Here is a 42,898-nt window from a genome sequence, read left to right on the forward strand (position 1 = left end):
CGCGAACGCCGACGCGCGCGCCGCCGACCGCGCCCATGTCTTCCACTCCTGGTCCGCGCAGGCGCAGACCGAGCCGATGCCGGTGGCCGGAGCCTCCGGCGCGTACTTCTGGGACCACGAGGGCAACCGCTACCTCGACTTCTCCTCCCAACTCGTCTACACCAACATCGGCCACCAGCACCCCCGGGTCGTCGCCGCGATCCAGGAGCAGGCGGGCCGGCTGTGCACCGTCGCCCCGAGCTTCGCCGTCGACATCCGCTCCGAGGCGGCCCGGCTGATCGCCGAGCACACCCCCGGCGACCTGGACAGGATCTTCTTCACCACGGGAGGCGCGGAGGCGGTCGAGCACGCGGTACGGATGGCCCGGTTGCACACCGGCCGGCACAAGGTCCTGTCCGCGTACCGCTCGTACCACGGCGCCACCTCCACCGCGATCCATCTGACCGGTGACCCACGCCGCTGGCCCTCGGACACCGGCGCCGCCGGGGTCGTCCACTTCTGGGGTCCGTACGCCTACCGGTCGTCCTTCCACGCCACGGACGAGCGGCAGGAGTGCGAGCGGGCCCTGCGCCACCTGGAGGAGACGATCGTCGGCGAGGGGCCCGGCACGATCGCGGCGGTCCTTCTCGAATCGGTGGTCGGTACGGCCGGGGTGCTCGTTCCGCCGGACGGCTACCTCGCCGGAGTGCGCGCGCTGTGCGACCGGTACGGCATCGTGTTCGTCCTGGACGAGGTGATGGCCGGCTTCGGGCGCACGGGTCGCTGGTTCGCGGCCGACCACTGGGGCGTGGTCCCGGATCTGCTCACCTTCGCCAAGGGCGTCAACTCCGGTTACGTACCGCTGGGCGGGGTCGCCGTCGGTGAGAAGATCGCCGCGACCTTCGCCGACCGGCCGTACCCCGGCGGTCTGACCTACTCCGGGCATCCGCTGGCCTGTGCGGCGGCGGTGGCGACCATCGAGACCATGCGCGCCGAGCGCGTCGTCGAGCACGCGGCCGATCTCGGCGCGCGGATCCTCGGCCCGGGATTGCGTGAACTCGCCGATCGGCACCCCAGTATCGGTGAAGTTCGCGGCCTCGGTGCCTTCTGGGCGCTGGAGTTGGTCGCCGACCGTGCCACGCGCGAACCGCTCGTCCCCTACGCGGCCACCGGCGAGGCGGCCGCGCCGATGGGCCGGGTCGCCGCGGCCTGCAAGGCGCGCGGGCTCTGGCCCTTCATCCACATGAACCGCATCCATGTCGCCCCGCCCTGCAACTTGACGGACTCCGAGGCGAAGGAGGGACTCGCGATTCTCGACGAGGCGCTGGACGTCGCCGATGCGGAGGTGCGGTGATCAGGGCGGGGGCTGGTCAGATTTGTTCGGCCTTCATCTTTTGCCCGTGTTTCCCAGAAGTCGGCGTCTGAAACCCCCAATTGATCCGGTGCCCATTCCCGCTGCCGTCCTGTACCGTCACAGACTCATAAGGGTGCCCTGATCTCCGTACCGGAATCGACCGTCCGGCGCCGAATGATTCGGGGCGATTAAAGGATTCGATCGTGAATCGACCCGTTGAGTGAGGAGGAGGACAGTGGGGGGCTTCGCCGACCCGTGCCGTGGGACTCGAACGGGCACGGACTTCTCGTCGTTGGCAGCGCTGATAGGGCAGGACGAGACCTGCGTCGACGTCTACCGCCTGGTGATCAGCGAGCCGCGCTGGGGGCTCACGGAGATCGCCGGGGAGCTGCATGTCGAAGAAGCCGCGGTCCGGGGGTGTCTGGACAAGCTCGCGGAGCTCTCGATGCTCTATCCCACCAAGGACGCCACGGATGTCGCCCCCATAAGCCCCGAAGTCGGTCTCGCCGCCCACATTCACCGCCGGGAGACCGAAATCCGCTCCCAGCAGCTGGAATTGGCGGCTATGCGGGCGGCTACCGCCGAACTGACCGCGATCTACGCCTCGCAGCGGGGCCGGCACAACAACGTCGGTCTGGAACAGCTCGAAGGCGTCAACGAGGTACGGGCCCGGCTTTCGGAACTGGCCCGGCACGCGACCACCGAGATCCTCGCCTTCATGCCGGGCGGCGCGCAGAGCCCCGAGGCGCTGGAGGCCAGCCGGCCGCTCGACGAGCAGACGCTGGCCGCCGGGGTGAGGCTGCGGACGATCTACCTGGACAGCGTGCGCAACGACCGGGCGACCACCGAGTACGCCCGGTGGCTCGCCGAACTCGGCGGCGAGATCCGGACGATGCCGTCGCTGCCGCTGCGGATGTTGATCGCCGACCGGTCGGTGGCGCTGCTGCCGGTGAGCCCCGAGGACACCCGGGCGGGCGCGGTGATCCTGCGCGCGCCGGGGGTGGTCACCGCGCTGCTCGCCCTCTTCGAGATGGTCTGGGAGCGGGCCACACCGCTGCACGGCCGCTCGCGGCCGTCCGCCGATGCGCCCTCGGAGCAGGAGATCGAGCTGCTCAGGCTGTTGCAGAGGGGGCATACGGACGAGGTGGCGGCCCGCAAGCTCGGCCTCTCCCTGCGGACGACCCGCCGGATGATGTCCGGCATCTCGCACCGTCTCGGCGCCCGCAGCCGCTTCGAAACAGGGGTCCTCGCGGAACGCGCCGGCTGGCTCTGAGCGCGCGGCCCGGTCGGCCAGGGGCGCGGTGGGCCCTTTGGTGCCATGGCAGGAAGATGCCCGGATCTTATCGACGTGCGGTGCGGAGCGGCTGGGATTCTCTCTGCCATGTACGCCATCCATCTCGAGGTCCCGCGGCTAGATCCCGGTGAGCTGGCCAGAGCGGTGTCCCGGTTCTCCAGCTGTCAGGTGGAGCACGTCTATCTGCCCAGACTGCCGGAGCCGGAGCACCGCTCCGTCGTGTTCGTCTCCGCCGACTCCGCGCCCGAGGCCGGCACGGGCGTCCTCGCCGCCGTGCGGTTTCTGCTGCGGACCCCGGTCGGCCGGGTGCGGGTCGAGCTGAGAGTGCCCCGCGCGGGCCGGGACCTCGGGCTCTGCCACGGCGTCGTCTCCGTCGTCCCCGCCCTCGACGACCACCACCGCCGCTGACGCTGGCCACTTGCAGCCACTGCACCTTGGTGCCACGGGATTCCCTTGAAGGGCCCGGCCGTCGGCTGACACATTCATCTGGGCGAGGGCGGCCGGAAATAGCCGCCGAAAAGCCGGGCGCGCCGAAACGTCGAGAATTCCGAAATCTCCGCTCCATGACTGGGAAAGGCTCCACGTCTATGAATCCTGGTGCGATGTCCAGCGAATCGCTCGACGATTCGCTCACCCTGCACGAGAACTTCGAGCGGGTCGCCGCGCGCTTCCCGGAGTCGGTGGCGGTCACCGACGTCAGCTCGCGGCTGACGTACCGCGAACTCGACGCGCGTGCCGGGCGGTTGGCCCAGCTCCTGCGCGCGGCCGGCGTCGGGCGGGACCAGCGTGTCGGACTCTGCCTGGAGCGCGGTACGGATCTCGTCGTCGGCCTCCTCGGCATCCTCAAGGCGGGCGCGGGCTACGTCCCGATCGACCCGGCCTACCCCGGCGAGCGCCGCGACTTCGTCCTCGACAGCTGCGACGCGCCTGTCGTCGTGGCGAGCACGGCCACCGCCCCGCTGGTCGGCGGCCGTAAGGCCGTCCTCGTGGACGCGCTGCCCGAGAGCGCCGGCGAGACCCCCGCCGGGCACGAGGACGCGGACGCGTCGAGCCTGGCGTACACGATCTTCACCTCCGGATCCTCGGGCGAGCCCAAGGGCGTCCTGGTCGAACACCGCAACGCGGTCCGGCTCTTCACCTCCACCGCGCCGGTCTTCGGCTTCGACGAGACCGACGTCTGGTCGAACTTCCACTCCGCGGCCTTCGACTTCTCCGTCTGGGAGATCTGGGGCGCCCTGCTCCACGGCGGCCGCCTGGTCGTCGTCGACAACGACACGGCCCGCGACCCGCAGGCCCTCCACGCCCTGCTGCGCCGCGAGCGCGTGACGGTCCTCAACCAGACGCCGTCCGCCTTCCGCAACCTCATGAACGTCATGGCCGCCGACACCGAGCCCGGCTCGCTCAGCCTGCGGTACGTCGTCTTCGGCGGCGAGAAGCTGGACTACCGTGCCCTCACGCCGTGGACCGACCGGCACGGTCTGGACGCGCCGGTGCTCGTCAACATGTACGGCATCACCGAGACCACCGTGCACGTCACCTGGAAGCGGATCTCGGCCGCCGACCTCACCGCAGACCCGGCCGCCGAGGGCCTCAGCCCGATCGGCGAGGCCATCCCCGACCTGCGGATCGACATCCGTGACGAGGACGGCACCTCCCTCCCGGTCGGCACGGAGGGCGTCATCCACGTCTCCGGCGCCGGTGTCGCCCGCGGCTATCTGAACCACCCCGAGCTGACCGCGGAGCGCTTCTCCGAGCGCACCGAGGCCGACGGCACGACCGTGCGCTGGTACGACTCCGGCGACCGCGGTGTGCAGACCGCCCCCGGGGAGTTCGCCTACGCCGGCCGTGTCGACCGTCAGCTGAAGATCCGCGGCTACCGGATCGAGCCCGGCGAGATCGAGACCGTGGTGAAGAAGCACCCGGCCGTCCGGGACGCCGTGGTGCTCGCCGCCGACTTCGGCTCCGGAGAGCCGCGGCTGGTCGCCTTCCCGGTGACGGCCGCCGCACCGGAGCAGCTGATCGCGGAGCTCAAGGAGGCCGTCGCGACCGCGCTGCCCTCCTACATGGCCCCCTCGGCCTATCTGCCCCTCGACGAGCTCCCGGTCACCGTGAACGGCAAGCTCGACGAGAGCGTGCTGCGCAAGCGCCTGGAGCTGAAGCTCGCCGAGGCCGCCAAGGGCTCCGTCGGCGACGACCCCTCCGCGGAGGGCGCCTCCGTCGAGGAGATCCTGCGCGGGATCTGGGCCGAGGTCCTCGGCACCGACGAGATCGGCGACACCGACGAATTCTTCGACCTCGGCGGAACGTCCTTCTCGCTGATTCACATGCTGAGCGTCGTCAACGACCGCTTCTCGCTCTCCCTGAACGTCGGCACGCTCGCCGAAGGCGCGAACATCGGCGCACTCGCTGCGGCCGTCAAGAACCAGCTCGCCCTCATCTCCCAGTAGGAGCGCCGGACATGACCACGGACACCCCGAAGGCACAGCAGTCGTTCGCTCTTTCCGACGAAGAGATAAAGCAGTTCCACCAGCAGGGATTCATCGGTCCCTTCACGGCCTACCAGCCCGACGAGATGCGCGACATCTGGCGCAGGACCCGGCTGCAGATGCTGGACCGCAGCCACGCCGTCTACCCGGACGACGAGCTCTCCGGCGCCACCAACATCTCCAACTACGACCGCCACCTCGACAACGACTTCCTCGCCGCCCACGTCGGAAAGCGCGAGATCGTCGACCGGGTCGCCTCCATCCTCGGCCCGGACGTCATCTGCTGGCGTACGGAGTTCTTCCCCAAGCACCCCGGCGACGAGGGGACCGACTGGCACCAGGCCGACACCTTCGCCAACGCCTCCGGCACCCCGCAGATCCTGTGGCCGGACAACGCCGAGTTCGGCGGCACCATCACCGTCTGGTCCGCCTTCACCGAGGCGACGGTGGAGAACGGCTGCCTGCAGTTCATCCCCGGCACGCACCAGCAGATGAACTACGACGAGACCAAGAGGATGCACTACGACCCGAACTCGATCAACGGGGTCGACAAGGACGGCGTGCGCCGCGGTTTCTTCGGCTACGACTACCGCGAGCTGCAGGTCGACCCCGACTGGAAGCCGGACGAGGACGCGGCCGTCTCGCAGATCATGGAGCCGGGCCAGTTCATCATCTTCTGGTCGACGCTGATGCACGCCTCGCACCCGCACGAGGGCCTGACCAACGACATGCGGATGGGCTTCGCCACCCGTTACGTCCCCTCCTCGGTCTCCGTCTACCCGGGCAGCGACCACATCGAGGAGTACGGCGGCCGCATCAGCCTGGAGCGCTACGGCTCCGTCCTGGTCAGCGGCGAGAACAGGAACCCCGGCAACCGCATGGTCACGGAGACCACCCGGGGGAAGAAGTTCTGAGATGACCACGAAAACCCTGAGCGTGGTCGAGGTGCTGGAACTCTGCCAGCCACTGCTCGGCGCGGCCGCGGAGACCCTGCGGGTCTTCCCGGCCGGCGAGCGGGCCGCCGAGACGTACGGGCCGAAGGCCGTCGCACGGTGCAACGAGGTCCTCACCGCCCTCGGCTCCGCGTACGGCCTGACGGTCCCCCGGTTCGTGTCGCCGGCCCCGGAGCAGCCGTCCAGCCTGGAGGCCGCACTCAGCACCTACTGCGACCTGGAGCTGGGCAGTTGGCGGCCGGTGGCCGAGAGCTCGGGGGAGTGGGACATCCCGGCGGACGGCCTGGCGGGGCTCGCGGCCCTGCCCGGCCACCGCCGGATCGAGGCCGAGGGCGTGCCCGCCTTCGACTCCTTCGCGGCGGGGCCGGCCGGGGACGAGGCGATCGTCCTCGTCCTGCCCTCCGGGGTGCCGGCCACGCTGTTCCGGCCCTGGCTGGAGGAGCTGTCCACGGACCGGCTCGTCGTCACCTACGAGAACCCGTACCTCTTCGGGCAGTGGCGGACCCTGGACACCCCGGAAGCGGACTTCGCCGAGGAGACCGTGCTCGTCGGCGCCCTGCTCACGGCGTACGGGGTGCGGCGGGCGCACCTCGTCGGGATCTGCGGAGGAGCGCCGGTCGCCCTCGACGCGGCCGCCGCGTTCGGCGACCGGGTGGAGACGCTGACGGTGCTCCACCCCGATCTGAACTTCGGGACGGGGGTCATGCGCACCCCGTTCCAGAAGCAGTTCCAGAGCGTGCTCGCCGGGGCGGCCTCCGGCCCGCGCCGGGCCCGCGAGACGCTGAACCTGTTCCTCGACCCGAACATGCTCTTCGGGGTGCCGCCGCGTCTGGCCCCGTACGTCCTCTACCCGTACGGCGATGTGGAGCTGTTCCACCGGTACGCCAAGCAGAACCACGCGCTCATGGCGTACGACGCGAACGACGCCGCCCGCCGGGTCGGACAGCGGGTGCTGATCGCCACCAGCCGCACGGACCGGATGACCCACCCCGAGACGGCGCACCACTTCGGTGAGCTCGTGGCGGGCGAGGCCACGGTCGTGGAGCGCGATTCCGGGAACCACCACGACATCCTGATCCCGGACGCGGAGGTCTACACGATGCTCCGGGAGTTCATCGGCGGTGGGGCGTGAGCACGCCCACGCCGTCGGCGGAGCGCGTCGCGGTGGTCACCCACGCGACGCGCTACGCGGGCCCCGGCTCCGTGGACGGCCTGCGCAAGGCCGGATACACCGTCCTCTGCCACGACGAGGACTTCCTCGACGAGGCCGCGCGGACCGCCTTCGAGGAGGGGCGCGACGGGGCGGTGGCCTGCGACGCGAAGACCCCGACCGGGGCGGTCGGGCAGGCCGTCAAGCGATACGGCCGGGTCGACCTCGTCGTCAGCAACGACGTCTACCCGGCCCGCTATCTGCCGGTGGACCAGGCCGACCCGGCGGAGCTGCGGCGGGCCGCCGAGGCACTGCTCGTCACCCCTGCGGCAGTGATCGCGAAGGCCGCCGCCCCGATGAAGCGCCGGGGGAGCGGGCACATCGTGCTGATGACCTCCGCCGCGCCGCTGCGGCCGGAGACCGGCTTCTCCGTGTACAGCTCGCTGCGCGCCGGAGCCTCCGCCTATGCCCGGGCGGCGGCACGTGAACTCGCCCCGCACGGCGTCACCGTGCACGCGATCGCCCCCAACTTCCTGGAGAGCGAGACCTATTACCCCGAGGAGCTGTGGGGGACGGACGAGGGCAGGGAGAAGCTCCGCGGTCTGCTGCCGGCCGGGCGGCTCGGCACGGCGCAGGAGATCGGCGACCTGGTGGTCTTCCTCGGCAGCGGCTCGGCCGACTTCCTCACCGGCGACGTCATCCACTTCACGGGCGGCTGGGCGTGAACGCCCGTCGGGGCATGCGGAGTCACGGCTGCGGACCGTCCGTGGCTGATCGCGCGGTTCCCCGCGCCCCTGGGGGGCGCTGGTGTCCTCCAGAGCCTCACCGATTCTGCCCGGCCCCCGGTCCCCGACGATTCCGAAAGAGAGTTCCGCTGTGAGTACTCGGCCGACAGCGCCCGAGGAGTGCGAGGTCACACCCGGGCACAGCCTGGTGGAACAGACCCTCGTCGAGATCTGGAAGACGACGCTCGACCGGCCGTCCGTCGGCCTCGACGACGACTTCTTCGCCACCGGGGGCGACTCCCTCCTGGCCCTGGTGACCATCGAGCAGATCAACCAGCGGCTGGGCTGGGCGCTCAACATGGGCGACCTGCTGCGCCACCGTACGATCGGCGCGCTGAGCGCGCACAAGGCGCCGGCGAGGGCCGCGAACACCGAGCGGGCCATCATCAGGATGAGCAACCAGGGCTCACGGACCCCACTGCTCTTCATCCACCCCGGCCTCGGTCTCGTCGACGGTTACGCCCGTCTCGTACGGCTCCTCGGCACCGACCGGGGCTGCTACGGACTCCAGTCCCCGCACATCAGCGCGATGGACGTGCCGGACGACATGCGGGAGCTCGCCGCGCTCTACGCGGACCTGATCGAGGACGAGTTCGGCGAGGACGAGTTCCATCTCGTCGGAGCCTGCGCGGGCGGGGTGATCGGCTACGAGATCGCCCGCATCGCCGAGGAGCGCGGGCTCGGGCTGCGGAAGCTGGTGATCGTCGACGGCTATCTCGACGGCTCGGCGCCCGAGGTGGACGAGGCGACTCGGCTGGTCGACTACCGCGACGACGTGCTGCGGATCGTCGCCCCGCACACCGCGTACCCGCCGCTCGCCCCGGCCGACGCCACCCCCGAGGGCGTCTACCGCGAGATCGCCGCCGCGCTGTTCGGTGCCGGCTGGGAGGCCCACGGAGACGGCGGGACCCAGTTCGCCGAGCGGCTGCACAAGGCGTTCCGCACCACGGCGCGGGCCCTGGAGACCTACCGGCCCGAGCCCTTCGACATCGACGCGCTCATGCTCCTCGCGAAGGACAACGAGACCTTCCCGGACTGGCGCGAGGCGATCACGGGGGAGCTGACGGCCGAGGTCATGGACTCCGAGGAACACGGCCTGAGGCTCTGTGTGACCGACGCGGCGCACATCGCCGCGCGCATCGACGACTTCGTGGGCGAGGGACAGTGACGATGGACCAGTCAGGCACCAACCCCTTCGAGAACGAGGCGGGCGTGTACCGCGTCCTGACCAACGCGGCGGGCGAGCACTCGCTCTGGCCGGACTTCGTCGCCGTCCCCGATGGCTGGGACACCGCCTTCGGCCCGGACGTCCGCGCCGCCTGCCTCGGCTACGTCGAGGAGCGCTGGACCGCCCTCGCCCCGGCCGGATCCCAGGAACGGAACCCGCGCTCATGACCGCACAGGTGGAGAAGGCGGCGGACACCGGTGGCTGGACCGCGGGGCTCGTCGCGCGGTTCGAGGAGCAGGCCGGCCGGGCACCCGGAGCCGTCGCCGTGCGATGGGGTGCCACCTCGCTCTCGTACGCGGAGCTGAACGCACGGGCCAACCGGATCGCTCACCGGCTGATCGCCCGCGGGATCGGCCCCGAGGACACCGTGGCCGTCGCCCTGCCGTCCTCGCCCGAGCTGGTGGCGGCCCTGCTCGGCACGCTCAAGGCCGGAGCGATGTACCTGCCGCTCGACCCGGGCTATCCGGCCGAGCGCCTCGCCTACATGACGGCGGACGCCCGCCCGCGCGCGCTGATCACCAGCCCCGAGGCCGCGGCCGGGCTCGGACCGCTGGAGGCGGCGGCCACCCTGTACGCGGGCGAGGAGGGCACCGAGCCCGCCACGAACCCGGTCGGCCGCTCCGCCGGGCCGGGCACGGCCGCGTACACCATCTACACCTCCGGCTCGACGGGCCGCCCCAAGGGCGTGGTCGTCACCCACGGCTCCCTGGCGAACTTCCTGGACTTCATGTCCGCGCACCACCGGGTGCACGCGGACGACGTCGTGCTGTCCACCACCCCGATCTCCTTCGACATCGCGGGCCTGGAGCTCTACCTCCCGCTGGTCGGCGGGGCCACGCTCCACCTCGTCCCGCGCGCCACCACCGTCGACGGCGCCGCGCTGCGCCGGCATCTCGCCGAGGCCCGGCCCACCCTGATCCAGGGCACGCCCGCCCTCTGGCAGCTGCTGCGCGAGGCCGGCTGGACGCCCGCCGAACTCGCCGCCGGCACACGTGTGTTGTGCGGCGGCGAGGCGCTGCCCCAGGACCTGGCCGACTTCCTCGCCGCCGGCGGCCACGCCCAGGTGTGGAACCTGTACGGACCCACCGAGACGACCATCTGGTCCCTGGTCGCCCCCGTGCGCGCGGGCGAGCCGGTCACCATCGGCACCCCGCTGTGGAACACCGGCGCCCACGTCCTCGACGAGCGCCTCGCGCCCGTCGCCGACGGCGAGCCCGGAGAGCTGTACCTCTCCGGCGACGGCCTGGCCCGCGGCTACCACGGGCGGGCCGCGCTGACCGCCGAGCGGTTCGTCGCCTGCCCTTTCGGCACGCCCGGTGCCCGGATGTACCGCACCGGCGACGTCGTACGCCGACGCGCCGACGGCGCCCTCGACTTCCTCGGCCGCGTCGACGAACAGGTCAAGATCCGCGGCTACCGCATCGAACTCGGCGAGATCGAGGAGGCGTTGCGCCGGCTGCCCGAGGTCGCGCAGGCCCGTGTCGTCGTCCGCGCGGACGCCGTCGACCACCGGCAGCTCGCCGGCTATGTCGTCCCCACGCCCGGCCACGCCCCCGCCCCCGTCGCGCTGCGCGCCGCGCTCACCGCCTGGCTCCCCGACCACATGATCCCGGCGGGCATCGCCGTCCTCGACCGCTTCCCGCTGACCCCGGCCGGCAAGGTCGACCGCAACGCCCTGCCACCACTGGAGTTCGCGCACTCCACCCCGTACCGCGCACCCGCCGACGAGCGAGAGCGGGCCCTGGTGGAGCTCTTCCGCGAGGTGCTGCGCGTCGAGCGGGTCGGCGCCGACGACAGCTTCTTCGACCTCGGCGGCAACTCCCTGCTCGCCACCCGGCTCCTGGCCCGCGTCCGCGCCACGCTCGCCGTCGAACTCCCCATCCGTACGGTCTTCGAGGACCGCACGCCGGCCGCACTCGCCCTCCGCCTCGCCGAGGGCGCCCCCGCCCGGCCCGCACCCCGGGTCATGGAACGCGGGGAGCGCATCCCGGTCTCGTATGCCCAGCAGCGTCTGTGGTTCCTGCACCGGCTCGAAGGGCCGAGCACCACCTACAACCTGCCCATCGCCGTCCGGCTCACCGGCGACCTCGACCTCGACGCGCTACGCGCCGCCGTGGACCGTCTGCTCGCGCGCCACGAGAGCCTGCGGACGTACTTCGCCGAGGGCCCGGGAGGCGCGGAGCAACGCGTGGTGCCCGCCGCCGAGGCCCGCGTCGACGTCACCGTCCACGACGTGCCGGAGCAGGACCTCCAGGCCGCCATCGACACCGCCGCCGGGTACCTCTTCGACCTGGCCGCCGAGATCCCGACCCGCGTCGACCTCTTCCGCACCGGCCCCCGGGACCATGTCCTGCTGCTCTGCATCCATCACATCGCCAGCGACGGCTGGTCCCTCGCCCCGCTGGTGAAGGACCTCTGCGAGGCGTACGGCGCCCGGCGCAGCGGTCAGGACCCCGAGGCGCCGGAACTCGGTGTGCAGTACGTCGACTACACGTTGTGGCAGCGCGAGCTCCTCGGCTCCACGGACGACCCGGACTCCCCGATGTCCCGGCAGCTCGGCTACTGGCGCGAACGGCTCGCGGGCGCCCCCGAACTGCTCGACCTGCCCACCGACCGGCCGCGGCCGGCGCTCGCCACCTTCCGCGGCGACCTCGTCCGCTTCGAGGTGCCCGCCGCACTGACCGAGAGTCTCCAGGACCTGGCGCAGCGGGAGCGGGCCAGTCTCTTCATGGTGCTCCAGGCCGCCGCCGCGACCCTGTTGACCAAGCTCGGCGCGGGCACCGACATCCCGCTCGGCTCCCCTCTCGCCGGCCGCGCGGACAGCGCGCTCGACGAGCTCGTCGGCTTCTTCGTCAACACGCTCGTGCTGCGCACCGATACCTCGGGCAACCCGGCCTTCACCGAACTCCTCGCGCGCGTGGGCGAGTCGAACCTCGCCGCGTACGAGCACCAGGACCTGCCCTTCGAGTATCTGGTCGAGGTGCTCAACCCGGCCCGTACCACCAGCCATCACCCGCTGTTCCAGGTGATGCTGGTGCTGCAGAACAACATCGAGCCCGAGTGGCGGCTCGACGGCCTCACGGCCGCGCACGAGACCGTGCCCACCCACACCGCCAAGTTCGACCTGACGATCGAGCTCACCGAACGCTTCGACGCGCGGGGCGGGCCCGACGGACTGCGCGGCGAGATCGAGTACGCCACCGACCTGTTCGACCGGGAGACCGTCGAACGGTTCGCCCGCTATCTGTTGCGGATCCTCGACGCCGTCGTCGCCGACCCCGCCCGGCCACTGGACTCCATCGACCTCCTCGACGAGGCCGAGCGCACCGCGCTCCTCGACACCTGGAACGCGACCGCGCGCGAGCTCCCCGGCGACTCCTTCCCCGCCCTCTTCGAAGCGCAGGTCGCCCGTACGCCCGACGCGCTCGCCCTCGTCCACGAGGACACCGAGCTGAGCTACGCCGAGCTCGACCGGCGCGCCAACCGGATCGCCCACTGGCTCATCGAGCGGGGTGTCGGCCGGGACGACGTCGTCGGCCTGTCGCTGCGCCGCTCGCCCGAGCTGCTCTGCTGCCTCCTCGGCATCCTCAAGGCCGGCGGCGTCTATCTGCCGCTCGACCCCGACTACCCGGCCGAGCGGCTCGCGTTCATGGTCGAGGACACCCGCCCCAAGGTGCTGATCACGTCAGGCGACGTCCTCGCGAAGCTGCCCGCCGAGGCGCAGGAGGTGCTCCGGCTCGCCGTCGACGACCCGCGCACCCGGGACGAGCTGGCGGCCCTGCCCGACCGGGCCCCCGACGACGCCGAGCGGCGCGCCCCACTGCGGCCCGAGGACCTCGCGTACGTCATCTACACCTCGGGCTCGACCGGCCGGCCCAAGGGCGTCGCCGTCACCCACCGCGGCATCCCGAACCTGGCCCGCAGCTACATCGAGCGGTTCGCCCTCGACGAGAACTCCCGCTTCCTGCAGTTCTCCTCGATCAACTTCGACCCTACGTTCTGCGAGATGTGCTGCACCCTGCTCTCGGGCGCGGCCGTGATCCTCACCTCGCCCGAGGAGCTGCTCTCCCCGGACCGCCAGCGCGCCCTCACCGCCCGCTTCCGGCCCACCCACATCACCTTCTCGCCGACCATCCTCGGCTCCATGGCCGAGGACGCGCTCACGGACGTCCCGTACGTGATGGTGGCCGGCGAGGCCTGCCCGCCGGGACTGGCGGCGACCTGGTCGCGCGGTCGCACGATGATCAACGCGTACGGGCCGACCGAGGCGACCGTCGACACCCTCTACTGGGAGTGCGGCAGCGCCGGACCCGCCTTCGAGGCCGACTCGGTGCCGGTGGGCCGCCCGGTGCACAACACCCGGGTCTACGTCCTCGACGCCGCCCTGCGGCCCGTCGCCCCGGGCGTCACCGGCGAGCTGTACATCGCCGGACACGGCCTCGCCCGCGGCTATCTCAACCGGCCCGGCCTGACCGCCGAGCGCTTCGTCGCCTGCCCTTACGGCCCGCCGGGCTCCCGGATGTACCGGACCGGCGACCTCGCCACCTGGCGCACCCTGCCGTCCGGCGAGGGCGTCGTCGACTTCGTCGGACGCGCCGACGACCAGGTCAAGATCCGCGGGATGCGGATCGAACTCGGCGAGATCGAGGCCGTGCTCGACACCCACGAGGGCGTCGCCCAGGCGGTCGTCGTCGTCCGCGAGGACTCCGCGCGGCACAAGCAGCTCGTCGGCTATGTCGTGGCGAAGGCCACCGACGCCGCCGGTCGAGCCCGTGACCTCGCCGACGACATCGAACATGTCGACCGATGGCAGGAGATCCACGAGCAGGGGTACAGCGAGCAGCAGGACCTGGGTGTCGAGCAGGACTTCACCGGCTGGAACAGCAGCTACGACAACCGGCCCATCCCGCTGGAGGAGATGCGCGAGTGGCAGGCCGCCACCGTCTCCCGCATCCTCGACCTGAAGCCCCGCCACGTCCTGGAGGTCGGTGTCGGCTCCGGCCTGATCCTCTGGCAGGTCGCCCCGCACGTCGAGACGTACGCGGGCGTGGACTTCTCGCCCTCGTTGATCCAGACGCTCGGCGCCCGCGTCGAGGAGTCGGAGCTGGGCGACCGGGTGCTGCTGCGCAGCCTCGCCGCCCACGAGATCGGCGACCTGGCCGGCCGCCGCTTCGACACCGTCGTGATCAACTCGGTCGCCCAGTACTTCCCGAGCGTCCCGTACCTGATCGACGTGCTGAAGCAGGCCATGGACCTCCTGGAGCCGGGCGGCCGGATCTTCCTCGGCGACATCCGCCATCTGCGGCTCCTGCACCCGTTCCTCACCGCGACCGCCCTGCACGACGGGGCACACGCCGACGAACCGGTCGCGGTCGTGCGTGACCTCGTCGCGCACACGGTGGAGCTGGAGAGCGAACTCCTCCTCGACCCCGCGTTCTTCAGCCGCGTCGGCGAGGAGATCGCCGACGTCGCGGGCGTCGACATCCAGCTCAAGCGCGGCCGGCACTCCAACGAGCTGACGGACTTCCGCTACGAGGTCGTCCTCCACAAGCGGGGCACGGAGCTGCGTTCCGTACGGGACGCGGCCGAGCTGCTCTGGCAGGAGACGGGCGGCCTGGAGTCCGTACGCGAGCTCCTCGAGTCCACCCGTCCGGCGACGCTCCGCGTGACCGGCATCCCGAACCGGCGGGTCGCCGCCGAGGTCGCGGCCGCCCACCGGATCCGCACCGGGTCGGCGGGCCGGGTGGCCGACCTCGGACTCGACGGACAGGAGCGCCCCGGCATCGACCCGGAGGCCGTCCACGCCCTGGCCGAACAGCTCGGCTACCGCGCGAAGGCCACCTGGACCGACGCCTCCGAGGGCGACCTCTTCGACGTCGTCCTGATCGAGGCGGGCACCGAACAGTCCTTCCTGACCGACCTGTTCCTGCACAAGGCGACCGGCGGGCAGTCCCTCCACGAGCAGGGCAACGACCCGCGCGCCGAGGACCACGGCCGCAAGCTCGCGCTCGAGGTGCGCCGGCACGCGGCCCGGAAGCTTCCCGAGCACATGGTGCCCGTGGCCGTCGTCCTCCTCGACAAGCTGCCGCTCACCCCGAACGGCAAGCTCGACAGCCGCAGGCTGCCCGCCCCGGACTTCACCTCCCGTGCCGTCCGCCCGCCGCGCACCGAGCGGGAGATCACCCTCGCCCGGCTCTTCGCCGAGGTCCTCGGCCTGGAGAGCGTCGGGGTGGACGACCAGTTCTTCGACCTCGGCGGCGACTCCATCCGCTCGATCCAGCTGGTCAGCCGGGCCCGCGCCGAGGGCTTCGTGATCACCCCGCGGGACGTCTTCCAGTACCAGACCGTCGAGGCGCTGATCGTCCGTGCCGCCCAGGCGGCCGAGACGCTCGACCCGGCGGCCGTGGCCGCGGGCGAGCTGCCGCACTGGCTGAAGACCCTCGAAACGCCCGACCCCTCGTACGGCGAACCCGGCGGCACGTACGCCTGGTCGACCCGCACGCTCCCCGCCGAGCTCGCGGACGCGCTGCTCACCGCGCTGCCCCGGATGTTCCACGCCGGGCCCGAGCACATCGCGCTCGCCGCGCTCGCCCCGGTGCTCATCGAATGGCGCGGGCGGCGCATCCCGGAGGCCCGGTCCGCGCTCCGGGTGGATCTCGCGACCGCGGCCGTCCCGGAGGCGGTACCGGTCCGGCTCACGCCGGGACTCGCCAACCTCGAGAAGAGCCTCTCGGACCCGCGCGGTCTGGCCCGCGCGCTGAAGCGGGTGAAGGAGCAGATCCGCGCCCTGCCGGCCGAGGGCCGCAACTACGCGGAGCTGCGGCAGGGCGGCGAGGACGTACGGCGGCAGCTGGCGGCCTTCGCGCCGTCACAGATCTGCTTCCGGTACGACGGCTCCGGCGACACCCCGCCCTATCCGCTTCTCATCGACGTGCGGCAGGGGGAGGACGGCTCGGTCGACACCCGCTGGCAGTGGGACACCGCGCTCTTCACCGAGGCGGACGTCGCCGCGCTCGCCGACCGGTGGGCCCGGACCCTGACCGCCCTCGCCGGCCTGACCGCCCACCCGGAACTGGGCGGACTCACCCCCTCCGACGTACGGCTGCTCAACCTCAAGCAGTCCACGCTCACCGACCTGGAGCAGACCTACCCGGGGCTGCGGGACGTCCTCCCGCTCGCACCGCTCCAGCAGGGCCTGCTGCTGCACGCCGGCGCCGCCGACCCGGAGACCGACGACGACCCGTACCAGGGGCAGACCGTCTTCGACCTGGACGGACCGCTGGACGCCGAGCGGCTCCGGAGGGCCGCGCACGACCTCCTGATGCGCCACGACAACCTGCGGGCGAGCTTCGCGGTCCGCGGCCTGGAGACACCCGTCCAGGTCGTGCGGGACACGGTCGTCGTGCCCTGGGCGAGCCACGACCTGTCCGGGCTCGCCCCCGCCGAACAGGCCGCGGAGCGGGAGCGGATCGTCGCCGAGGACGCGGCGCTCCGCTTCGACCTGGCGACCGGTCCGATGCTCCGCTTCTCGCTGCTGCGGTTCTCCGACACACGGCACGAGCTGCTCGTCGCGGACCACCACATCCTCCTCGACGGCTGGTCCATGCCGGTCGTGTGGGGCGACCTGTTCGCGCTGTACGAGGGCAGGGAGCCGGCACCCGTCACGCCGTTCCGGGACTATCTGGCCTGGCTGGCGGAGCAGGACCGGGACGCGGCGGCCGAGGCCTGGCGGGCGTACCTGACGGGTGTCGGCGCGCCGAGCAGGATCGGGCACGAGGGCCTCTCCCCGCACGTCCTGCCGAACACCACCTCCGCCGTCCTCCCCACCGGTCTCACCCGCGATCTGACGCGGGCCGCGGCCCGGCTCGGCGTCACCCTGAACACGGCGCTGCAGACCGCCTGGGGCCTCCAGCTGGGGCGCCTGACGGGCAGCGGGGACGTCGTCTTCGGCACCACCGTCTCGGAGCGGCCGGCCGAGATCGACGGCATCGAGTCCGTCGTCGGCCTGCTCATCAACACCGTGCCGCTGAGGGTCCGTGCGGAGCCCGGCGAGCCGCTCGCCGCGACCCTCCGCCGGGTGCACTCCGCCCAACTGGAGGTCTTCCCGCACCGCCACCTGTCGCTGACCGAGATCCAGCGTCTGGTGGGTGCGGGCGACCTGTTCGACGCGTACTACGTCTTCCAGAACTACCCTGACCAGGAGGATCCGTTCGGCGGGACCGACGGACTGGGGGTGAGCGAGCGGACCGACGGCGCCAAGGGCGTCTCGCACTATCCGCTCGGCATCACGGTCCTCCCCGGGGACCGTCTGGAGATCCTCTTCGGCTACCACCCCGATCTGTTCGACCAGCGGCGGATCGACACCATCAAGGAATCCCTCATCGAGATCATCGAGGCCATCGCGGCGGAGGGCTCGGCATGAAGAGCTTCTTCCGGCTGATCCGCGAACTGCCTATCCCTGTACGGATCCTGCTGCTGTGCGCGATGGCGCGCGCGGTCAGCTTCTTCGCGATCCTCGCCTACCTCCCGATCTATCTGCACGACGCGCTCGACATGAACGGCGCCACCATCGGCTATGTGCTCGGGGTGTGCCTGATCGTCGGCACGGTGGTCAGCGTCTACGGCGGCTATCTCGCCGACCGGTTCGTGAAGGTCCACTTCATGATCGCCCTCGACGTGGTGCTCACCGTGCTGTACGGCGGGCTGCCGCTGATCGGCTCGCCGCTGCTGGTGATCGGCATCCTGCTCGCCGCCAACATCGCCTCGTCGTCGATGAGCGTCACCGCCAACGCGCTCCTCGCCGATCTGCTGCCCTCGGAGAACCGGGCGAAGGTGTTCTCGCTGCGGTACTCGCTGCAGAACATCGGCGCCGCCGTCGGCCCCTTCCTGGGCGTCTGGACGGTGCAGGCCGGCCAGGGCGGTCCGTTCCTGCTCTCCGCGGGCGTCATCTTCGCCGCCCTGCTGCCGCTGCTCGTCTTCCGCAAGCTCTTCACCGGCGCGGCGGCCCAGGACGCCGCCGCCCGGCAGGAGAAGACCGAAGAGGCGGCGGACGGCGCCGAGTCGATGAACTTCCGCGAGGTGCTGCGGGTGATGCGGGCCGACCGGCGGCTCGGGCTCTTCACCCTCGGCGGCATCCTCAGCATCGTCGTCTACGGCCCGCTGCTGACGTACATGTCGCAGTACCTGGTCACCGTCGAGTCCCGCGACACCGCCTACCAGCTGGTCGCCTACATCTCGGCCGCCAACGCGATCGTCGTGATCTCCACCCAGTACGTCATCGGCAGCAGGCTCAAGGAGAAGACACTGCTGCGCTGGCTCACCTGGGGCACCGGGGCGTTCGTCCTCGGACTCGTCGGCATGGCCCTGTCCACCGAGGCGTGGATCATCGTCGCCGCGATCGTCGTCTTCACGATCGGCGAGGTGATCGTCGTCCCGGCCGAGTACATGTTCATCGACGCCATCGCGCCCGACAACCTGCGCGGCAGCTACTTCGGGGCCCAGAACCTCGTCCACATCGGTGTGGCCATCGGCCCGATCATCTGCGGCTTCCTGCTCGTGCACGCCTCGCCCGCGGCGATGTTCGCCGCGCTCGTCGCGCTCGTGATCGCCGGCTGGTGGTTCTACGTCCTCGGCTGCCGCGCCACCGCACCCAGCACCGCCACCGCCGTCGGTGCCGACGCACAGAAAGTGAATCCGTGAGGTAGATCATGAGCTTCGACGAGATCGTCCAGAAGACCCTCTGTCCTTTCGCCAAGCCCTCGAAGATGGGGCCGGCCCTCACCGTTACCACGGCCGACGTCGAGCGGGAGCTGAGAGAACACCGTGCCGCCATCGCCGAGTTCTTCCGTACGGCGCGAGACGCGGAGCTCGACGGCATGGTGATCACCTTCGACGACGAGACCCTCGGGGCGACCCTGGACTCCCTGACCCGGCTGACGAAGCGGTTCTTCGAGACGCTCTGCGCTCTCTGGCCGAGCGTCTACATCCAGGACACACCGGAGCCGGACGAGACCTGGTACGCCATGATCGAGGGCGAGCGGTTCTTCGTCGTCTCGTTCGCCCCCTGCTATCCGGAGCACTCGCCGCGCTACAACCACGGCAGCCGGCACACGTACTTCCTGCTCCAGCCTGCCTCCACCTTCGAACGGAACGCGGAGGCGATCGACAAGCGCAGGCAGCGCATCCACCGGGCGTTCACGGCCGTGGGCAAGCCGTACGACGCCCGGCTCGCCAATGTCGAGAACGACATGTTCAAGTCCGTCATGCCGATCTCGCCGATCGACCGGCACATCCCGTGGTGGGAGGCCGGGGTCCCGGCGGAGGCCGGGGCCGGGCTCGGCGCCGGGCCCGGAGAGACGAAGCGGGCGGGGTAGATGATCGAGGGACTCCTGCCCCGGCCGGTCGCGACCGCGGAGGCGTTCGGCGACCCGGCCGGGGAACCCGTCCCCTTCCCCGGGGAGGGGCATCTCCTCCCCGGCGCCGTGCCCGCGCGGCGCCGGGAGTTCACCACCGCGCGGGCCTGCGCGCGTCGGGCGCTCGGGCGGCTCGGCGTCCCGCCGGCGCCCCTCCCGTACGACTCCTCCCGCGCTCCCGTCTGGCCGGACGGGTTCGTCGGCAGCATCACGCACTGCACCGGCTACCGGGCCGCCGCCGTCGCGCGGGCGACGGACCTGGCGGCCCTCGGCATCGACGCCGAACCGCACGGTCCGCTCGACGGCACCGGCGTGCTGTCCATGGTGAGCAGTGCGGAGGAGCGGGCGCATCTGGCCGATCTGGCGGCGGTGCGACCGGACGTCCACTGGGACCGGGCTCTGTTCAGCGCCAAGGAGAGTGTCTTCAAGGCGTGGTTCCCGTTGACCGGGCGGTGGCTGGACTTCAAGGAGGCCACCGTCGCCTTCCGGCCGCGCACCGAAAGCTTCACCGCTCGCCTGCATGCCGAAGGACCGCTGGTCGACGGCGTACGGACGACCGCATTCGAAGGGAGATTTCTGGTCAGCGGCGGGCTGATGCTCACCGCGACGACGGTGCGCCGGGCGACCCTCGCGGGGCGGGATGCCGAGAATGACCCCGATCCGTCACGACCGAGAGGGCCCCGATGACGCGTGTGACGCTCCCGGCCTATGGATGGGACGCCGACTGGGCGGACGCGTTCGCGCCGTACGAGGGGACGGGTCTCCTGCCCGGCCGGGTCGTACGCGTGGACCGCGGACGCTGCGAACTCGTCGTCGCGGAGGGCGAGGTGGGGCAGGAGACGGGCGGCCAGGTGGCCGTCCGTACGGTACGGGCCGACACCGAGCCGGTCCTCGGCTCCGACCCGCGCGACACCCCCTGTACCGGCGACTGGGCCGCGGTCGACACCGCTCCCGCGAGCGGCCCCGTCGTCCGGGCGCTGCTGCCCCGCCGTACCCGCTTCACCCGTTCGACCTCCTCCGCCCGCTCCGAGGGCCAGGTCCTGGCGGCCAACATCGACCTGGCCGTGATCGCGGTCTCGCTGGCCGTCGAGCTGGACCTGGGCCGACTGGAGCGCTTCCTCTCGCTGGCCTGGTCCAGCGGCGCCCAGCCCGTCGTCGCCCTCACCAAGACGGACCTGGTCCCCGACATCACCCATCTCGTGAGCGACGTGGAGCAGGCGGGCCCGGGGGCCGCGGTGTTCCCCGTCAGCGCGGTCAGCGGCGCCGGCCTCGACGCCCTCGCCGCCGAACTCGCGGACCGTACCTCGGCGTTGCTCGGCCAATCGGGCGTGGGCAAGTCCACGCTCGTCAACGCCCTGCTCGGCGAGGAGGAGCAGGAGTCGGGTCCGGTCCGGGGCAGCGACGGCAAGGGACGGCACACCACCACGACCCGAGATCTGCTGCTCCTACCGCGCGGCGGACTGCTGATCGACACCCCCGGGCTGCGCGGGGTGGGCCTGTGGGAAGCAAACGAGGGGCTCTCCCAGGTGTTCGCCGAGATCGAGGAGCTGGCCGCGCACTGCCGCTTCCACGACTGCGAGCACCATGCCGAGCCGGACTGCGCGGTGCTCGCGGCGGTCGAGGACGGCACGCTCTCGCACCGCCGATTCGAGAGCTATCGCAAACTCCTGCGCGAGAGCGCCTGGATCGCCTCACGCACCGACGCACGGCTGCGCGCGGAACTGAGCCGGGAGTGGAAACGCCGGGAGGCGGCCGGTCGGGAGATGTACGAACGCAAGCGTGGCGGGAAACACCGCAAGGCGTTCTGACGGTGGTCCGAGCACCATCCCCGAGGCGGATCTGGCCACTTGCAGCCACTGCACCATGGTGCCATCCGAACTTCTTGTAGCGCCCGTTCGGCCCCTGGCAGATTACTCAACGGCGGCCGCCGACCGACAGCCACACAATGGCCGGCTCACCGGCTCGCCTGCGGAATTGAGCAATTCACTCAGGTCACTTCGATGGAATCGGACGGGAAAATGCGAAGCAAGGCATTCGTCTACCTGATCTCGTGCGCCGCGGCCGTGACGACGACGGTCCTGGGGGCCACCACCGCGCAGGCGGCGCAGACCCACGAGGTCGCGTCCGCCCCGGCGGCCGGCACGACCGCCGCCACCCCCGGCCCGAACGGCGACGGCGGCGACAGCTGGGGCTGGGACTGAAGGCCGGATCCCCGGCCCCGACACCCACACGCCAGAGAGGGCGAATTCCGTGACCACTGACCAGGGTGTACTCCACTACGACCTGTCCGCCGGCGAAGTCGCCCAGCTGGACGCGTTGATCGCCGAACTTGGCGGGGCGGGCTGCGACCCGGGCGACCCGCACTTCCACGACGAGGCCTGGGCGCTCGCCGCGCGACTCCCCGTGGGCGTGCGGAAGTTCCTCGCGGAGTTCCGGCGCGACGACCCGGCCGCGGCGTTCAAGATCAGGGGATTCGCGGTCGACGACAGCGCCGTGGGGCCCACTCCGCGGAACTGGGCGGAAGCCGCCGCGTCGCTGCGCACCCGGCGTGAAGAACTCTTCCTTTCCTTGATCGGCAAGTGTCTCGGGGAAGTCTTCAGCTGGCCGACTCTGCAGTCCGGAAGAATGATCCAGAATGTGCTGCCGATCGCCGGCGAGGAGAACGAGCAGAGCGGTCACGGCAGCGACGTGCTGCTCGAATGGCACACCGAGGACGGGTTCCACCCCTATCGCTGCGACTATCTGGCCCTGTTCGGAATCCGAAACCATGACCGAGTTCCGACGACCGTCGCCTCCATACGGGATGTGACGCTGAGCGCGGAAACGCGCAGGGTCCTCGGGGAACCGCGGTTCTACATTCTTCCCGACGACGAGCACCTGCGGCAGCTCGCCGCCCAGCAGCCGAACCACCCGGGTCTGTTGCGGATGCGGGCGATGCGCGAGACCCCGGAGCCGGTGGCGGTCCTGTTCGGCGCTCCCGACTCGCCGTACCTGAGGATCGACCCCTTCTTCATGCGCTGCCCGGAGGGCGACGCGGCGGCCGAGCAGGCGCTCAAGGAGCTCGTACGGGAGCTGGAGGCGGCGACCCGCGACGTGGTCGTCGAGGCGGGCACGCTGCTCGTCGTCGACAACTACCTGGCCGTGCACGGCCGCAAGGCGTTCACCGCCCGCTACGACGGCACCGACCGGTGGCTGCAGAAGGCGATCATCACCCGCGACCTGCGCAAGTCCCGCGACACCCGGGAGACGGCCGCCGGCCGGGTCCTGATCTAGTACCCGTCGAGTCGAGAGGAAGAGAGGTGTGATGGCAGCGTCCGGAGGACTGCCGGTGGACGCGATCGTCCTGGCCGACGTCGCGATCGTGCTGGTCGTGGGCGCCGTGATGGTCCGGCTGGGCCGGCGGCTGCACCAGCCGCCGGTGGTCGCGGAGATCGCGGCCGGACTGATGCTCGGCCCCAGCCTGCTGGGGCTGCTGCCCGGCGATCTGCCCGCCCTGCTGTTTCCGCCCGAGGCCCGGCCGGGCCTCTCGGCCCTCGCGCAGCTGGGCCTCGCGCTCTTCATGTTCCTGGCCGGCTGGGAGCTGGACCTGGGCGTGCTGCGCGGCCGGATCAGGTCGGTGGGCTCGACGGCCGTCCTCGCCATGGCCGTTCCGTTCGTGGTGGGTGCCGGGGCGGCGGCGCTGCTGTACCGCTCGACGGCGCCCGACGGGGTCGGCTCGGACATGTTCGTGCTCTACATGGCGACCGCGTTCTCCATCACCGCGTTCCCGGTCCTGGCCCGCATCATCCGGGACCGGCGGCTCGGCCACACCCGTGTCGGTACGACGGCGATGGCCTGTGCGGCGGCGGGCGACGTGGTCGCCTGGTGCGTCCTGGTCCTGGTGGTGGCGCTCGCCGGGGCCAGTGGCACGGCTGGTGCGAGTGGCACGGCCGACGGCATGGGCGGCCTGCTCACCGTCATCGCCCTGACCATCGCCTACGCGGCGGCCATGGCCCTCGTCGTACGGCCCCTGCTGCACCGGGCGCTGCGCCGCGCGGCCGGAGGCCGGCAGGAGACCGGCGTACGGCTCGTCCTGATCGTGGCCGGTGTGCTGCTCTCCTCGTACGCCACCACCTGGATCGGCATCCACGCCATCTTCGGCGCCTTCGCCTTCGGCCTTGTCATGCCTCGCGAGGACGCCCCGCGGCTGCACCAGCAGATCGGTGCGCCGCTGGAGAAGGCGGCCGGTCTGCTGCTCCCGGTCTTCTTCGTCATCACCGGTCTCTCCGTCGACATCGGCGGACTCGGCTGGTCCGGACTGCTCGCCCTGCTGCTGATCCTGGTGACCGCGGTGGTCGGGAAGTTCGCCGGCGCCGCGATCCCGGCGCGGCTCTCCGGGATGAGCTGGCGTGACGCGGGCGCGTTCGGGACGCTGATGAACACCCGGGGCCTCACGGAGATCGTGATCCTCGGGATCGGCCGGGACCTGGGCCTGATCGGGCCGGAGTTGTTCACCAGCATGGTGCTCATGGCCTTGGTGACCACGGCGATGGCGGGTCCGCTGCTGCGCCTCCTGGGAGTCGGGGACGCCTCGCCCCTGTCGATGCCGGAGCAGCAGGTGGGGGATCGCAAGCAGCCGATCGGGGCCAAGAGGTGAGCGCCGTACGGCACTTCGGGTACGAGCTCCGCACCGACGGCACGGTCGTCCTCACACGCGGGTGCCGGACCGTCGGGGTCGTGTGCGGCGACGCGGAGGTCGCGCGGGTCCTCGACGACGTGGCGGCGGCGGGTGGCGGTCGGCAGGAGGCGCCGGCCCGTTGGGCGGCCGGAGCGGGCGATCGAACGTCGGTGTAGCCCCGCTAAAGCATCGCTGAAGAACTACTCGCTTGTGCCGACGCGTCGGGGTGGGGGAGGTTCGCTGACATGCGATCCGACTCACCCTGGCGCGTGCCCGACTTCCGTACGTTGTTCTCGGCGGCCGTCCTCAGCCACCTCGGCACGAACGTCGGTTACGTCGCCGTCCCGCTGATTGCCGTCGAGGCCCTGGACGCGAGCCCCGGCGAGGTCGGGGCCCTCGCCACGCTCGCCACCCTGGCCTTTCTGCTCATCGGCCTCCCCGCCGGAGCCTGGGTGGACCGGCTGCCCCAGCGACGCGTCCTCATCGCGGCGGACACGGCCCGGGGACTGCTCTTCGCCTCGGTGCCCCTCGCCTGGTGGTACGACGCCCTGACCCTCGCCCAGCTCTACGCCGTCGTCCTGCTCAGCGGCTGCGCGATGGTCTTCTACGACATCGCGGGGCAGAGCATCCTGCCCCGCTTCGTCGGCCGGGACGGTCTCGTCCAGGCCAACGCGGCCATGGTCAGCCTGATGGCCGTCACCAACGTCACCGGGCGCGGTGCGGGCGGCGGCCTCGTCCAACTGCTCACGGCGCCGGTGGCGGTGGCGGGGGCGGCGGTGAGCCATCTGGGCTCGGCGGTACGGCTGCTGTGGCTGAAGGAGGCAGCGGGGGACCGGCTGAGCGTGCCGCCGAAGGAGGGGCCGGCGGTCCCCGCCGCGGCGGCGGCCGCCCGGGCGCGGGAGCCGCTGCGCGCCCAGATCGCGGCGGGTGTACGGCACGTCCTCGGGAACAGGGAGCTACGGGCACTCGCCCTGAGCGCGGCGCTCACCAACCTCGGCTCGCAGATCCTCAACACGATGATGCCGGTGCTCTTCGTCCGCGAACTCGGGCTCTCCGCCGGTGTCCTCGGCGTCTACTGGGCGGCCGGTGGCCTCGGCCTCCTGCTCGGCTCCCGCTGCGCGCGGGCGGTGGCGGCCCGCCTCGGCTTCGGCCGCACCCTGGGGCTCGCGGGTCTCGTTCTGGCCCCGGCCGGACTCCTGGTCCCGCTCATCGGCCACGGCCCCTGGCTGTGGCTCGCGGGCGCGGGGTGGCTGCTGGCGATGTTCAAGACGGGCATCGACAACGTCCTGGGCGTGAGCCTGCGCCAGCGGATGACCCCGGACGCGATGCTCGGCCGCATGAACGCGACCTTCCGTTTCCTGCTCACGGGAGCGCTCGCGATCGGCGCCGCAACGGCGGGCCTCCTCGGCGAACTGGTGGGCATCCACCCCACGATGTGGGTGGGCGGCGCACTGCTGGCGACCGCCTTCCTGCCGGTGTTCCTGTCCCCGGTGAGAACCCGACGCGACCTTCCCGGGCAGGTGGGGTACGTGACCGGGCCGCAGCGGCCGACGGGGGTGAAGGGCGCCGGGTCCACGTCGTCGTAAGGCGGCACCCCGGGGGGCTCACTCGGGCAGGAACTCCACGTTCAGCCGGTCGAGGTGGCGCGAGTCCATCAGGATGTCGACGGCCGTGACATGGGCGTCGAGGACCGTGAAGGTGAGCACCGACCTCGGGGTGCCGGCCGGGGCCCACACCAGGCCCGCCGCGCCGTCCACCAGCGCGACCCTCGCCGACCGGGCCCGGTCGGCGAGGCCCTCCGCCACCGCCTGGGCCCCGTGCGCGGTGGCCGCCCCGTTCCGTATCGCCTCCGCGTCCGCCCGCAGCACCGCATTGGGGTCGAGGAGCGCGAGCAGCGCGTCGATCCTGCCGCCGCGTGACGCGGCGAGGACGGAGGAGACGACCTCGCGCTGGTGTGCCAGGTCCGGTTCCGGCATCTCCTCCGTGCCCTGCACCCGCCGCCTCGCCCGGGCGGCCAGCTGCCGGGCGGCGGCCGGGGTGCGCTCCACGATCGGCGCGATCTCCTCGAAGGACACCTCGAACATGTCGTGGAGCACGAACGCCACCCGCTCGGCGGGTGTGAGCGCGTTCAGGACCCCGAGCAGCGCCCGCTCCTCGGGGTCGGTGCCCTGCCCGGGCCCGCTCGCGCCCCACGGGTCCCAGGGGTCCTCGCGCCGCGATTCGCGGGAGCGCAGCATGCGCAGACAGACCCGGGCGACCGCTGCGGTCAGCCGGGCGCCCGGATCGGCGATGTCCTCGTCGCTGTGCTCGGGGCCGGTGCGGCTCAGCCGCAGCTCAGCCTCCCTCACGGCGTCGTCCGCCTTGCCGTGCGAGCCGAGGAGCCGGTGTGCGACCGCCCGCAGCCGGGGCCTGTGCTCCTCGAAGCGGTCCGCCAGGGACGCGTGACCTTCATGATTCAGCGTGTGATCGACCACCTGTCGCAACCTCCGTGAGGCATGGCGTCACTGTTCCGGCCCCGAACGACCGGGGCTCAGTCGCCGTGCCCCGGTCCGCCGCTGCCGAAGCCGCCGCTGGAGATCCCGCCCCACTTCCGCTTCTCCTCACTGGGCGGGTCGGGCGAGGTCTCGCCGCCGTCCTTGAGCTCGTACGGCATGAGCCGGTGCTCGCCGTCGGTCTGGGGCATCTCGTGGGGCCTGCGGTACTCGGACGTCTCGCCGGGAAGGCCGCCTTCCGGCCGGTGCGGATGCTCCTCGGGCTTGGGCGTCGGGGACTCCTTGTCCCTGACCCTCATTCCCAGCCAGAACGCACCCATCAGTACGGCGACCAGGATCAGGCCACCGAGAACCTGGGCCATCCCCGACTGCCAGACTCCGGCTGCCGTGGTGACTTCCGCGGAATCCAAGAGAAAAGCGTTCATGCTTCAGGGATACCCCCTTTCAGCCGGGATGGGACATTTCGGGCGGCCCGAACTCGTGTGAAACATTTCCGCGCGCCCACCGCGTCAATGAGGTGAAGGACGACGGCAACGGGGGAGGGGCATGAGACAGGCCCGCGCGGACGAGTTCCTGGAGTTCGCCTCCGCACGGACGGGGCACCTGTTCCGGTCGGCATGCCTGCTGACCAGCGGCGACACCCATCTCGCCGAGGACCTGGTGCAGGAGACGCTGGGCCGGATGTACGCGGTGTGGGGCCGCGTCCAGCGGATCGGCAACCCCGCCGCGTACGCGCACACCGTCCTCGTCCGCACCTTTCTCAGTCACCAGAGGCGACGCTCCGCGACCGAACGCCCTCTTGGTGAGCTGCCCGACCGGGCCCCGGAGACCGGGGACGACCCGGCGCTGCGGATCGCCCTGCTCGACGCGCTGGCCGCGCTGGCGCCCAAGGACCGGGCGGTGGTGGTGCTGCGGTACTGGGAGGACCGCAGTGTCGAGGAGACCGCCGACGCACTGCAGGTGAGCTCCGCCGCGGTACGCACGCGCTCGGTGCGGGCACTCGGCCGGCTCAGGGAACGGCTCGGCGGCAGCATCACCGAGTTCGCACACCGCTGACCAGGCACTTCAGAACTTCTGGACCTTCTTTCACCCATGGATCGGAGACGGTGATTCGGCATGCCCCTGAACGAGGGACACGAACGCTTCGAGGAGGAACTCGGCGCGGCCCTGCGTCGCACCGGTGACGGCTTCGCCACGGACGACGGTCGCGAGCTGGTGGCCGGCGGGCTGGCCCGCGGTCGGAGCCGCGTGGTGCGCCGCCGCCTGGGCGCGGTCACCGGCAGCGTGCTGGCGCTCGCGGTGGTGGCCGTCGGCGGCGCGTACGGCGGTGACCTGCTGGGCTTGGGCGGCGGGGGAGCCGAGGGCTCCTCCTCCGCCGCGCCGAATCCGCAGCAGGGTGGGGGCGGCCCGGACAAGAGCGCCCGGGACAAGGCCGCACCGGCCGACAGACGCGGAGCGACGGCGCCGATCGTGGCCAAGGACCTGGTCGCCGCGCTCAAGGCGAACACCCCGGCCGGTGACTGGACCATCACCCACCACGACACGGGACGGAGCGTCACGGGCGTCTACGACGACGGCAAGGGCAAGGCGGAGGTCTCCGTCGCCCTCGACCGGGCGCCGGCCGACGAGAACACCGCCGCGGAGCAGGTGACGTGCCCGCCCAAGACCTACGTCCGGTACGACACCTGCACCACCGAGAGGCTGTCGAACGGCGACCGGCTGATGGTCTTCCAGGGCTACGAGTACGCGGACAAGACCGTCGAGACCAAGAACTGGCGGGCGGTCCTGCTGACCGAGGACGGATTCCTGGTCGACGCGAGCGAGTACAACGCGCCCGCCGCGCAGGGCCGGGCGACCAGCCGTACGAATCCGCCCTTCGCACCCTCCGTGTTGAAGACACTGGTCACGGCCGACGACTGGCGGCCACTGCTCACGAAGCTGCCGGCGCGGAAGGACGACAAGCCCGGGCCGGGCACCGACACCGCACCGCCGGAGCCGAACGGCGCAGAAGTGTCGGCCACGCTGCGCGCGCTGCTGCCCAAGGGCCTGATGGTGACCTCCAAGGGCGGTGACGGCCAGTACGCCTACGTGGTCGTCGACGACGGCAAGGGCAAGAGCCTCATCGAGGTCAACGTCCAGTACGACATGGGCGACCAGTCCTGCACGCTGTACTGCAGCGGCTCCACCACGCTGCCCGACGGGGGATTCCTGAAGCTGACCCAGCAGCAGGGTGAGAAGGGCGGCGCGGGCGTGGTCTGGTGGAAGGCCGACACCATGGACAGGGACGGCTTCCGGGTCGTGGTCTCCGCGTTCAACGCGGGCGCGCAGGACGCCAAGGCGACACGCGCCGAGCCCGCACTGACGATGGCCCAGCTCAAGGCGATCGTCCTCGACGCCAGGTGGGCGAAGATCCAAGCGAAGTAGGGGCGCCGATTCCGGCGGCGGCGGCCGGACCCCGGCGGGGGCCCGGCCGACGCCGCCTTCGCGCGCGGCCCGCCCGGCCGCTGCTTCGCGTCCCTGGCGGGCCCGGCCGCCGCATCGCGTCCCTGGCCCGTCGGGTCGGCCGCTACTTCGCGTCCGCGTACCGCTCCACCGTCGCCGTCGTGAACGGAAAGCGCACCGGGGTCCGGCCGAACGCGATCCGGCCCGCCTCGTCCCCCGCCGCGCGGATCGCCTCCGTGACCGCCTCCGCCTCCTCCGCCGGACAGTGCACGATCACCTCGTCGTGCTGGAAGAAGACCAGCTCGGCCCGCATCCCCGCGGTGGCGCGCCGCAGCGCGGCCAGCATCAGCAGCGCCCAGTCCGCGGCGCTCCCCTGCACCACGAAGTTACGGGTGAACCGCCCGCGGGCCCGCGCGTTGCTGGAGGCGTACCCGGGCGTGAACCCGTCCTCCGCCACGACAGCCTCGCCGCCCTCCTGCGGGATCCCCGCCTCCTCGTCCTCTCCCGCGCCGACCGCGCGCGGACTGGTCCGGCCGAGCCAGGTCCGTACGAGCCGGCCCTCCTCGCCGGCCTTTGCCGCGTCGTCCACATAGGCCACCGCCCGGGGGAAGCGACGGCGCAACGCAGCCAGGTTCTTCAGCCCGTCACCGCTGGTCTGGCCGTAGATCGCGCCGAGCAGCGCCAGCTTGGCGTGGTCGCGGTCACCGGAGAACGCGCGGTCCGACAGCCGGGTGTACAGGTCGTCCGGGTGCCCGGCGACCTCCATCAGGCCCGGGTCGCGGGAGATCGCGGCCAGCACCCGGGGCTCCATCTGGTCGGCGTCGGCGACCACCAGCCGCCAGCCCTCGTCGGCGACGACGGCCCGCCGGATGACCTTGGGGATCTGCAGCGCGCCTCCGCCGTTGGTGGTCCAGCGGCCGCTGACCGTGCCCCCGGGCAGGTACTCGGGGCGGAAGCGGCCGTCGCGCACCCAGTCCTGGAGCCAGGACCAGCCGTGGGCCGTCCAGATCCGGTACAGCTTCTTGTAGGCGACGAGCGGCGCCACCGCCGGATGGTCGAGCTCTTCCAGCTCCCAACGGCGGGTGGACCGCACCCGGATGCCGGCCTGGGCGAAGGCCTTGACGACGTCGGCGGGCAGGTCGGGGCGGACGCGTCGGCCGAAGGCGGCCGAGACCTCGTCGGCGAGCTCGGCGAGCCGGCGCGGCTCGCCTCCTCCGGCGTACCGCTCGCCCAGCAGCTCGTGCAGCACCTCCCGGTGGACATCCGCCCGCCACGGGAGCCCGGACCTGTGCATCTCCGCTGCGACGAGCATCCCCGCCGACTCGGCGGCCGTGAGCAGCCGCATCCGCCCCGGGTGCTCGGCCAGGTCGTGGCGGCGGTGCTGCTCCGCGTAGACGGTGAGGAGGTCCTCGAAACGGACGGCCGTGGCGCTGGGTCTGGCCTCGAAGAGGGAGTCCTGAGAGCCGGGCTCGGCGGCCCGCTGCGGCGGATCGGGCGGCACGGGCGCGTTCCGCAGCCGAGCGAGGGCGGCCGCCGCGGACCGGGGCTCCCCGAGGCGCCCCTCGTGGCCGAGGAGGAGCTGCTCGGCGACCTCGATGTCGTAGCACCGCTCGACGCGGACGCCGGCGGCGAGGAGCCGTGGATACACCGCGGTCGTCGACCGCCACACCCAGCGCGCGACGCCGGGCCGGGAGCGGACGGCCTCGACGAGGTCCGGCTCGCGGACGACCGGCCCGGCGGGCAGCCCGTCGGGACCGAGCGGGACGAGCAGCGCTCCGTCCCCCTCCGCCTCACCCGCCAGCGCCCACCTCTCGCTCATGGGTGCGAGTCTGGCACCCACCACTGACAGGGCCCCGCTACGCCGCGTCCCGTCGCGCCGCGTCCCGTCACGCCGCCCTGTGGAACAGCGCCGCCGCCTCCCCGCGCGACCCCACCCCCAGCTTCGTCAGGATCTTGGCGACGTGGAACTTCACCGTCGACTCGCTGATGTGGAGCTCCTGGGCGATCTGCCGGTTGCGGTGACCGAGAGCGAGGTGGGTGAGAACCTCCAGTTCGCGTTCGCCGAGGTCGGTGAGCGGGTTCGCGGCACCGTGCGGAGCGTCCGAGGTGGCGAGCGGGATCACGGCCGTCATGGTCGTGCCCCAGCCCTGGACCGCTTCCATGTCCAGATGTCCGCCCAGCACCTCCAGCCGGTCGGTGACGCTTCCTGCCCCCACCTCGCAGCGTTCGAGCGCGCCCGACCCGTCGTCCCGCACGGTCGCCCGCAGCTCGTGCTCGGTGAGCTGCCAGCCGACGTGGACCCGGCGCACGGAGTCCTGCTCCAGAACCACCAGGAGCAGCGCCCGCACGATGGCCCGCGCGCTGTGCGCCACGTCCGCCGCGAGGGAGCGGCCGGAGTCCGGCGGGCCGAGTTCGAGCCGCACCGGGGTGTGCCGGAGCATCGGCCGCAGTTCGTCGGCGAGCCGGGCGAAGGCATCCGAGGCAGGTTCCTCGGCGATCGCCCGGTCGCGTTTGGTCGCGGCACGCATCTCGATCAGCGCGGAGGCCGCGAGGTCGGTGGCGGTCGCCCGGGCCGTCGAGTCGTCCAGCGCCCGGCTGCGCAGCACCCCGAGCACCCCGGAGACGGCGGCCGCGTGGGCCGTCGACAGCTCCGCGACGACCCGTGCCCGGGTGTCGGCCGCCGCGCGCGAACGCGCCAGCGCCCCCGGCATCGCCTCCACCGCGAACCGGTCGAAGTGGCTGGTCACCAGGTCCCAGAGCGCTTGCGCCACGGCGAGCCCGTCCTCGTCGACGCGCGCGGAGCCGTCCTCCCGGACGAGGACGAGGACGGAACGGCGTGCTGTCGCGTCGCTGGTGACGGCGACGACCTCGCGCTCCCTGCCGCCGATCGTGGCCCGTCCCTGCCACGGGCTTCCGGGAGTGCCGGAAGTCAGCATCGTGGTGAGTTCGGCCGCGACGAGCAGTTCGGTCTCGCCGACGGTCTTGAACGGCGAGTGGGCGCAGTGGGTGGAGAGTTCGGCGGCTCCCCGGTGCGGGATCAGGGGCGCGAGGGCGGCCGAGAGGCGGGGCAGGATCTCCCCGAGCGGCTGCCGGATGATCTCGTACGCGGTGGTCAGCGTCGTCGCGTCCATGAGCCTCAGCGTAGTCAGGGGGTCGGGCGCGGTGGCTGTCCTTTCGGCCAGGTGGGACTGGCCGTTGGGAGGGCGGAGCGGAGGAGGTGGTGATCGCAGGCTTGTCCCATCGAAGCAGCGAGCGTTCAACGAGGGTCCACGGAGGCCGAGATGGAAGCGATCACGTACGAGGAGTTCGGCGGCCCTGAGGTTCTGCGTCAGGAGGCAGGGGTGACCGTGCCCGAGCCCGGCGCCGGCGCGGTGCGGGTGAAGGTGGCGGCGGTCGGCGTCAACCCGGTGGACCACAAGCGCCGTTACGGCTGGGTCGAGGCGTTCTACCCGACCACCTTCCCGGCCGTGCCCGGCCTGGAGTTCGCCGGGACGGTGGACGCGCTGGGCCCTGACGTCACGGGTGTCGCGGTCGGCGACGAGGTGTTCGGCTGGACGACGACCGGCGCCTACGCCGAGTACGCCCTGGCCGAGGTCTTCGCCCCCAAGCCGACCGGACTGGCCTGGGAGCAGGCCGCGAGCATCCCGGTGGCCGGCGAGACCGCGCAGCGGGTCCTGGAGCTGCTCGGGGTGAAGGAGGGCGAGACGCTCCTGCTGCACGGCGCGGCGGGTGCGGTCGGCGCGCTGGCCGTCCAGCTGGCGGTGGCGGCCGGTGTGACGGTGGTCGGTACCGCCTCGGCACGTAACCACGACTTCCTGCGCGGCCTCGGCGCGATCCCGGTGACGTACGGGGAGGGTCTGGCGGATCGCGTACGGGCTGCCGCGCCCCAGGGCGTCGACGCGGTCTTCGACGCGGCGGGTCACGACACGCTGCCGGTCTCGATCGAGCTGACGGGCGGCGCCAAGGACCGCATCGTCACGATCGCGGCCGTGGACGCGGAGGAGCACGGCATCGTCTTCAGCGGTGTCACGGTCGATCCGCCCCTCGCCCGCACCTGGCTGACCACCCACGCCCGCCTGGCGGCGGAGGGCCGGCTGCGCCTCGACATCGCCGAGACCTTCCCCCTGAAGGAGGCGGCGAGGGCCCAGGAGCTGAGCGAGTCGGGTCACGTGCGGGGCAAGTTGGTGCTGCTGCCGTAGGGGTTCGCTAGGAGTATCGGGGTAGGTCCTCGGTCGAGATCGTCCAGTCGGCGATGGTGACGTCCTCGCCGTAGACGAAGTCCTTGCGGGTGGCGTAACGCGGCTCGCGGCGGGCCGTCGGGCGTGGCGTGGATGTCGGAGAACACGGCGCCCGTACCGGTACGGGGATCGAAGATCGCGTACACGGGGATGCCGATCAGCGGGTAGTCCCGCAGTTTGCCGATCCAGTCGTTGTCGGGGTTGGAACGGGAGACGACCTCGATGGCGGCGAGAAGGGTCCGGGGGTCGAACGAACCGTCGCCTTCCATGTCCACCATGGAGATCACCATGATGTCGGGATGGCGCATCACGCCTTGGGGCTCGTCCTCGACGTCGGGTTCTCCCGTATGGGCCACCAGTTCTTCCGGCATCCCCTTCTCAAGGCGCCGGCGCAGCTGGACCACGGTCAGCTCGTGAGGGCGGCTCGGAGCCGTCATGTCGTGAACGATTCCTTCTTTGGTGATCTCGAACTTGCCGGGGACGGTGTCGTCGAGGCGGTCCCTGGCGTTGCGCAAGGTCGCGTAGAGCGGGGAAGCGGTCGTCATGGCGCTGGCTCCTCGTCCGTGCCCTGGGGCCCGAGTCATCAGCTTCATGCTAAGCGGCCTCTCTTCGTTCGGGGCCGCAGTCGCGGCAGCGGCCGGGTTCGGGGGATCGGAAGGCCCGGTCGCAGTCCTCGCAGGTCTGGAGGGGGTCGGGGGCCGGTGGTCTGGCGGGCAGCGGCGGTGGCATCAGGGCCGTGAGCCGGTGGGCGAGGAGCCCGGCCGGATGTCTCAGCGCGTCGGGAAGGCACGCCGAGAGGGTGCGGCGGACGGCATCGGGGTGGGCGCCGCGCTCGAACCAGGCGGTCACGCCCGGGGCGAGGCGCTGGACGTCCCGCTCGGCGAGGAGGAGCCGTGGCTCGTGGAGGTGCAGCCCGGCGAGGAGCTCGGCGGCGGGCCGGTGCGCCTGGGGGAGCGGTGGCGGTGGGTGCGGCGAGGGATTCGGAGCCGCTGCCGGGGCCGGGGCCGCAGTCGGGGTGGGCGGCGGAGTCGGGGCCGGGGGCGGAGGCGACGGGGGTGTCTCCGGTCCGGGCTCTGCGGGCACTGGCGTCGTGGGAGGCATGGGCGGTGGCGTGGGTGGCGTGGGCGGCGTCGGCGGCGTCTCCGGCGGGGGCTCGGGTTCAGCCCCCGGTCGGTTGTACGAGACCGTGCGCGGAACCAGCCGCCCGTTGGGCAGGCGCTCGTTGTGGCGCTTCAGGTATCCGTGGGCCTCCAGCTCGCGCATCGCGGCGGCGACACGCAGCTCACCCTCCGGGAAACGGTCGGCGACGGCCTTGATACCGACGGACGCCCCGGCGGGAAGCGACTGGATGTGGACGGCGAGCCCGATCGCAAGCAGCGAGAGCTCGCGGTGCTGGGCGAGGTGGTTGCCGACGACCGTGTAGCCGGTCGTGTGGCGGACGTTGACGTGAATGAGTCCGGATGCGCGCGAGGGCGCGCTAGGCTGCTGATAAGCCATCGGGAAGCGTCTACTTCCTCGTTGGTCAGGCCCTCGATCGGGATCGCTAGTCCCGTCGAGGGCCGACGTCTGTCTGGGTCATGTGGCGTGAGCATATGCCAGGCAACCATCCCCAAATCCAGCCCAGTTGGTGCAGATCACCCGTGTGAGTGATCGGCGGTCAGCGGGGAGGCTGGAGGGGTGGGGAGGGTACTTTCCCTCCGGTTTCTTTAAAGCTTTTCCGTCGTGGCCCACCGCGTCGCGGAACCCCGCTGCGCGGCTCACGGGAGCCCGATCACCGCCCAGACCGTCTTGCGCGGCACGGGCCCCGACGACACCCCCCACTGGTCCGCGAACGCCTCGACGAGCAGCAGCCCCCGCCCCGACTCGGCCCCGCCCGAACGCCCCAGGACCGGGACGCGGTCGCCCCGGGTGTCGGTCACCTCGATACGGAGCGTGGTCACCGACGCCGAGAGCGCCAGGTGGAAGTCCCGCCCGGGGACGCGACCGTGGGTCACCGCGTTGGCGGCGAGTTCGGCGACGACGTGGGCGGCGGGATCAGAGACCGATTCCAGCTCCCAGGTGCGCAGTTGCTCCACCGTCAGCAGCCTGGCGAGGCGAGCGCCCCGGCGCGTGGCGGAGAGCTGGATTCCGAACTGGCGTACAGACGCCAACGCTTGCGCGGATTCGTGGTTCATGTCACCCAGCGTGGTGGGCCGTGCGTACGCTGCCCAGCGAAGGCACCCTTACGTACGGTGATTGTCCCGAGACTGTCCGGTGCTGTCCCGGCTGTCCCGCGCGCCCGTCGGGTAAGGCGGCGCTGAGCACAGGTACGGCATCACGGAGGTGGGCGGGCGTGAGCGTGGTCGAGACGGACGAGCCAGGCTGGGAAGTCGATCCCGACGACGAGTCGGGCGCGGCGGTGGTCGCGGCGGTGGGGCGGCAGATCAGGAAGTGGCGGGAGGCGAAGGGGCTGCGGGCCGCCGAACTCGGCGAACGGGTCGGCTACGGCGAGGACCTGATCCGGAAGGTGGAGCGCGGCACCCGCATTCCCCGGCCGGAGTTCCTGGACAAGGTGGACGAGGCGGTGGGGGCGGGCGGGCTTGTCTCGGCCATGAAGGCGGACGTGGTGGAGGTCCGGTACCCAAAGAAGGTGCGCGACCTGGCACGGATGGAGGCGCGGGCCGTCGAGATGGGGGTGTACGAGTGCAACAGCATCAATGGGCTGTTGCAGACGCCGGCCCACGCCCAGGTCGCATTCGAGTCGCGCCAACCTCCCTACTCGCAGGACGAGGTGGAGCGCATGGTCGCCGCCCGTGTGGCCCGCCAGTCGATCTTCGATCGGCTGCCCGCGCCAGCCTTGAGTTTCGTCTTGGAAGAGGGTCCGCTCCGGCGGCCCCTCGGAGGCACAATGGTGTGGCAACAGCAGCTCGAACGTCTGCTGGAGGTGGGTCGGTTGCGCAACGTCACGCTTCAGGTGATGCCTACGCGATGTGTCGTCCACCCTGGGCTGGACGGGAGGATCGAGGTGCTCAAGTTCGAGGACGGTACGGCGGTCGCGCGTTCCGACGGCGCCTTCAACGGTCGGCCGATCTCCGACCCCAAGCAGCTACGCATCCTTGAGCTGCGGTATGGCACCATCCGGGCTCAGGCGCTCCCTCCCGGGGAGTCGCTGGCCTTCATCGAGCAACTGCTGGGAGAAACATGATCCGCAAGCCTGAGCTGGAGTGGTTCAAAAGCAGCTACAGCAGTGGCAACGAAGGCGACTCCTGCGTAGAGGTCGCCACCACCCCCGGCGCCGTCCACGTCCGTGACTCCAAGGACATCGACATCCCCCACCTGGACCTCACGCCCTCCGCCTGGACCGCCTTCGTCTCGTACGCGGTCGTCGCCCAGGGCTGACAGGGCGGGGCGGTGGCCCGGCTCCGACCCCGGCCACCGCCCCGTCCACCCACCTTCGCCGGTCAGCGCGTGCCGCGCCACGCGGGGAGCGCCGAGGCGGTCACGGCGACCGCCGCGCACACCCCCGCCGCCGCGCCCACGGCGCCCCACGGCACCGACAGGGAGACCGGCGCCGACAGGGCCGCGAGGCCCGCGCCCAGGGCGCCCAGGTTGACCGCCGTCACCGCCAGTCCGAGGGCCGCCCCGATCGCCACCGCCAGGGCGGCCTCGCCCGTCACGACCCGGAGGATCTGCGCCCGTGTGGCGCCGGCCAGCCGGAGCGCGGCCAGCTCCGCGCCGCGTACCGACGTCGCCATCAGGAGGGTGTTGGCGAGGGCGATCACGGTGTAGACGAGCGCGATGCCGAGCACCAGGAGCAGCCCGAGCCGGGTCTGCGGGCTGGTCGCGGGGTGCGTGGCGGCGGCCCACTCATCGACCGTTCGCACCATCCCGCCCGCCGCCGCGAGCGCCTCGGGACCCACGCCGGACGCCTCGATCCGGTCCACGGCCGAGCCCGGTGCGTTCGCCCGTGTCACGTACGGGCCGTTGTCCCCCGTCCCGAGTGCCAGGACCGCCACGACCCGCAGCTTCACCGGGCCGCTGCCGTCCGCGAGCCACACGTCGACGACCTCGCCGACGGACCGCCGCTCCCACTCCTCGTTGACGACGATCGACCGGTCGTCGAGGTCCCGCACGTCCCCGGCTTTCACCGGCAGCCGCGCCAGATCCGCGAAGGCGGCCGGGTCGGAGACGGCCCGGGCCCCGTACTTCACGAGCGCCGCGTCCCCGTCCCGTACGAAGACGGATGTCGTCGCGGTCGCCGAGGCGCCGGGGACCGGCCGCAGGTCCTCGCCGGTGGCCACGTACCGAGCGGCCGTCTGCTCCCGCGCCTCCGCGGCCTTCGTGCTCGTCACCGTCGTCGCCGAGCCCAGGAGCGAGCCGGCCAGCGCCACCGTGACGAGGACCGGCGCGGCCACGGCGGCGGTACGCCGCACGGCCGCCGCGCTGTTCTCCCGTACGAGCATCCCCGTCGCCCCCGGCAGCCGCAGGGCGCGCGCCACCGGACGGACGAGCAGCGGGGCGAGCAGGGCGACGCCGGTGATCAGGAGCATCGGCAGGGTCGTGTACGTCTTGCGCTTGAGCAGCGACGACGGGTCGGTGAACCCGGTCCACACCAGCAGCCCGGCGCCCGTCAGGAGCAGCCCCGTGCCGAGCAGCGCCCGGCCGAGGGGCAGGACGTCGGTGTCGACGTCCGCCTCGCGCAGCGCGGCCGTCGGGCCGACCTTCCCAGCCCGGCGGGAGGCGGCGACCGCACCGGCGAGGGCGACGGTCACCCCCGTCCAGAAGGCGGCGTGCAGCGGCCAGGTGGCGCTGCCGATCGCGAACCAGTCGGGGGCGAGTGCGCCGTCGACGAGCACCCGCGCCAGCCAGGGCGCGCCCCACGCGCCGAGCGCGCAGCCGGCGGCCGAGGCGACGATGCCGACGCCGGCGGCCTCGGCGAGCAGCATCCGCCGGACCTGGCCGGGGGTGGCCCCGGCGGTGCGCAGAAGGCCGAACTCCCGCCGCCGCAGGGCGACCGCGAAGGCGAAGGTGGAGGCGACGACGAAGACCGAGACGAAGGTGGTGACGCCACCGGCCGTGCCGAGAAGGGAGTTGAGGGCGACGAGCGCCTCGGCGTCCCGCTCGGGCTCGGGGTCGGCGAGCCGCCGCTCGTTCCCGGTGAGGACCTGACCGCGGTCGCCGACGAGGGTACGGATCTCGGCGGCGGGGCCATGGACGCCGACGGCGTCGGGGCCGCCGGCGGTGGTGACGGTCCAGCGGGCCTTCAGCTCGGCAAGCAGTTCGATATCCACAGGCTGTGGACGGTCGAGCCTGCGCGATACGGAGACGGTGTCCGGCCCCCGCCGAACGTCGACGGTAACCGCGTCCTTCCCCTTCACCACCACGGGCGCGTCCGCGAACCGCCGCGGTTCCCGCTCCGGGGCGTCGAAGGTCGAGGCGAGGCCGAGACCCATGGTGGTGAGGAGCCCGACACCGAGGGCGAGAGCGACGAAGCTGCCGAGGAAGGCGGCCCAGCGGGCGCGAAGCCCGGAGAGGACGACGGTCAGCACGGGACGGCCTCCGCCCCGGACGCGCTCGCCGTCTCCGTCACGGTCTCCAGGCCGGCCATGCGGGCCGCGACCCGCTCGACCGTGGGCCCGTACAGCTCCCCCTCGACCCGCCCGTCGACCAGGAACACCACCCGGTCCGCCCGAGCCGCCGCCACCGGGTCGTGCGTCACCATGACGATCGTCTGGCCGTCCCGGTCCACCAACTCCCGCAGCATCGTCAGCACCTCACGACTGGTGGTGGAGTCGAGGGCTCCGGTCGGCTCGTCCCCGAAGAGCACCGCCGGCCGGGTGATCAACGCCCGGGCGATCGCGACCCGTTGCTGCTGCCCGCCGGACAGCTCCCCGGGACGGTGCGACTCCCGCCCGCCGAGCCCGACCCGTTCCAGCGCCGCGCGCACCTCGCCCCGGGACACCCGTCGCCCCGCGAGTCGCAGCGGCAGTGCCACGTTCTGCGCGGCGGTGAGCGAGGGCAGCAGGTTGAAGGACTGGAAGACGAAGCCGATCCGGTCCCGCCGCAGCAGCGTGAGCCGACGCTCGCTCAGCCCTTCGAGGGAGATCCCGCCCACCTGGACGCTCCCGCTCGTGGGCCGGTCCAGACCGGCCGCGCACTGGAGCAGTGTGGACTTGCCGGAGCCCGAGGGGCCCATGACGGCGGTGAAGGTCCCGGTACGGAAGTCGAGGTCGACACCGTCCAGGGCACGGACGTCGCGGTGGTGACGGTGGAGGGCGACGAGCCGAACGGCGGTGTCGGAGTGCGTCGTTGAGGTCGTTGAGGTCATGGCTCCAGCGAACCGTTTTCCCGTTCGGGGATCACGACCACTGGAGGGCGTCCACGAGGTAGGCCTGGCCCTACCCCCCGGGGGGCGGAACGCCCCACCCCCGGCGGAACGTCCCCTCGCCCACCCCCGGCGAACGCCCCCTCGCCCCCCGGCGGAACGTCCCCTCGCCCACCCCCGGCGAACGCCCCCTCGCCCCCCGGCGGAACGTCCCCTCGCCCACCCCCCGGCGGAACGCCCCCTCGCCCTACCCCTTGCGTACGGCCGCCACGAACACCTCGAGCGCGTCCAGCGGCTCGCGCCCCAGCAGCTGCCGCAGGCTGCTCTCCACCCCCGTGCCGTCCATGAAGCCGTGTGCGATGGCCGAGTAGGTGCCCGTCAGCATCGGGACCTGGAACGGTGCGGCGCCGGAGGCGGCGATGGCAGCCCGCGCCTCGGCGAGCGTGCCAGGGGCGTACTCGGCGCCCAGCGCCCGCGCCAGGTCGGCCCCGCCCAGCGGGCGCTCGCCGACGAGCTCGTACGTGCGGCCGGCGTGCGCGGCCGGGGAGGTGGCGACGGTGACCGCGATCTCGGCGAGGTCCTCGCGGGCCACGGCGGCGAGCCGGCCCTCGCCGAGGGGGCCGGTGATGCGGTTGTCGGCGTCCGGGGTGGCGATCCAGGTGAGGAACTCGGCGTAGAGCCCGTTGCGCAGGACCGTCCAGTTCACGCCGGACCGCCGCAGCCGCCGCTCGGTCCAGCGGTGGGCGAGGGAGTACGTGAGGTGGTCGCCGTCGCCGGAGAGGCTGGTGTAGACGATGTGGCCGACCCCGGCCCGCTCGGCGGCGGATATGACGGCCTCGTGGCGGGCGACGACCGTGTCGTCCTCGCCGTAACCGGCCGAGATCAGCAGTAGGGTCTCGACCCCGGCGAAGGCCTCCGGCAGGGTGCCGGGCTCGTCGAAGTCGACGAGGCGGGTGCCGGGCAGCCCGGCGCGTGTGCCGAGGACGACGTCGTCGCGGCCGGCGAGGCGCTCCGCGACGAGCGAGCCGAGACCGCCGGAGACACCGGTGACGAGCAGCATGATTCCCCCGATTTCGTGATCGTGTTCGGTGAGACTCATTCTTGGACGAGCGCGCGGATCTCGGAAGGAGGCACATTGATGTCAGTGGGGCACACGGAGGTAACCACCGACCCCGTCGTGAGCTGCGCGGAGGAGTGCGGAGTACGGGATGTGCAGGACCGGCTCGGCGACAAGTGGACCGTCCATGTCGTCGTCGAACTGGCGGCGGGACCGAAGCGGTTCAAGGAGCTGCAGCGGCTGGTCACCGGCATCTCGCAGCGGATGCTCACGCTGACGCTGCGCCGTCTGGAGCGGGACGGGCTGGTGACGCGGACGGTGTATCCGACGACACCGCCGCAGGTGGAGTACGCGCTGACCGAGACGGGCCACAGCATGACGCACCTGATCAAGCAGCTGATCGACTGGTCGCTCGACCACCGTGCGGTGATCGGTCGGGCGCGCGAGGAATGGGACGCGAAGCAGTCGTGAGCACGACGAGCACGGTCGAGCAGGCCTTCGAGGCCCTCTATACGGACGACGAGACGGCCCTGGACACGGCGGCGTCCGTGCTCGCGGCGGACCGGGCGGCGGACGCGGAACTGGCGTGCCGGGGCGAGGAGTTCGTACGGCGGGCGTGGGAGCGGGGCTGGCAGCCGGCGGATCTCGTACGGCTGGTGCGGCGGGACCTGGCCGAGGAGCACGTGCGGCTTGCGGGCGCACTGATCACCTCCGAGACGGGCCGCTACGAGCGGCTGCCGCGCCGCTGGGCCTCGCAACTGGCCGACCTCGACACCACCCCCGTCCGGGCGGACCGCTTCTCCTCGGCGACGACGACCCTGGAGCTGTACCGCCTCCTCGTCCGGCTGCCGTCCCTGGAGCCGGTGGGCCCGGTGCCCGGCGACGTGCTGCCGGCAGCCGTGGCGGGGGAGCCGCGGATGCTGACGCGCGTCCGTGCCCTGCTCGCGAAGGCGGAGGCGACGGGCTACCCGGAGGAGGCGGAGGCGCTGACGGCCAAGGCGCAGGAGCTGATGGCCCGCCACAGCCTGGACGAGGCGGCGCTGGAGTCCCGCACGCCCTCGGGCGATGTGCCGGGCGCCGTCCGGATCGGGGTGGAGCCGCCGTACGAGCAGGCCAAGGCGATCCTGCTGGATGCGGTGGCGGAGGCGAACCACTGCCGGGCCGTGTGGAACGAGGCGTACGGCTTCTCGACGGTCGTCGGCTTCGAGGCGGACCTGGATCCGGTGGAGCTGCTGTACACCTCGCTCCTGGTTCAGGGCACCGCGGCGATGACGAGGGCGGAGGCGGAGCAGCGGGCGGGCGGCCGGAAGCGTACGAAGTCCTTCCGGCAGTCCTTCCTGCTCGCGTACGCGAACCGCCTCGGCACGCGCCTGGCGTCCACCTCCCGCCGCGTGGCCTCCGAGACCCCGACGCTCCTGCCGGTACTGGCCTCCCGTGAGGTCGCGGTCACGTCCCGCGCGGACGAGATGTTCCCCGAGACACGGACGACCCGCGTCCGCGCGATGTGGGACGAGGCGGGCTGGACCCACGGCACGAGCGCCGCGGACGCGGCGGGGTTGGGGCGCGGGCACCAGGAGATCCGCGACGCGCGCTGACGAGATCCGGCCCGCACGGTTTGACCCCGGCCGGTCCGACGTGGCCTCGCCGACCGCGGGCGGGTCCGAGGTGTCTTGCCGACGTCGGGCGGGTCGGCCGTGGCCGGGTCGATTTCGGGCGGGTCCGAGGTGGTCTTGCCGACGTCGGGCGGGTCGGCCGTGGCCGGGTCGATTTCGGGCGGGTCCGAGGTGGTCTTGCGGACCTCGGGCGGGTCGGCCGTGGCCGGGTCGACTTCGGGCCGGTCGGCCTGGGGCCGGCCCCTCCGGCCCGGTCGGCCGCGCGCCCATCGGACACGTGCCCATCGGACGCGGGCCGGTCCGCTGCGGGCCTCGGCCCGGTCGACCGCCCCTGGCCGTTCCGGCCGAGTGGCTTCGCCCGCCCCTGGCCGTTCCGGCCGAGTGGCTTCGCCCGCCCCTGGCCGTTCCGGCCGAGTGGCTTCGCCCGCCCCTGGCCGTTCCGGCCGAGTGGCTT

General features: G+C 72.2%; 35 protein-coding genes and 1 pseudogene. 26 read left to right on the forward strand and 10 right to left on the reverse strand.

The window, feature by feature from the left end:
* From ACZ561_RS23350 to ACZ561_RS23440, 19 genes are all read left to right on the forward strand, one after another.
* A partial coding sequence (locus ACZ561_RS23350) for an aminotransferase class III-fold pyridoxal phosphate-dependent enzyme (protein ID WP_470998212.1) occupies positions 1-1,333 on the forward strand: 1,333 nt, incomplete at its 5' end.
* 292 nt (positions 1,334-1,625) lie between these two features.
* A complete protein-coding gene (locus ACZ561_RS23355) occupies positions 1,626-2,606 on the forward strand; it encodes a helix-turn-helix transcriptional regulator (protein ID WP_470998216.1) in 981 nt (326 codons plus the stop codon).
* A 108-nt stretch (positions 2,607-2,714) separates the two neighbouring features.
* A complete protein-coding gene (locus tag ACZ561_RS23360; RefSeq protein ID WP_470998219.1) occupies positions 2,715-3,035 on the forward strand; it encodes a hypothetical protein in 321 nt (106 codons plus the stop codon).
* A 194-nt stretch (positions 3,036-3,229) separates the two neighbouring features.
* A complete protein-coding gene (locus tag ACZ561_RS23365; RefSeq protein WP_470998222.1) occupies positions 3,230-5,074 on the forward strand; it encodes an amino acid adenylation domain-containing protein in 1,845 nt (614 codons plus the stop codon).
* Between the two features lie 11 nt (positions 5,075-5,085).
* On the forward strand, positions 5,086-6,027 hold the full coding sequence (locus ACZ561_RS23370; RefSeq protein ID WP_470998226.1) for a chlorinating enzyme: 942 nt from the start codon (positions 5,086-5,088) through the stop codon (positions 6,025-6,027).
* A 1-nt stretch (position 6,028) separates the two neighbouring features.
* Complete coding sequence (locus tag ACZ561_RS23375; protein ID WP_470998229.1) at positions 6,029-7,198, forward strand: alpha/beta fold hydrolase; 1,170 nt, start codon at positions 6,029-6,031, stop codon at positions 7,196-7,198.
* A complete protein-coding gene (locus ACZ561_RS23380) occupies positions 7,195-7,941 on the forward strand; it encodes an SDR family oxidoreductase (protein WP_470998231.1) in 747 nt (248 codons plus the stop codon). Before ACZ561_RS23375 ends, ACZ561_RS23380 begins: the two co-directional genes overlap by 4 nt.
* Before the next feature lie 151 nt (positions 7,942-8,092).
* On the forward strand, positions 8,093-9,169 hold the full coding sequence (locus ACZ561_RS23385) for a thioesterase domain-containing protein (protein WP_470998233.1): 1,077 nt from the start codon (positions 8,093-8,095) through the stop codon (positions 9,167-9,169).
* A 2-nt stretch (positions 9,170-9,171) separates the two neighbouring features.
* Positions 9,172-9,396: an MbtH family protein gene (locus tag ACZ561_RS23390; protein ID WP_470998236.1), complete on the forward strand. Its 225-nt coding sequence runs from the start codon at positions 9,172-9,174 to the stop codon at positions 9,394-9,396.
* Positions 9,393-17,651 (forward strand): amino acid adenylation domain-containing protein, encoded by an 8,259-nt coding sequence (locus ACZ561_RS23395; RefSeq protein WP_470998240.1) that lies wholly within the window; start codon positions 9,393-9,395, stop codon positions 17,649-17,651. The genes ACZ561_RS23390 and ACZ561_RS23395 overlap by 4 nt, the downstream gene beginning before the upstream one ends.
* Complete coding sequence (locus ACZ561_RS23400) at positions 17,648-18,928, forward strand: MFS transporter (RefSeq protein ID WP_470998242.1); 1,281 nt, start codon at positions 17,648-17,650, stop codon at positions 18,926-18,928. The genes ACZ561_RS23395 and ACZ561_RS23400 overlap by 4 nt, the downstream gene beginning before the upstream one ends.
* Before the next feature lie 8 nt (positions 18,929-18,936).
* The gene (locus ACZ561_RS23405) at positions 18,937-19,602 is read left to right on the forward strand and encodes a YqcI/YcgG family protein (protein ID WP_470998245.1); all 666 of its coding nucleotides are present in this window, start codon (positions 18,937-18,939) and stop codon (positions 19,600-19,602) included.
* Positions 19,603-20,328: a 4'-phosphopantetheinyl transferase family protein gene (locus ACZ561_RS23410; protein WP_470998248.1), complete on the forward strand. Its 726-nt coding sequence runs from the start codon at positions 19,603-19,605 to the stop codon at positions 20,326-20,328.
* Positions 20,325-21,449 carry a ribosome small subunit-dependent GTPase A gene (gene rsgA, locus ACZ561_RS23415; protein ID WP_470998253.1) on the forward strand — a complete coding sequence of 375 codons (1,125 nt, stop codon included), beginning with the start codon at positions 20,325-20,327 and terminating at the stop codon, positions 21,447-21,449. The genes ACZ561_RS23410 and rsgA overlap by 4 nt, the downstream gene beginning before the upstream one ends.
* Before the next feature lie 210 nt (positions 21,450-21,659).
* Entirely contained in the window at positions 21,660-21,842 is a 183-nt protein-coding gene (locus ACZ561_RS23420; RefSeq protein ID WP_376431155.1) for a hypothetical protein, read from the forward strand.
* 49 nt (positions 21,843-21,891) lie between these two features.
* On the forward strand, positions 21,892-22,914 hold the full coding sequence (gntD, locus tag ACZ561_RS23425) for a guanitoxin biosynthesis L-enduracididine beta-hydroxylase GntD (protein ID WP_470998257.1): 1,023 nt from the start codon (positions 21,892-21,894) through the stop codon (positions 22,912-22,914).
* Positions 22,915-22,945: 31 nt separating this feature from the next.
* On the forward strand, positions 22,946-24,277 hold the full coding sequence (locus tag ACZ561_RS23430; protein ID WP_470998259.1) for a cation:proton antiporter domain-containing protein: 1,332 nt from the start codon (positions 22,946-22,948) through the stop codon (positions 24,275-24,277).
* Entirely contained in the window at positions 24,274-24,474 is a 201-nt protein-coding gene (locus ACZ561_RS23435; RefSeq protein WP_470998263.1) for a hypothetical protein, read from the forward strand. Before ACZ561_RS23430 ends, ACZ561_RS23435 begins: the two co-directional genes overlap by 4 nt.
* 69 nt (positions 24,475-24,543) lie before the next feature.
* Positions 24,544-25,884: an MFS transporter gene (locus ACZ561_RS23440; RefSeq protein WP_470998268.1), complete on the forward strand. Its 1,341-nt coding sequence runs from the start codon at positions 24,544-24,546 to the stop codon at positions 25,882-25,884.
* 18 nt (positions 25,885-25,902) lie between these two features.
* Here ACZ561_RS23440 and ACZ561_RS23445 read toward each other — a convergent pair whose 3' ends face one another.
* Both ACZ561_RS23445 and ACZ561_RS23450 read right to left on the reverse strand, forming a co-directional pair.
* Positions 25,903-26,772 carry a sigma factor-like helix-turn-helix DNA-binding protein gene (locus ACZ561_RS23445; protein ID WP_470998271.1) on the reverse strand — a complete coding sequence of 290 codons (870 nt, stop codon included), beginning with the start codon at positions 26,770-26,772 and terminating at the stop codon, positions 25,903-25,905.
* Between the two features lie 56 nt (positions 26,773-26,828).
* Entirely contained in the window at positions 26,829-27,215 is a 387-nt protein-coding gene (locus ACZ561_RS23450) for a DUF6479 family protein (RefSeq protein ID WP_376431143.1), read from the reverse strand.
* A gap of 121 nt (positions 27,216-27,336) precedes the next feature.
* Between ACZ561_RS23450 and ACZ561_RS23455 the strand changes: the two genes are divergently transcribed.
* Entirely contained in the window at positions 27,337-27,846 is a 510-nt protein-coding gene (locus ACZ561_RS23455) for a SigE family RNA polymerase sigma factor (RefSeq protein ID WP_470998278.1), read from the forward strand.
* A gap of 60 nt (positions 27,847-27,906) precedes the next feature.
* Entirely contained in the window at positions 27,907-29,214 is a 1,308-nt protein-coding gene (locus ACZ561_RS23460) for a hypothetical protein (RefSeq protein ID WP_470998284.1), read from the forward strand.
* A 142-nt stretch (positions 29,215-29,356) separates the two neighbouring features.
* On the opposite strand, the gene ACZ561_RS23465 is transcribed toward ACZ561_RS23460, so the two are convergent.
* Positions 29,357-31,051, reverse strand: a complete 1,695-nt coding sequence (locus tag ACZ561_RS23465; RefSeq protein WP_470998288.1) for a bifunctional 3'-5' exonuclease/DNA polymerase — start codon at positions 31,049-31,051, stop codon at positions 29,357-29,359.
* 67 nt (positions 31,052-31,118) lie between these two features.
* On the reverse strand, positions 31,119-32,363 hold the full coding sequence (locus tag ACZ561_RS23470) for a helix-turn-helix transcriptional regulator (RefSeq protein ID WP_470998290.1): 1,245 nt from the start codon (positions 32,361-32,363) through the stop codon (positions 31,119-31,121).
* A gap of 150 nt (positions 32,364-32,513) precedes the next feature.
* Between ACZ561_RS23470 and ACZ561_RS23475 the strand changes: the two genes are divergently transcribed.
* The gene (locus ACZ561_RS23475; RefSeq protein ID WP_470998294.1) at positions 32,514-33,431 is read left to right on the forward strand and encodes an NADP-dependent oxidoreductase; all 918 of its coding nucleotides are present in this window, start codon (positions 32,514-32,516) and stop codon (positions 33,429-33,431) included.
* Positions 33,432-33,438: 7 nt separating this feature from the next.
* On the opposite strand, the pseudogene ACZ561_RS23480 reads toward ACZ561_RS23475, so the two are convergent.
* The 3 genes and pseudogenes from ACZ561_RS23480 to ACZ561_RS23490 form a co-directional block, all read right to left on the reverse strand.
* Positions 33,439-34,015: pseudogene (locus ACZ561_RS23480) on the reverse strand (Uma2 family endonuclease).
* A 49-nt stretch (positions 34,016-34,064) separates the two neighbouring features.
* On the reverse strand, positions 34,065-34,967 hold the full coding sequence (locus tag ACZ561_RS23485) for a helix-turn-helix domain-containing protein (RefSeq protein ID WP_470998297.1): 903 nt from the start codon (positions 34,965-34,967) through the stop codon (positions 34,065-34,067).
* A gap of 260 nt (positions 34,968-35,227) precedes the next feature.
* Positions 35,228-35,644, reverse strand: a complete 417-nt coding sequence (locus tag ACZ561_RS23490; protein WP_470998299.1) for an ATP-binding protein — start codon at positions 35,642-35,644, stop codon at positions 35,228-35,230.
* 158 nt (positions 35,645-35,802) lie between these two features.
* Between ACZ561_RS23490 and ACZ561_RS23495 the strand changes: the two genes are divergently transcribed.
* The gene (locus ACZ561_RS23495) at positions 35,803-36,654 is read left to right on the forward strand and encodes a helix-turn-helix domain-containing protein (RefSeq protein ID WP_470998302.1); all 852 of its coding nucleotides are present in this window, start codon (positions 35,803-35,805) and stop codon (positions 36,652-36,654) included.
* Positions 36,651-36,848: a DUF397 domain-containing protein gene (locus ACZ561_RS23500; protein ID WP_383308658.1), complete on the forward strand. Its 198-nt coding sequence runs from the start codon at positions 36,651-36,653 to the stop codon at positions 36,846-36,848. The genes ACZ561_RS23495 and ACZ561_RS23500 overlap by 4 nt, the downstream gene beginning before the upstream one ends.
* Positions 36,849-36,910: 62 nt before the next feature.
* On the opposite strand, the gene ACZ561_RS23505 is transcribed toward ACZ561_RS23500, so the two are convergent.
* The 3 genes from ACZ561_RS23505 to ACZ561_RS23515 all read right to left on the reverse strand — a co-directional run bounded on the left by ACZ561_RS23505 (position 36,911) and on the right by ACZ561_RS23515 (position 40,834).
* Positions 36,911-38,998, reverse strand: coding sequence for an ABC transporter permease (locus ACZ561_RS23505; protein WP_470998306.1), 2,088 nt, complete (start codon positions 38,996-38,998; stop codon positions 36,911-36,913).
* On the reverse strand, positions 38,992-39,777 hold the full coding sequence (locus tag ACZ561_RS23510; RefSeq protein ID WP_470998309.1) for an ABC transporter ATP-binding protein: 786 nt from the start codon (positions 39,775-39,777) through the stop codon (positions 38,992-38,994). Before ACZ561_RS23510 ends, ACZ561_RS23505 begins: the two co-directional genes overlap by 7 nt.
* A 244-nt stretch (positions 39,778-40,021) precedes the next feature.
* Positions 40,022-40,834 carry an NAD(P)H-binding protein gene (locus tag ACZ561_RS23515; protein ID WP_470998587.1) on the reverse strand — a complete coding sequence of 271 codons (813 nt, stop codon included), beginning with the start codon at positions 40,832-40,834 and terminating at the stop codon, positions 40,022-40,024.
* Between the two features lie 78 nt (positions 40,835-40,912).
* On the opposite strand from ACZ561_RS23515, the gene ACZ561_RS23520 reads away from it, so the two are divergent.
* Together ACZ561_RS23520 and ACZ561_RS23525 are read left to right on the forward strand one after the other, a co-directional pair.
* Positions 40,913-41,302, forward strand: a complete 390-nt coding sequence (locus tag ACZ561_RS23520; protein WP_376431114.1) for a winged helix-turn-helix transcriptional regulator — start codon at positions 40,913-40,915, stop codon at positions 41,300-41,302.
* The gene (locus tag ACZ561_RS23525; protein WP_470998314.1) at positions 41,281-42,426 is read left to right on the forward strand and encodes a DUF2786 domain-containing protein; all 1,146 of its coding nucleotides are present in this window, start codon (positions 41,281-41,283) and stop codon (positions 42,424-42,426) included. The genes ACZ561_RS23520 and ACZ561_RS23525 overlap by 22 nt, the downstream gene beginning before the upstream one ends.
* Positions 42,427-42,898 lie beyond the last annotated feature (472 nt).

This window comes from Streptomyces sp. NPDC039609 (assembly GCF_055596705.1).

Coding starts and splice junctions, on each gene's coding strand:
- ACZ561_RS23360 (WP_470998219.1), top strand. CDS start 2,715: ATGTACGCCATCCATCTCGAGGTCCCGCGGCTAGATCCCGGTGAGCTG.
- ACZ561_RS23365 (WP_470998222.1), top strand. CDS start 3,230: ATGTCCAGCGAATCGCTCGACGATTCGCTCACCCTGCACGAGAACTTC.
- ACZ561_RS23370 (WP_470998226.1), top strand. CDS start 5,086: ATGACCACGGACACCCCGAAGGCACAGCAGTCGTTCGCTCTTTCCGAC.
- ACZ561_RS23375 (WP_470998229.1), top strand. CDS start 6,029: ATGACCACGAAAACCCTGAGCGTGGTCGAGGTGCTGGAACTCTGCCAG.
- ACZ561_RS23390 (WP_470998236.1), top strand. CDS start 9,172: ATGGACCAGTCAGGCACCAACCCCTTCGAGAACGAGGCGGGCGTGTAC.
- ACZ561_RS23395 (WP_470998240.1), top strand. CDS start 9,393: ATGACCGCACAGGTGGAGAAGGCGGCGGACACCGGTGGCTGGACCGCG.
- ACZ561_RS23400 (WP_470998242.1), top strand. CDS start 17,648: ATGAAGAGCTTCTTCCGGCTGATCCGCGAACTGCCTATCCCTGTACGG.
- ACZ561_RS23405 (WP_470998245.1), top strand. CDS start 18,937: ATGAGCTTCGACGAGATCGTCCAGAAGACCCTCTGTCCTTTCGCCAAG.
- ACZ561_RS23410 (WP_470998248.1), top strand. CDS start 19,603: ATGATCGAGGGACTCCTGCCCCGGCCGGTCGCGACCGCGGAGGCGTTC.
- rsgA (WP_470998253.1), top strand. CDS start 20,325: ATGACGCGTGTGACGCTCCCGGCCTATGGATGGGACGCCGACTGGGCG.
- ACZ561_RS23420 (WP_376431155.1), top strand. CDS start 21,660: ATGCGAAGCAAGGCATTCGTCTACCTGATCTCGTGCGCCGCGGCCGTG.
- ACZ561_RS23430 (WP_470998259.1), top strand. CDS start 22,946: ATGGCAGCGTCCGGAGGACTGCCGGTGGACGCGATCGTCCTGGCCGAC.
- ACZ561_RS23440 (WP_470998268.1), top strand. CDS start 24,544: ATGCGATCCGACTCACCCTGGCGCGTGCCCGACTTCCGTACGTTGTTC.
- ACZ561_RS23450 (WP_376431143.1), bottom strand. CDS start 27,215: ATGAACGCTTTTCTCTTGGATTCCGCGGAAGTCACCACGGCAGCCGGA.
- ACZ561_RS23455 (WP_470998278.1), top strand. CDS start 27,337: ATGAGACAGGCCCGCGCGGACGAGTTCCTGGAGTTCGCCTCCGCACGG.
- ACZ561_RS23460 (WP_470998284.1), top strand. CDS start 27,907: ATGCCCCTGAACGAGGGACACGAACGCTTCGAGGAGGAACTCGGCGCG.
- ACZ561_RS23465 (WP_470998288.1), bottom strand. CDS start 31,051: ATGAGCGAGAGGTGGGCGCTGGCGGGTGAGGCGGAGGGGGACGGAGCG.
- ACZ561_RS23470 (WP_470998290.1), bottom strand. CDS start 32,363: ATGGACGCGACGACGCTGACCACCGCGTACGAGATCATCCGGCAGCCG.
- ACZ561_RS23475 (WP_470998294.1), top strand. CDS start 32,514: ATGGAAGCGATCACGTACGAGGAGTTCGGCGGCCCTGAGGTTCTGCGT.
- ACZ561_RS23485 (WP_470998297.1), bottom strand. CDS start 34,967: ATGGCTTATCAGCAGCCTAGCGCGCCCTCGCGCGCATCCGGACTCATT.
- ACZ561_RS23490 (WP_470998299.1), bottom strand. CDS start 35,644: ATGAACCACGAATCCGCGCAAGCGTTGGCGTCTGTACGCCAGTTCGGA.
- ACZ561_RS23500 (WP_383308658.1), top strand. CDS start 36,651: ATGATCCGCAAGCCTGAGCTGGAGTGGTTCAAAAGCAGCTACAGCAGT.
- ACZ561_RS23510 (WP_470998309.1), bottom strand. CDS start 39,777: ATGACCTCAACGACCTCAACGACGCACTCCGACACCGCCGTTCGGCTC.
- ACZ561_RS23515 (WP_470998587.1), bottom strand. CDS start 40,834: ATGCTGCTCGTCACCGGTGTCTCCGGCGGTCTCGGCTCGCTCGTCGCG.
- ACZ561_RS23520 (WP_376431114.1), top strand. CDS start 40,913: ATGTCAGTGGGGCACACGGAGGTAACCACCGACCCCGTCGTGAGCTGC.
- ACZ561_RS23525 (WP_470998314.1), top strand. CDS start 41,281: ATGGGACGCGAAGCAGTCGTGAGCACGACGAGCACGGTCGAGCAGGCC.